General features: G+C 65.8%; 61 protein-coding genes and 1 pseudogene (1 of these 62 only partly in view). 20 read left to right on the top strand and 42 right to left on the bottom strand.

Features of this window, described 5'->3' with window-relative positions:
* Window positions 1–1,093 precede the first annotated feature (1,093 nt).
* From B4U45_RS19410 to B4U45_RS19400, 3 genes are all read left to right on the top strand, one after another.
* Complete coding sequence (locus B4U45_RS19410; RefSeq protein WP_075547090.1) at window positions 1,094–2,314, top strand: PPE family protein; 1,221 nt, start codon at window positions 1,094–1,096, stop codon at window positions 2,312–2,314.
* A gap of 194 nt (window positions 2,315–2,508) precedes the next feature.
* Window positions 2,509–3,681, top strand: coding sequence for a PPE family protein (locus tag B4U45_RS19405; RefSeq protein ID WP_075547089.1), 1,173 nt, complete (start codon window positions 2,509–2,511; stop codon window positions 3,679–3,681).
* Window positions 3,682–3,765: 84 nt separating this feature from the next.
* Entirely contained in the window at window positions 3,766–5,244 is a 1,479-nt protein-coding gene (locus B4U45_RS19400) for an amino acid permease (RefSeq protein WP_075547088.1), read from the top strand.
* Here the strand turns inward: B4U45_RS19400 and truA are convergent.
* From truA to infA, 8 genes are all read right to left on the bottom strand, one after another.
* On the bottom strand, window positions 5,200–6,099 hold the full coding sequence (truA, locus tag B4U45_RS19395; protein WP_082275407.1) for a tRNA pseudouridine(38-40) synthase TruA: 900 nt from the start codon (window positions 6,097–6,099) through the stop codon (window positions 5,200–5,202). The two genes, B4U45_RS19400 and truA, sit on opposite strands and share 45 nt — an antisense overlap.
* Window positions 6,044–6,667, bottom strand: coding sequence for a 50S ribosomal protein L17 (gene rplQ, locus B4U45_RS19390; protein WP_122526376.1), 624 nt, complete (start codon window positions 6,665–6,667; stop codon window positions 6,044–6,046). The genes truA and rplQ overlap by 56 nt, the downstream gene beginning before the upstream one ends.
* A gap of 32 nt (window positions 6,668–6,699) precedes the next feature.
* Entirely contained in the window at window positions 6,700–7,743 is a 1,044-nt protein-coding gene (locus B4U45_RS19385; RefSeq protein ID WP_075547086.1) for a DNA-directed RNA polymerase subunit alpha, read from the bottom strand.
* Between the two features lie 92 nt (window positions 7,744–7,835).
* A complete protein-coding gene (gene rpsD / locus B4U45_RS19380; protein WP_023371068.1) occupies window positions 7,836–8,441 on the bottom strand; it encodes a 30S ribosomal protein S4 in 606 nt (201 codons plus the stop codon).
* A gap of 8 nt (window positions 8,442–8,449) precedes the next feature.
* Complete coding sequence (rpsK, locus tag B4U45_RS19375) at window positions 8,450–8,878, bottom strand: 30S ribosomal protein S11 (RefSeq protein WP_023371066.1); 429 nt, start codon at window positions 8,876–8,878, stop codon at window positions 8,450–8,452.
* A 3-nt stretch (window positions 8,879–8,881) separates the two neighbouring features.
* Complete coding sequence (gene rpsM / locus B4U45_RS19370; protein ID WP_023371064.1) at window positions 8,882–9,256, bottom strand: 30S ribosomal protein S13; 375 nt, start codon at window positions 9,254–9,256, stop codon at window positions 8,882–8,884.
* A gap of 182 nt (window positions 9,257–9,438) precedes the next feature.
* Complete coding sequence (gene rpmJ, locus B4U45_RS19365; protein ID WP_003879483.1) at window positions 9,439–9,552, bottom strand: 50S ribosomal protein L36; 114 nt, start codon at window positions 9,550–9,552, stop codon at window positions 9,439–9,441.
* 50 nt (window positions 9,553–9,602) lie between these two features.
* Entirely contained in the window at window positions 9,603–9,824 is a 222-nt protein-coding gene (gene infA, locus B4U45_RS19360; RefSeq protein WP_003418601.1) for a translation initiation factor IF-1, read from the bottom strand.
* 263 nt (window positions 9,825–10,087) lie between these two features.
* On the opposite strand from infA, the gene B4U45_RS19355 reads away from it, so the two are divergent.
* The 5 genes from B4U45_RS19355 (at window position 10,088) to B4U45_RS30470 (ending at window position 13,896) form a co-directional block, all read left to right on the top strand.
* Complete coding sequence (locus tag B4U45_RS19355; RefSeq protein WP_075547085.1) at window positions 10,088–10,981, top strand: LLM class F420-dependent oxidoreductase; 894 nt, start codon at window positions 10,088–10,090, stop codon at window positions 10,979–10,981.
* A 115-nt stretch (window positions 10,982–11,096) separates the two neighbouring features.
* Window positions 11,097–12,092, top strand: coding sequence for a dTDP-glucose 4,6-dehydratase (gene rfbB / locus B4U45_RS19350; RefSeq protein ID WP_075547084.1), 996 nt, complete (start codon window positions 11,097–11,099; stop codon window positions 12,090–12,092).
* A gap of 1 nt (window position 12,093) precedes the next feature.
* Window positions 12,094–12,702, top strand: coding sequence for a dTDP-4-dehydrorhamnose 3,5-epimerase (gene rfbC, locus B4U45_RS19345; RefSeq protein ID WP_075547083.1), 609 nt, complete (start codon window positions 12,094–12,096; stop codon window positions 12,700–12,702).
* 91 nt (window positions 12,703–12,793) lie between these two features.
* Window positions 12,794–13,291, top strand: coding sequence for a lipoprotein LpqH (locus B4U45_RS19340; protein ID WP_075547170.1), 498 nt, complete (start codon window positions 12,794–12,796; stop codon window positions 13,289–13,291).
* Window positions 13,292–13,428: 137 nt separating this feature from the next.
* The gene (locus tag B4U45_RS30470) at window positions 13,429–13,896 is read left to right on the top strand and encodes a hypothetical protein (RefSeq protein ID WP_131808292.1); all 468 of its coding nucleotides are present in this window, start codon (window positions 13,429–13,431) and stop codon (window positions 13,894–13,896) included.
* A gap of 8 nt (window positions 13,897–13,904) precedes the next feature.
* Here B4U45_RS30470 and B4U45_RS19330 read toward each other — a convergent pair whose 3' ends face one another.
* Entirely contained in the window at window positions 13,905–14,315 is a 411-nt protein-coding gene (locus tag B4U45_RS19330) for a hypothetical protein (protein ID WP_075547081.1), read from the bottom strand.
* Between the two features lie 265 nt (window positions 14,316–14,580).
* Between B4U45_RS19330 and B4U45_RS19325 the strand changes: the two genes are divergently transcribed.
* Window positions 14,581–15,276, top strand: a complete 696-nt coding sequence (locus B4U45_RS19325; RefSeq protein WP_075547168.1) for an ABC transporter ATP-binding protein — start codon at window positions 14,581–14,583, stop codon at window positions 15,274–15,276.
* The gene (locus B4U45_RS19320; protein ID WP_371686865.1) at window positions 15,270–17,789 is read left to right on the top strand and encodes an ABC transporter permease; all 2,520 of its coding nucleotides are present in this window, start codon (window positions 15,270–15,272) and stop codon (window positions 17,787–17,789) included. The genes B4U45_RS19325 and B4U45_RS19320 overlap by 7 nt, the downstream gene beginning before the upstream one ends.
* A 354-nt stretch (window positions 17,790–18,143) precedes the next feature.
* On the opposite strand, the pseudogene B4U45_RS29450 reads toward B4U45_RS19320, so the two are convergent.
* The 4 genes and pseudogenes from B4U45_RS29450 to B4U45_RS19300 all read right to left on the bottom strand — a co-directional run.
* A pseudogene (locus B4U45_RS29450) lies at window positions 18,144–18,683 on the bottom strand (PPE family protein); the annotation flags it as partial.
* 123 nt (window positions 18,684–18,806) lie between these two features.
* On the bottom strand, window positions 18,807–19,388 hold the full coding sequence (locus B4U45_RS19310; protein ID WP_082275397.1) for a class I SAM-dependent methyltransferase: 582 nt from the start codon (window positions 19,386–19,388) through the stop codon (window positions 18,807–18,809).
* 41 nt (window positions 19,389–19,429) lie between these two features.
* Window positions 19,430–20,023 carry a DUF4389 domain-containing protein gene (locus B4U45_RS19305; RefSeq protein ID WP_075547078.1) on the bottom strand — a complete coding sequence of 198 codons (594 nt, stop codon included), beginning with the start codon at window positions 20,021–20,023 and terminating at the stop codon, window positions 19,430–19,432.
* Window positions 20,020–21,237 (bottom strand): FAD-dependent oxidoreductase, encoded by a 1,218-nt coding sequence (locus B4U45_RS19300; RefSeq protein ID WP_075547167.1) that lies wholly within the window; start codon window positions 21,235–21,237, stop codon window positions 20,020–20,022. Before B4U45_RS19300 ends, B4U45_RS19305 begins: the two co-directional genes overlap by 4 nt.
* Window positions 21,238–21,680: 443 nt before the next feature.
* Between B4U45_RS19300 and B4U45_RS19295 the strand changes: the two genes are divergently transcribed.
* From B4U45_RS19295 to mmsB, 3 genes are read left to right on the top strand one after another with little or no spacing between them, the layout of a single operon-like run.
* Entirely contained in the window at window positions 21,681–23,201 is a 1,521-nt protein-coding gene (locus tag B4U45_RS19295) for a CoA-acylating methylmalonate-semialdehyde dehydrogenase (protein ID WP_122526375.1), read from the top strand.
* 6 nt (window positions 23,202–23,207) lie between these two features.
* Entirely contained in the window at window positions 23,208–24,368 is a 1,161-nt protein-coding gene (locus B4U45_RS19290) for an acyl-CoA dehydrogenase family protein (RefSeq protein WP_075547076.1), read from the top strand.
* 14 nt (window positions 24,369–24,382) lie between these two features.
* Entirely contained in the window at window positions 24,383–25,261 is an 879-nt protein-coding gene (gene mmsB / locus B4U45_RS19285) for a 3-hydroxyisobutyrate dehydrogenase (protein WP_083153111.1), read from the top strand.
* Window position 25,262: 1 nt separating this feature from the next.
* Here the strand turns inward: mmsB and B4U45_RS19280 are convergent, their stop codons facing one another.
* The 11 genes from B4U45_RS19280 to secY form a co-directional block, all read right to left on the bottom strand.
* On the bottom strand, window positions 25,263–25,811 hold the full coding sequence (locus B4U45_RS19280; RefSeq protein WP_075547074.1) for a TIGR03086 family metal-binding protein: 549 nt from the start codon (window positions 25,809–25,811) through the stop codon (window positions 25,263–25,265).
* A 31-nt stretch (window positions 25,812–25,842) separates the two neighbouring features.
* Window positions 25,843–26,355, bottom strand: a complete 513-nt coding sequence (locus tag B4U45_RS19275) for a MarR family winged helix-turn-helix transcriptional regulator (protein WP_075547073.1) — start codon at window positions 26,353–26,355, stop codon at window positions 25,843–25,845.
* Window positions 26,356–26,402: 47 nt separating this feature from the next.
* Entirely contained in the window at window positions 26,403–27,410 is a 1,008-nt protein-coding gene (locus B4U45_RS19270; RefSeq protein ID WP_075547072.1) for a pyridoxal phosphate-dependent aminotransferase, read from the bottom strand.
* Window positions 27,410–28,429, bottom strand: a complete 1,020-nt coding sequence (locus B4U45_RS19265; protein WP_219859482.1) for a 3-oxoacyl-ACP synthase III family protein — start codon at window positions 28,427–28,429, stop codon at window positions 27,410–27,412. The genes B4U45_RS19270 and B4U45_RS19265 overlap by 1 nt, the downstream gene beginning before the upstream one ends.
* 5 nt (window positions 28,430–28,434) lie before the next feature.
* Entirely contained in the window at window positions 28,435–29,100 is a 666-nt protein-coding gene (locus B4U45_RS19260) for a hypothetical protein (protein WP_075547071.1), read from the bottom strand.
* Window positions 29,081–30,802, bottom strand: coding sequence for a thiamine pyrophosphate-binding protein (locus B4U45_RS19255; protein WP_099184598.1), 1,722 nt, complete (start codon window positions 30,800–30,802; stop codon window positions 29,081–29,083). The genes B4U45_RS19260 and B4U45_RS19255 overlap by 20 nt, the downstream gene beginning before the upstream one ends.
* A 51-nt stretch (window positions 30,803–30,853) precedes the next feature.
* Window positions 30,854–31,618 carry an anti-sigma factor family protein gene (locus B4U45_RS19250; protein ID WP_116671250.1) on the bottom strand — a complete coding sequence of 255 codons (765 nt, stop codon included), beginning with the start codon at window positions 31,616–31,618 and terminating at the stop codon, window positions 30,854–30,856.
* A 69-nt stretch (window positions 31,619–31,687) separates the two neighbouring features.
* Window positions 31,688–32,233, bottom strand: a complete 546-nt coding sequence (locus tag B4U45_RS19245) for a sigma-70 family RNA polymerase sigma factor (protein ID WP_082275396.1) — start codon at window positions 32,231–32,233, stop codon at window positions 31,688–31,690.
* A gap of 52 nt (window positions 32,234–32,285) precedes the next feature.
* Entirely contained in the window at window positions 32,286–33,086 is an 801-nt protein-coding gene (map, locus tag B4U45_RS19240) for a type I methionyl aminopeptidase (protein ID WP_075547068.1), read from the bottom strand.
* A gap of 2 nt (window positions 33,087–33,088) precedes the next feature.
* Entirely contained in the window at window positions 33,089–33,634 is a 546-nt protein-coding gene (locus B4U45_RS19235) for an adenylate kinase (RefSeq protein WP_075547067.1), read from the bottom strand.
* Complete coding sequence (secY, locus tag B4U45_RS19230) at window positions 33,631–34,956, bottom strand: preprotein translocase subunit SecY (protein WP_075511013.1); 1,326 nt, start codon at window positions 34,954–34,956, stop codon at window positions 33,631–33,633. Before secY ends, B4U45_RS19235 begins: the two co-directional genes overlap by 4 nt.
* Window positions 34,957–35,189: 233 nt before the next feature.
* Here secY and B4U45_RS19225 point away from each other — a divergent pair, with 233 nt between their 5' ends.
* Together B4U45_RS19225 and B4U45_RS19220 are read left to right on the top strand one after the other, a co-directional pair.
* Entirely contained in the window at window positions 35,190–36,128 is a 939-nt protein-coding gene (locus tag B4U45_RS19225; protein WP_075547164.1) for an SAM-dependent methyltransferase, read from the top strand.
* Between the two features lie 52 nt (window positions 36,129–36,180).
* Window positions 36,181–37,095 (top strand): SAM-dependent methyltransferase, encoded by a 915-nt coding sequence (locus tag B4U45_RS19220; RefSeq protein ID WP_075547066.1) that lies wholly within the window; start codon window positions 36,181–36,183, stop codon window positions 37,093–37,095.
* Here the strand turns inward: B4U45_RS19220 and B4U45_RS19215 are convergent.
* Both B4U45_RS19215 and B4U45_RS19210 read right to left on the bottom strand, forming a co-directional pair.
* Window positions 37,092–37,757, bottom strand: a complete 666-nt coding sequence (locus B4U45_RS19215; protein ID WP_075547065.1) for a GNAT family N-acetyltransferase — start codon at window positions 37,755–37,757, stop codon at window positions 37,092–37,094. The genes B4U45_RS19220 and B4U45_RS19215 overlap by 4 nt on opposite strands.
* A 41-nt stretch (window positions 37,758–37,798) precedes the next feature.
* Entirely contained in the window at window positions 37,799–39,136 is a 1,338-nt protein-coding gene (locus tag B4U45_RS19210) for a xylulokinase (RefSeq protein WP_219859481.1), read from the bottom strand.
* Between the two features lie 30 nt (window positions 39,137–39,166).
* Between B4U45_RS19210 and B4U45_RS19205 the strand changes: the two genes are divergently transcribed.
* Together B4U45_RS19205 and B4U45_RS19200 are read left to right on the top strand one after the other, a co-directional pair.
* Window positions 39,167–40,156 (top strand): NAD(P)-dependent oxidoreductase, encoded by a 990-nt coding sequence (locus tag B4U45_RS19205; protein WP_075547064.1) that lies wholly within the window; start codon window positions 39,167–39,169, stop codon window positions 40,154–40,156.
* Window positions 40,153–40,827 carry an L-fuculose-phosphate aldolase gene (locus B4U45_RS19200; RefSeq protein ID WP_075547063.1) on the top strand — a complete coding sequence of 225 codons (675 nt, stop codon included), beginning with the start codon at window positions 40,153–40,155 and terminating at the stop codon, window positions 40,825–40,827. The genes B4U45_RS19205 and B4U45_RS19200 overlap by 4 nt, the downstream gene beginning before the upstream one ends.
* A gap of 367 nt (window positions 40,828–41,194) precedes the next feature.
* Here the strand turns inward: B4U45_RS19200 and B4U45_RS19195 are convergent, their stop codons facing one another.
* Entirely contained in the window at window positions 41,195–42,427 is a 1,233-nt protein-coding gene (locus B4U45_RS19195) for a zinc-dependent alcohol dehydrogenase (RefSeq protein ID WP_075547061.1), read from the bottom strand.
* Entirely contained in the window at window positions 42,424–43,197 is a 774-nt protein-coding gene (locus B4U45_RS19190; protein ID WP_075547162.1) for an SDR family NAD(P)-dependent oxidoreductase, read from the bottom strand. Before B4U45_RS19190 ends, B4U45_RS19195 begins: the two co-directional genes overlap by 4 nt.
* An 84-nt stretch (window positions 43,198–43,281) precedes the next feature.
* On the opposite strand from B4U45_RS19190, the gene B4U45_RS19185 reads away from it, so the two are divergent.
* Together B4U45_RS19185 and B4U45_RS19180 are read left to right on the top strand one after the other, a co-directional pair.
* Window positions 43,282–43,983, top strand: coding sequence for a class I SAM-dependent methyltransferase (locus B4U45_RS19185; RefSeq protein ID WP_075547060.1), 702 nt, complete (start codon window positions 43,282–43,284; stop codon window positions 43,981–43,983).
* Window positions 43,980–44,909, top strand: coding sequence for a class I SAM-dependent methyltransferase (locus tag B4U45_RS19180; RefSeq protein WP_075547059.1), 930 nt, complete (start codon window positions 43,980–43,982; stop codon window positions 44,907–44,909). The genes B4U45_RS19185 and B4U45_RS19180 overlap by 4 nt, the downstream gene beginning before the upstream one ends.
* Here B4U45_RS19180 and sppA read toward each other — a convergent pair.
* Entirely contained in the window at window positions 44,906–46,696 is a 1,791-nt protein-coding gene (sppA, locus tag B4U45_RS19175; protein WP_075547058.1) for a signal peptide peptidase SppA, read from the bottom strand. The two genes, B4U45_RS19180 and sppA, sit on opposite strands and share 4 nt — an antisense overlap.
* Before the next feature lie 50 nt (window positions 46,697–46,746).
* Between sppA and B4U45_RS19170 the strand changes: the two genes are divergently transcribed.
* A complete protein-coding gene (locus B4U45_RS19170; RefSeq protein ID WP_075547057.1) occupies window positions 46,747–47,676 on the top strand; it encodes an LLM class flavin-dependent oxidoreductase in 930 nt (309 codons plus the stop codon).
* Between the two features lie 68 nt (window positions 47,677–47,744).
* On the opposite strand, the gene rplO is transcribed toward B4U45_RS19170, so the two are convergent.
* The 13 genes from rplO to B4U45_RS19105 form a co-directional block, all read right to left on the bottom strand.
* Window positions 47,745–48,188, bottom strand: coding sequence for a 50S ribosomal protein L15 (rplO, locus tag B4U45_RS19165; protein ID WP_075547056.1), 444 nt, complete (start codon window positions 48,186–48,188; stop codon window positions 47,745–47,747).
* Window positions 48,185–48,397 carry a 50S ribosomal protein L30 gene (gene rpmD / locus B4U45_RS19160; protein WP_075547055.1) on the bottom strand — a complete coding sequence of 71 codons (213 nt, stop codon included), beginning with the start codon at window positions 48,395–48,397 and terminating at the stop codon, window positions 48,185–48,187. Before rpmD ends, rplO begins: the two co-directional genes overlap by 4 nt.
* A complete protein-coding gene (rpsE, locus tag B4U45_RS19155; protein WP_075547054.1) occupies window positions 48,394–49,047 on the bottom strand; it encodes a 30S ribosomal protein S5 in 654 nt (217 codons plus the stop codon). Before rpsE ends, rpmD begins: the two co-directional genes overlap by 4 nt.
* Window positions 49,048–49,066: 19 nt before the next feature.
* On the bottom strand, window positions 49,067–49,435 hold the full coding sequence (gene rplR / locus B4U45_RS19150; protein WP_036391499.1) for a 50S ribosomal protein L18: 369 nt from the start codon (window positions 49,433–49,435) through the stop codon (window positions 49,067–49,069).
* Window positions 49,436–49,476: 41 nt separating this feature from the next.
* Window positions 49,477–50,016, bottom strand: a complete 540-nt coding sequence (gene rplF / locus B4U45_RS19145) for a 50S ribosomal protein L6 (RefSeq protein ID WP_075547053.1) — start codon at window positions 50,014–50,016, stop codon at window positions 49,477–49,479.
* A gap of 23 nt (window positions 50,017–50,039) precedes the next feature.
* Window positions 50,040–50,438, bottom strand: a complete 399-nt coding sequence (gene rpsH, locus B4U45_RS19140; RefSeq protein WP_036398368.1) for a 30S ribosomal protein S8 — start codon at window positions 50,436–50,438, stop codon at window positions 50,040–50,042.
* Between the two features lie 24 nt (window positions 50,439–50,462).
* Complete coding sequence (locus B4U45_RS19135; protein ID WP_011739072.1) at window positions 50,463–50,648, bottom strand: type Z 30S ribosomal protein S14; 186 nt, start codon at window positions 50,646–50,648, stop codon at window positions 50,463–50,465.
* 5 nt (window positions 50,649–50,653) lie between these two features.
* Window positions 50,654–51,217 (bottom strand): 50S ribosomal protein L5, encoded by a 564-nt coding sequence (rplE, locus tag B4U45_RS19130; protein ID WP_075547052.1) that lies wholly within the window; start codon window positions 51,215–51,217, stop codon window positions 50,654–50,656.
* Window positions 51,217–51,534, bottom strand: coding sequence for a 50S ribosomal protein L24 (gene rplX, locus B4U45_RS19125; RefSeq protein ID WP_036398370.1), 318 nt, complete (start codon window positions 51,532–51,534; stop codon window positions 51,217–51,219). The genes rplE and rplX overlap by 1 nt, the downstream gene beginning before the upstream one ends.
* On the bottom strand, window positions 51,535–51,903 hold the full coding sequence (rplN, locus tag B4U45_RS19120; protein ID WP_023370951.1) for a 50S ribosomal protein L14: 369 nt from the start codon (window positions 51,901–51,903) through the stop codon (window positions 51,535–51,537).
* A 301-nt stretch (window positions 51,904–52,204) separates the two neighbouring features.
* Complete coding sequence (locus B4U45_RS19115) at window positions 52,205–53,191, bottom strand: aldo/keto reductase (protein WP_075547051.1); 987 nt, start codon at window positions 53,189–53,191, stop codon at window positions 52,205–52,207.
* The gene (locus B4U45_RS19110; RefSeq protein ID WP_083153122.1) at window positions 53,192–54,757 is read right to left on the bottom strand and encodes a GMC oxidoreductase; all 1,566 of its coding nucleotides are present in this window, start codon (window positions 54,755–54,757) and stop codon (window positions 53,192–53,194) included.
* A 90-nt stretch (window positions 54,758–54,847) separates the two neighbouring features.
* Window positions 54,848–56,014: the 3' portion of an AMP-binding protein gene (locus tag B4U45_RS19105; protein WP_075547049.1), read on the bottom strand. Its footprint extends 1,101 nt past the window's final position; the window shows 1,167 of its 2,268 coding nt (coding positions 1,102–2,268); its start codon lies off the right edge, out of view; its stop codon occupies window positions 54,848–54,850.

Raw genomic sequence — 56,014 nt, 5'->3', positions numbered from 1 at the left:
GGCGCCGAGCGATTGACTAAACCGTCGACGTATGCAACTATTACCAATACTGATGTATGGGTTCTTAGTATATACGTATAGTATGCCAGAACCCTGCAGCCAAGGCCCGATGACGTGTCCTAAATCCGTGATCGAACGCAAGGGGCGTTGGTGACGCTGTCGGTATTTTTCGCAGGCTCAGCCAGCACGACCCTGGCGATTGGCCCTGCTGACCGCGCTTCGGCGCGGATGATGCAGTCGGCTCGACTTCTCGCCGCTCGTGGCGCCGACCTTTGGTCGCGCGTCGTAGCTGGGTGTCGCCGGCTAGCTCGAATGGGACCCTTGGGCAGTGCGAGCGGTGAGCAAAGTTGCCCTGCCAATACGTAAGCGGACAGAAAGGAATGATCAGCAGCCCGCCCTTACCATTCGACATGGCAGCGCTCCGGCCGTCCAGCGACTCGCCGAGGCATGGCGTTAACGTCTCGCGCAGTGTCGTGGTTGACCGCGACAGTATCAATACCGTCCACCTTCTCAAACAACTATGAATATCTCCGGGTCGGTGGTGATGAATACGATTGAACTCAACATCGGTCCGGCTGATGTTCAGGCAAGTCGTGAAAGCTGTAGGTGCCGGTTGAGAGCGCTCGTCGGCAAGCCTCTTCTGGCAACGCGGAGATCGTTTCCGGATGCCTGATTGTCGATTACACGACCAATCAGAGTCGCCACAGCATCCGAACGAGCCGGTCGGTTATCAATGTTTCCGATTGCTTCGGCAAGGTGGCTGGATGCAACCGTCCACCAGAGAGCAATAAGCATAGACCGTAAACAATAGGAGGAAATATTCCCAGTGCATGCCGGTGCAAAATCAACCAGCTACGGATCCGAAGTCTACCAATGGCAGCAGCGGGACGGTATGGCATAACCATTCCCGACGTGCTCGGGACAGTCAGATGACTTCCGACGCCTACAGCAGTGTCGTGTCCGGGCTGCCCCTACTAGCTCCGGTGGTGCCGACGCCTGTCGACGCGTTCGCGGCGGCCCAGGCAAACGACCCAAGCAGCGATATCGCGTTGGGCCTGACACGGCCTACTTCCGATCGGCTGGTGGCTTGCCGATGCTGACTGCGCCTCACCCTCGATGGGTATGTGATTTCGGGGTCCTGCCCCCCGAGATCAATTCAGGACGCATGTATTGCGGCCCCGGATCCGGGCCGTTGATCGCGGCCGCCGCTGCCTGGGACGAGCTGGCTGCCGAGCTTGCCGTGGCCGCCACAAGCTACGACTCGGTAATTTCGGAGCTCAGTAGCAAGTGGGTGGGGCCCACGTCGGCAGCCATGCTCGCGGCGATCACGCCCTATGTCGGCTGGTTGCGGGCTACCGCTGGGCTAGCCGAGATGACAGCGACCAATGCCCGCGCGGCGATCGCCGCGTTCGAAACCGCACACGCTATGACGGTGCCTCCACCGTTGATCGCGGCGAATCGGACCTTGTTGCTGGCATTGATCGCAACGAATTTCTTCGGGCAAAACACTCCGGCTATCGCGACCACCGAGATCCTCTACGCCGAGATGTGGGCTCAAGATGCCGCCGCCATGAACGAATATGCGAGTAGTTCGGCAGCTGTCTCGACCCTGACCCCGTTCACGGCGCCGCCGGATACCAGCAACCCGCCCGGACTTGCCGCGCAGGCGGCCGCGACCGAAAGAGCGGCGACGACAGCAGCAGGCGTGTCGAAATCGATTGTCTCATCGGTGACTCACCCGATGAGCTTTGCCTTGGCGGGACTGCATATGCTGGCGCAACTTTCGTCGACGGCGCCCACCCCGTGGTATTGGGCAGTGTTGACATGGCTCAAGGCGAACTGGCCAGCACTGCTCAACGTGTGGATCGCTTGGAGTTTCACCCTGGTCGACATCATGTCCCTGATTTATGACACGCAGGGGTACACCTTGAACATCCTGCAGATAGGGCAGGCGATGACCTGGGCGCCCCTGGGTGCGGCGGCGGCAGCGGCAGCACCGGCGGCCGGCTTGGGTGCGGCCGCACTCGAGCCCAGCTTGGCCGGCTTGGGCGCAGGTTCGGTGTCGGCAAGTTTGGGGCAAGCCGAGAAGATTGGACTTTTGTCGACGCCACCAAGTTGGGCCACTGCACCTACCGTGCCCCACGACGTTTCCGCGACGAGCTCGCGCACCGTATTCCACACTGCACCAACAACAACCAAGCCAGCGAGCCTGCTTCGGGGCATGCCAACGGGCGGCTCTCGACGCGCTTCGAACTTCACCCAGCGCCGATACGGGTTCCGGCCCAGCGTGTTAAGTCCGCAGGCGATCGGTTAGCGCCGTGGGAACGAGCGAACCCATCAAAATTCTTCAGCCCGAGGGCGATTGAAAGGAAACGGTATGTCACTCATGTCCAGGCAACAACGTGGTCCGCGATCTGCGTTGCCAGCGATGGCCATCCCGCTACGGGATAACTGTCCACCGATGAGCCCCCGGAACGCAATCCGCGGCGAGGCACGGAGTTCCCGATGATGGATTTCGGGGCGTTACCGCCGGAACTCAACTCGGGGCGGCTGTATACCGGCCCGGGATCGGCGCCGATGGTCACTGCCGCGTCAGCGTGGAGCGGCTTGGCCAGTGAGCTCGCTTCGGCCGCGGCCGGCTACGAGAAAGTGATCATGACGCTGCATGAGGAGTACTGGAGCGGGCCCGCGTCGGCATTGATGACCGAAGCGGTTGCACCTTACGTGGCATGGATGAAAGCCACCGCCAGTCAAGCCGAACAGGCAGCTGCCCAGGCACGAATGGCGGTTGCTGCCTACGAGACCGCGATATCGTCAGTGGTTCCGCCACCACTGATTGCAGCCAACCGCGTTCAGCTTGCGACACTGCTTGCCAGGAACGTATTCGGTCAAAACACCGCAGCGATTGCAGCCGTTGAAGCCGAATACGCCCAGATGTGGGCCCAAGACGCCGCGGCCATGTACGCCTATGCAGGTTCCTCTGCGAACGCGGCACAAGTGACGATGTTTACCGCGCCACCGCATACCACCAATCCGACCGCAGCGACGACACAAGCCGCCGCGGTCGCGCACGCCGCAGCCACGGCAGCAGGTACCGCGGAGGAAACGCTGATGAAGCTGGTTTCCGCGCTGCCGGGGGCGCTTCACGGACTCTCATCGCCCATCTCCACGCTTGCCGGGTCAACACCGGCATGGATTGTCTGGCTCACGAACTTCTTGAACCTACTTTGGCCGGTGTACGACATTTGGTACGACCTGACCGGCTTGCCGTATTTCGGTATCGGTATCGGCAACAGCCTCATCTCGTCGGCAAGAGCGATCGGAGCGATCGGCCCAGACGCCGCCGCGGCGGCTGCTGGCGCCGTAGCGGAAGCCGGCAAAGAAGCCGTCGGGATACTCGGCAATGGTGGGCAGGTAGCCGCGGGCTTAGGTAATGCGGGATCTATTGGCAAGCTGTCGGTTCCGGCCGCCTGGCCAGGGGCAGGCACGGAGCTTACCCCGGCGGTGCGTTCGGCGTCCGCACCTTTTGTCAACGACATAGTGGAGACCGAAGCGGCTTCCTCCGGCGGCGATGTGTTCGGTGGCGTGCCGCTGACCGGCGCAGGCGCAGCTACATCGGCTAGCGGTCCCCGGTACGGCTTTCGTCCGAAAGTCATGATCCGCCCGACGTGTGCCGGATAAGGCTCTCACTCGTTCACACGTACTGCGCGAGCCTAGACACCGCCAGCCGGCATCCTGTTGCTCCGATCTACGAGGGATCCACCTATGTCGTCCGATATCGGCACTCACCACACCGATGACCATGCTCCGCATCTGCATAGGGGTCTTTCCAACCGCCATGTTCAGCTGATCGCGATCGGAGGCGCGATCGGCACCGGGCTGTTCATGGGTTCCGGCAGGACGATCTCGCTCGCCGGCCCGGCGGTAATGCTGGTGTACGGAATCATCGGCTTCTTTGCCTTCTTCGTGCTGCGTGCGATGGGTGAGCTGTTGCTGTCGAACCTGCGCTACAAGTCATTCGTCGATTGCGCAGCCGACCTGCTCGGGCCGGCGGCCGGCTACCTCATGGGATGGTCGTACTGGTTCGCTTGGATCGTGACCGGGGTCGCCGACCTCGTCGCGATTACGGGCTATGCGATGTTTTGGTGGCCGGACTTGCCGAGGTGGTTACCCGCAGTTGTCGCCATCGGCCTGATACTGACCATTAACCTGTTCGGCGTCAGCAAGTTCGGTGAGACCGAATTCTGGTTCGCGCTGATCAAGGTCGTTGCGATTCTCTGCCTGGTCATCATCGGCGCCATCCTGGTCGCCGGCCATTTCGTTTCGCCCGATGGTGATCGTGCGGCGTTCGAGAATCTTTGGAACGACGGCGGATTCTTCGCCACCGGGTTCATGGGTGTGGTCAGTGGTTTTCAGATTGGATTTTTCGCCTATATCGGGGTGGAACTGGTCGGCACTGCGGCGGCCGAGACCGCCGACCCCCAGCGCACCCTGCCCCGTGCGATCAACGCGGTCCCACTGCGGGTAGCCATCTTTTACGTCGGTGCACTGCTGGCGATCCTGACCGTCGTCCCATGGCGGCGATTCGCCAGCGGAGAGTCCCCGTTTGTCGCGATGTTCTCCCTCGCCGGTCTGGCCGCAGCGGCGTCCTTCGTCAACTTCGTAGTCATCACCTCGGCTGCCTCCTCCGCGAACTCCGGAGTTTTCTCGACCGGACGGATGCTCTATGGCCTGGCTGACGAGGGCAACGCGCCTGCGCTGTTCGCCCGACTCAACCGCCGCGGCGTTCCGGCGCCCGCTCTATTGCTGACGGCGGCGTTGCTGCTGACCACCATCCCGTTGCTCTACGCGGGCGGGACGGTGATCGGCGCCTTCACCGTCATCACGACCGTTTCCTCGACGCTGTTCATGTTTGTCTGGACGATGATCATCATCAGCTACCTCGTCTATCGCCGACGGCATCCCCAGCGGCACGCCGATTCTCGCTACAAGATGCCGGGTGGCGTGGCGATGTGCTGGGCGGTCCTGGTCTTCTTCGCGTTCGTGATCTGGACGCTAACCACCAAACCGGAAACTGCAACCGCCCTGGCGTGGATTCCGGTGTGGTTCGTCATCCTTGCCGTTAGTTGGCTGTTCGTCCGCCGCCGACCCAGCCGCGTCGAGCAGTACCTGCGGTTCCAAGTCGAAATGAACGGCGATCTAGTCGGTACGCCTGCGCAGGTCGCGCGTGATCAATACTCGTGACCCCAGCTGGTCGGCGGGCGGATAGTCCACCCGGACCAGCGTCAGCCCGTGTGCCGGCGCAGCCGCGAAGTCACTGGAACGCCCCGTCGCGGTGAGCAATTCACGACACCAGGTCATGCTGCGCCGATGCTCGCCGACGGCCAGCAGGGCACCGACCAGCGACCGCACCATGGACCAGCAGAACGCGTCGGCGGTGACATGCGCGGTGACCAAGTCGCCGTCACGCGCCCAGTCCAGCCGCTGCAAGTCGCGGATCGTGGTGGCACCGTCTCGATGACGGCAAAAGGCAGCGAAATCGTTCAACCCCAACAGCTCTCGCGACGCGACGGCCATCGCCTCCACATCCAGATCCCGTGGCCAGGCGGTCACATAGCGAGCCAGCTGCGGCACCACCCCATAGGGCGCCGTCGACAGGCGATAGACATAATGCCGACGCAGTGCGGAAAATCTGGCATCGAAATCCGCTGGGGCGCGGGCAATATCGAGAACTCGGACATCTGAGGGCAGGAAGCGGCCCAGCCGTCCCACCAACGGCCGGAATTCGGCTTGGCCGGGGCGGGCCGAATGCGAATAGGCGTTCGGCAATGCGTCGACGGGCACATCGGCATGGGCCACTTGTCCGCTCGCATGGACGCCGGCATCGGTCCGTCCGGCCGCACGCAGCCGTATCGGCGTGCGAAATATCGTCGTCAGTGCCGCATCGAGCACACCGGCGACCGTACGCTGCCCCGGCTGCGTCGCCCAGCCCGCGAAGTCGGTTCCGTCGTAGGCGATGTCGAGCCGCAGCCGGACGTCCGCACTAATCCTCGGTGGCCCCTTCGGCGTCCTGGGTGTCCTCGGTGGCCTCGTCGACAGGCTCGGCCTCGCCACCCCCGTCGGCAGGCTCGGCCCCTCCGGTCTCGGCCCCTGCGGTCTCGTCAGCGGCCTCTTGGGCGGTCACACCGACAGCGGCTTCAGGCTCGACCGCCGCCTGCGGCGCCGCCGCCGCTGCCACTGGTGCTGCTGCATCCTGAGAAGCCTTGGACGCCTTCACTCGCCGTGCCCGATCCGCCTCCGACGTCACCGTCTTCTCCCGCACCAACTCGATGACGGCCATCGGAGCGTTGTCGCCTTTACGCGGCTCGACCTTGATGATGCGGATATAGCCACCATCGCGGTCGGAGAAAAACGGCCCGATCTCGGCGAACAAGGTGTGCACCACATCCTTGTCGCGGATTTTCTTGAGCACCTCGCGCCGATTGTGCAGCGTGCCCTTCTTGGCGTGGGTGATCAGCTTCTCCGCGTACGGGCGCAACGCCCGAGCCTTCGGCTCGGTGGTCTTGATCCGGCCGTGCTCGAACAGGGACGTGGCCAGGTTGGCCAGGATCGCCTTCTGGTGCGACGATGACCCGCCGAGGCGTGGGCCCTTGGTGGGCTTGGGCATTGCTGACGCTCCTGTCTAGATCGGACGCAAAATTAAAGCTGTTCGGTTTCGGCGTAGTCCTGGTCGTCGTAGGAACCCTCCGTGGACCAGGTGCCGGTGGCCACGTCGTAGCCCGCGACCTCCGACGGGTCGAAGGTGGGCGGACTGTCCTTGAGCGACAGACCCAGCTGATGCAGCTTCACCTTCACCTCGTCGATGGACTTCTGACCGAAGTTGCGGATGTCGAGCAGATCGGACTCGGTGCGCGAGACCAATTCACCGACGGTGTGCACGCCCTCACGCTTGAGGCAGTTGTAGGAGCGGACGGTCAGATCCAGGTCGTCGATGGGCAGCGCGAACGAGGCTATGTGGTCGGCCTCGGCCGGCGACGGCCCGATCTCGATGCCTTCGGCCTCGATATTGAGCTCGCGTGCCAGACCGAACAATTCGACCAGCGTCTTGCCCGCCGACGCCAGCGCGTCGCGTGGCGTGATCGAACTCTTGGTCTCCACGTCGAGAATCAGCTTGTCGAAGTCGGTACGCTGCTCGACCCGGGTGGCTTCCACCTTGTAGGTGACCTTGAGCACCGGCGAGTAGATGGAATCGACTGGGATACGGCCGATTTCGGCACCAGAAGCCCGGTTTTGGACCGCCGGGACGTAGCCGCGGCCACGCTCGACGACGAGTTCCACTTCCAGCTTGCCCTTGTCGTTCAACGTGGCGATGTGCATGCCGGGGTTGTGCACCGTGACACCGGCCGGCGGCACGATGTCGCCGGCGGTGACCTCACCGGGACCCTGCTTGCGCAGGTACATGGTGACCGGCTCGTCCTCCTCGGAGGACACGACGAGGCTCTTGAGGTTCAGGATGATGTCGGTGACGTCTTCTTTGACTCCCGGCACCGTGGTGAACTCGTGCAGCACGCCGTCGATGCGAATACTGGTGACGGCCGCACCCGGGATAGACGACAACAGGGTGCGTCGCAGCGAATTGCCAAGAGTATAGCCGAATCCGGGCTCCAGCGGTTCGATGGTGAACTGGGACCGGTTGTCGGTGAGGACTTCCTCCGACAGGGTGGGACGCTGAGAGATCAGCATGGTGTTTCTTCTTCTCCTTCTCGGCACCCGCTATTTGATGCCGTCGGGGTACTTAGGGGACCGGTTCTCCTTCGAGCCCCCCGAGGGTGCGGTTACTTGGAGTAGAACTCGACGATCAGCTGCTCGGTCAGCGGGACGTCGATCTGGGCGCGTTCGGGCAGTTGGTGGATCAGGATGCGTTGCCGCTCCCCCACCACCTGCAGCCAGCTCGGGATCGGCCGGTCACCCGCGGTCTCCCGGGCGATCTGGAACGGCACGGTGTTCAGGGACGTGTCTCGCACGTCGATGATGTCGTACTGCGACACCCGGTAGCTGGGGACGTTGACGTGCACGCCGTTGACGCTGAAATGCCCATGGCTGACCAGCTGGCGGGCCATCCTGCGGGTGCGGGCCAGGCCGGCGCGGTAGACCACGTTGTCCAGCCGGCTCTCCAGGATTCGCAGCAGTTCCTCGCCGGTCTTGCCGGGCTGCCGCACGGCCTCTTCGTAGTAGCGGCGGAACTGCTTTTCCATGACGCCGTAGGTGAAGCGGGCCTTCTGCTTCTCCTGCAGCTGCAGCAGATATTCGCTTTCCTTGATTCGGGCGCGGCCGTGCTGGCCGGGCGGGTAGGGACGCTTTTCGAAGGCCTGGTCGCCGCCGACAAGGTCGGTGCGCAGCCGGCGCGATTTACGGGTGACGGGTCCGGTGTAACGAGCCATGTTGTCTGCTAGACCCTTCTGCGCTTGGGTGGGCGGACGCCGTTGTGCGGCTGGGGGGTGACATCAGAGATCGCACCGACCTCCAGGCCGGCGGCCTGCAGCGAGCGGATCGCGGTCTCACGGCCCGAGCCCGGCCCCTTGACGAACACGTCGACCTTGCGGACGCCGTGCTCCTGTGCCTTGCGCGCGGCGTTCTCCGCAGCCAGCTGCGCGGCGAACGGCGTCGACTTCCGAGAACCTTTGAAGCCGACATGACCCGACGACGCCCAGGCGATGACATTGCCCTGGGGGTCGGTGATCGTCACGATCGTGTTGTTGAAGGTGCTCTTGATGTGGGCGGCGCCGTGCGGGACGTTCTTCTTTTCCCGCCTCCGGGTCTTCTGTCCCTTTTGACCCTTCTTGGCGGCGCCGCTTGCTGTTTTCTTGGCGGGTGGCATCGGTTACCTGGCCTTCTTCTTGCCTGCGATGGTGCGCTTGGGACCTTTACGGGTCCGCGCGTTCGTCTTGGTCCGCTGGCCACGCACCGGCAGCCCACGGCGGTGCCGCAGACCCTGGTAGCAGCCGATTTCGATCTTGCGGCGAATGTCGGCCTGCACCTCGCGGCGCAGGTCACCCTCGATCTTCAGGTTCGCTTCGATGTAGTCACGCAGATGGGTGAGCTGGTCGTCGGTGAGATCCCTGGTACGAAGGTCCCGGTCGATGCCGGTGGCGGCCAGAATTTCGTTGGAGCGGGTACGGCCGATGCCATAGATGTAGGTCAGGGCGACCTCCATCCGCTTGTCGCGCGGCAGGTCGACGCCGACTAGTCGAGCCATAGATGGCGTTTCCTCTTTCTCGGCGGAGGTGTGGTCCCAGTCCGTTCCCGCCAAACTTGCGGGGCCCGGCCTCCGTCCGGGCGTGGATGAGCCGGCCCATCTCTAGAGATGCCAGCCGCTCATTGGTGCTGGGAGGTCTGCATTCAGTTGTCTGTGGTGCTCCGCCGGGTCCGGCGGCTTGACTAACCCTGCCGCTGCTTGTGACGCGGATCGGAGCAGATCACCATGACCCGCCCGTGTCGACGGATCACCCTGCACTTGTCACAGATCGGCTTGACGCTCGGGTTCACCTTCACGGCAGTCTCGGTCCTGTTCTCTGGGTGTTTGGTCTCAATGCCGGCGCGGGCTACTTGTACCGGTACACGATGCGGCCCCGGGACAGGTCGTAGGGAGACAACTCCACCACCACGCGGTCCTCGGGCAGGATGCGGATGTAGTGCTGCCGCATCTTGCCGCTGATGTGGGCGAGCACCTTGTGGCCGTTTTCCAGCTCAATGCGAAACATGGCATTGGGCAGGGGTTCGACCACGCGACCCTCGACCTCGATGGCGCCGTCCTTCTTGGCCATTGCGTTCTGGCGATCCTCACTTCTTGTCAGTGCACCGGGTTCGGCGCAGCACCTGCCCGGACTACAAACGTGAGCCGGTGGTGGAAATTCCGCGAAGCGTTTCCGAGAAATTTCGGGACTGGGCACGCCAGAAGCCGGCACGGACGCCGCACCGTTGGTCCACAATACCCGCATCGCCGCGTCCGACGCAAAACCCGGCAGCAATCGCAGGAATCGCAGGAATCGCAGGAATAGGCTGCCAGGACCGGCGGGTTGGACCCACCGTGACCGATTCTGGTGCCAGTGCCCCCAATGCTCCCGACGATCAAACCAGTTCTGCCGCCGGCAAGCCGGACCTCGGCCGGTTCGGATCCTTCGGATGGGGCGTAACCCCTCAGCAAGCCAGAGAAATCGAAGCCCTGGGCTACGGGGCCGTCTGGGTGGGTCGCTCGCCACCCGCGGAGTTGGCCTGGGTGGAACCGATTCTCGAGGCGACGACCACCCTTCAGGTGGCCACCGGCATCGTCAACATCTGGTCGGCGGCTGCCAAGCCGGTCGCCGAGTCGTTCCACCGGATCGACCAGGCCTACCCGGGTCGTTTCCTGCTGGGTATCGGTGTCGGCCACCCCGAGGCGACCGCCGAGTACCGACAGCCTTACGCGGCCCTGGTGCAGTACCTGGACCAGCTGGACGAGTACGGCGTGCCGGCCGACCGACGCGTGGTGGCGGCCCTGGGTCCCCGGGTGCTCAAGCTGTCGGCCGAACGCAGCGCCGGGGCCCACCCCTACCTGACCACCCCGGAGCACACCGCGCAGGCCCGCGAACTGATCGGCCCGTCGGCGTTCCTGGCGCCCGAACACAAGGTGGTGCTGACCACAGACCCCGAGCGGGCCCGTTCGGTGGGCCGCAAGGCCCTCGACGTCTATTTCAACCTGACCAACTACCGCAACAACTGGAAGCGGCTGGGCTTCAGCGACGACGACGTCGCCCGGCCGGGGAGCGACCGCTTGGTCGACGCGGTGGTCGCCTACGGCACCCCGGAGGCGATCGCGGCACGGCTCCAGCAGCACCTCGACGCCGGCGCCGACCATGTCCCCGTTCAGATCCTGACCAACGCGGAGAACCTGGTCCCGGCGCTCGCCGAATTGGCCGGTCCACTCGGGCTCACCCGGGCCTAGTGACGGAGGTCGTTTCGGTCAACCCCGAACACTGCGGCTCGCAGACCGAGGAGACGTTATTGCCGGCACCGACCGAACTGGCCGGGCCGCTGGGACTACCCGTTAGGGTTTGGCCATGCGGCTGCTAGTTACCGGTGGAGCGGGCTTCATCGGCGCCAACTTCGTGCACAGCACCGTGCGCGAACGCCCCGAGGTTGAGGTCACGGTCCTCGATGCGTTTACTTACGCCGGCCGGCGCGATTCGCTGGCCGACATCGCGGACGCGATCACACTGGTCGAAGGCGACATCACCGACACCGAGCTGGTTTCCCGGCTGGTGGCCCCGTCGGATGCGGTCGTGCATTTTGCGGCCGAAACCCACGTCGACAACGCGCTGGACGACCCCGAACCGTTCCTGCACACCAACGTGATCGGGACGTACACGATCTTGGAGGCGGTCCGGCGCCACGGCGTGCGGCTGCACCACATCTCCACCGACGAGGTCTACGGAGACTTGGAACTCGACGACCCGCAACGGTTCACCGAGGCGACACCGTACAACCCGTCGAGTCCGTACTCGGCGTCCAAGGCGGCCGGTGACATGCTGGTCCGGGCCTGGGTGCGGTCCTACGGGGTACGCGCCACCATCTCCAACTGCTCCAACAACTACGGGCCGTATCAGCACGTCGAGAAGTTCATTCCGCGCCAGATCACCAATGTGCTCACCGGGCGGCGACCCAAGCTCTACGGCAGCGGCGCCAACGTCCGCGACTGGATCCACGTCGACGACCACAACAGCGCGGTATGGCGAATTCTCGAAAAGGGCCAGATAGGCCGGACCTACCTGATCAGCGCCGAGGGCGAGCGCGACAACTTGACCGTGTTGCGCACCCTGCTGCGGATGATGGGCCGCGACCCCGACGATTTCGACCACGTCACCGACCGAATCGGTCACGACCTGCGTTACGCCATCGACCCGTCCCCGCTCTACGACGAATTGGCTTGGGCGCCAGCGCACACCGATTTCGAAGAGGGATTGCGCACCACCATCGACTGGTATCGCGACAACGAAGCGTGGTGGCGACCGCTGAAAGACGCCGCGGAGGCACGCTACGAGCAGCGCGGTCAGTGACATGAAGGTACGCGAACTCGACATCCCCGGCGCCTGGGAGATCACCCCTGCCATCCACGGCGATTCGCGCGGGCTGTTCTTCGAATGGCTAACCGAGCGCGACTTCAGCGCTTTCGCGGGTCATCGCCTGGACGTCCGGCAAGCCAATTGCTCGGTATCGGCGGCCGGTGTCTTGCGCGGTCTGCATTTCGCCGAGTTGCCGCCGGGCCAGGCCAAGTATGTGACCTGCGTATCCGGCTCAGTGTTCGATGTCGTCGTCGACATCCGTTTGGGTTCACCGACATTCGGGCGATGGGATGCGGTGGTGCTCGACGACGTAGACCGCCGGACGGTGTACATCTCCGAAGGCTTGGCACATGGTTTCCTTGCACTGCAAGATAATTCGACCGTGATGTATCTGTGCTCGGCGGAGTACAACCCGCAGCGCGAGCACACGATCTGCGCGACAGATCCATCGCTGGCGATCGATTGGCCGTTGGTCGACGGTGTGGCGGCGAGCCTGTCCGACCGCGACGCAGCGGCCCCCGGTCTCGACGAGGTACGCGCCACGGGCGTGTTGCCGACCTGGGCAGCGACCCGGAAATTCATCGACGCGCTGCGCGGCGAGTAATTCGCATCTGTACGTCGGCTACGCCGCCATACATACTGCTTCAGAAGATCTGCCGGTATCGCGGGTGCGGACCTATCCGAAGGAGAACTTGGTGAAGCGTGAGTTGTTGATCGCCGTCGGGGCGGCGACAATCGTCGCGGGTATGGCGGGATGCTCCAACGACAACAAGTCCGGACCGTCATCCAGCACCGCCACGTCGTCGAGCGCCGCCTCGAGTTCGACGTCGGCGCCGGCGTCGAGCAGCACCCCGGCCGCGTCTGGAGAAACCAAGGTCGTCATCGGCGGCCAGCCGCAAAACGTCAGCGGCCCGGTGGTGTGCTCGACGAATGCCGGCAGGTTCTCCATCGCCGTCGGCGACATGGCGACGGGAGTCATCGTCGGCTTGGAGCCGGACGGCTCGGTGGTGCACAGCGCCGGCCTGGGCACCGTCGACGGCGTGGTCATGAGCTTCACCGAGGGCGTGCCCGACGAGAACGCCAGCGCCACCAAAACCGGCGACAGCTACCACATCACCGGTGTGGCCAGCGGTGTCGACAATGCCGGTCAGCAGGTGCACAAGCCGTTCGAGGTCGACGTCACCTGCCCCTAGCAGCCGCATCGGCTACCTCGATGCCGTCACCGGTCCGAAGCCGGGTGAAGGTTCGGCAATAACAGCACATCCGCCTGGTCCGCCACGTAAATCTACCCGGAGCGCAACCTCCAGGTAGCAGCGCGATCGGCCAGTTGTTGTCTGGAGCTGCCGCGCCGAGCACGCAGCGCGACGACTGGCTGGAACGGATGACACTCGGGGAGCAATTCGACCCGCGAAAAAACGCGCTGAACGCATTTCGGCTCGCCCTGGCGATCGCGGTGATCCTGTGGCACTGCTTTCCGCTCACCGGCCGCGACGTGGATGTCCCGGCGGTCCGTCAACTTCTCAGCTCGGTACGCTTTTCCATGCGCACGGATCTGTCATATGGCGTATACATTTTCGCGTTCCCCATCCAGCGGTTGCTGGTCATCGGCGGGCTGGACAACGTGAACCCATTTGCGTTGTGGGGCATTGCGACCCTGGCCACGCTGCCGATCGCCGCGCTGAGCTGGTTCCTGGCGGAAAAGCCCGCGCTGTCGTGCAAAACCCGCTTCCTGAAGAGGAAGTCCGCTGCTCGCGGCCGGCCGCATTATCGCGCCAACGCGCAGGCCGCGCTGCGCTAACCCCGAAGCTACGACCGCCGCAACGACCTCCGGCGGGCTGCGACGACGGCGACCCACAGCGCCACCGTCACCAGTTCGGCGCCGGCACTGAACCCCGCGTGCGGTGCGGGATGCCAGCCACGTTCGGAAAAGCCGGAAATCCCGACGGTGCGCGACCGGGCGAAAGCGGTCAACGAGCCGCCCGCGACCGCCGCCGCTACCCAGCACAACCACCCCGGACTGCCTAACAGAACCAACACCGCCACTGCGAACGAGACACTGGCCCCCACGAGAAAAGCGGCGCCGATCACCGGGATGTGTTGGTATCCATGGACATAGAGACAAGCATGGCTGATGGCGCTGACGGCCACCGATGCAGCGATGCAGCGATGCAGCGATGCAGCGATGCAGAATCGAAGCAGTCTTACCGTGGAAGTCATTGCAGTGTTCGCTCTTTCAACGCCAGCCGGTGCTCCCCGCGGGTATAGCTCACCTCGCGGATGCCGAGCGCGTCACCGGAGGCCGGGTTACACCCGCCGACGAGGATACGATGAAACGCGATATTCGACGCCGGCAGAATCGAACCGATTCGCGACCGGTCTCGTAGTAACGCATGTGGGTAGCGGCCGTCGCACGCAGGGTGGTTCGGTCTCGCCGCGGACCGCGGCGCCAGCAATCGGTGCCGCCGGATCGCCCGGCCACGAGCTGACCATCGAACTCCGTGATGTGGCCCGCCAGTATCGGGTCGGGGGCCAGACCGTGCGCGCACTGCGCCGCGTCAACCTGGACTTGGCAGGCGGGCGGTTCGTCTCGGTCGTCGGGCCGTCGGGCGCGGGCAAGAGCACGTTGTTGCATCTGCTGGGCGCGTTGGACAGCCCCGACTCCGGGTCCATCATCTTCGACGGCGAGGAGATCGGCCGCCTCCGCGATGAGCAGCAGTCGCAATTCCGGCATCGTTGTGTGGGGTTTGTGTTTCAGTTCTTCAACCTGTTGCCGACGTTGTCGGCGTGGGAGAACGTGGCGGTGCCCAAGCTGCTCGACGGTGTCCGACTGGGTAGGGCCAAAGCCGAAGCGGTTCAGCTGTTGCACCGGGTGGGGCTGGGTAACCGCGCCGAGCACCGGCCGTCGGAACTGTCCGGGGGTCAGATGCAGCGGGTTGCGGTGGCGCGGGCGTTGATGATGGACCCGCCGCTGATTCTTGCCGACGAGCCGACCGGGAACCTCGACTCCACGACGGGCGCTTCGATTTTGGCGTTGCTCGCCGAGGTGGCGCACGAACCGGGCCGCGGTCGGCTGGTGGTGATGGTGACCCACAATTCGGACGCCGCGGCGACCACCGATCGGGTGATCACCCTGCAGGACGGCCGGGTCTGCTGTGACGCGGCGGTGGCGCCATGGTGAGACCGGGCTCGACATTGCCGGCTGCGGCAAGCCGGCTACGACTGTTCGGCCTGCGCGAGCTTGCCGTGCATCGCCGCCGCACCAGCGCCTCCATCGCCGTCATGGCAGTGGCGGCGATGTACCTGGTTGCGGTATTCGGCATCTTCGGATCGATCACCGGATCGGTCAACCGATTGGCCGACGGCGTCGCCGGCCTTGCCGCGCTCGAGGTTTCGGGCATCACCGATGCCGGCTTTCCCGACACGATCGCGGCCGACGTCGCGGCGGTCCCCGGTGTCGGCACTGCGGCGCCGATGATCCGGATGTCGGCGCCCACGGCGTCGGGCCCGGTACTGCTTTTCGGCGCCGACGCTCGCAGTGCCGAGCTGAGCGGCGCCCTGAAAGACGCCTTCAAAAGTATTGGGGCACAACCGTTGGACGCGCCGTCGACGACTCCCGGCGGAGTTCGGGTCGGACCCGGTGCCGGCCACCCGAAAGGCGAGACGTTCCGGCTGGGCTCGGGCTCGGTCACCGTCGTCGAGGTGCTCGGAGGCCGGCGACTCGCCGAGCTCAACGGCGGCCGTTATGTCCTGGCGCCACTTGCCTTGGCGCAGAGCGTTACCGGGCGTCAAGGCCGGCTGGACTCGATACTGATCACCACCCGGCCGGGGGCCGATCTTGCCGCGGTGCGCGCCGGCGTGGTCGCCGCGGTGAACGGTCGCGCCATTGTGGCCAACCCGAGCATGCGGGCGACACGGGCCGGCGACGGTGTGAAGCTGATGAACTACATGGCCCTGATGGGCGCCGGGGTTGCCTTGCTGGTCGGCGCATTCCTGATCTACACCACGATGACCATGACGATTGCTCAGCGGCGGCCCGTCATCTCGCTGCTGCGCGCGATCGGCGGCCGGCGCATCGCCATAGTCGGCGACCTACTCGCAGAGTCCGCGGTTCTCGGGCTGGTCGGCGGAGCTATCGGGGCGTGCGGCGGAATAGTCTTGGGCCGCATGGCGATTGGCCGGCTTCCGCCGGCACTGACCCAGGGGCTGGAGGCTCGTGTCGAGTACTGGCTGCCCGGCTATGCGCTACCGGTTGCCTCGGCGACGACGATGCTCACCAGCGTGGCCGCGTCCGCGATGGCCGCCCGGCAGGTGTACCGGGTCTCGCCGATCGAGGCTTTGGCGCCGGTCGGGGTCTCGTCGGCAGATGTGGTGCCGCGTTGGCTGCGGGTCGCGACCGGGGCCGCAGCCGTGGCGATGTTCGCGGCGTCCAGCCTGGTCGTGGTCGACCACCGCGTCAGGTACGCCTTGGCCGCGATGCTTGCCCTGTTCGGCGCCGAGATCGCGCTGGGGTTTGCGCTCACCGCGCCCGTCGTCGGCGCCGTCGCCGCGACGGCGCGAAGGTTCGGACCGGCGGGCGCACTCGCGGCGGCGACCATCCAACGGGCGCCGCGGCGCGTCTGGGCGACCGTCATGACCGTGTTGATCGCGGTTGTCACCACGGTGGTGATCACCGGCACCAACTCCGACATGATCTCCTCCGCGCGGGAAATCTTCGCTCCGGTGGCCGGCGTCGACGTGTGGGTGAGCGCAGATCCGCCGGACAGATACCCCACCGACCCACTGCCGCAAGGCCTTTCCGAACAGTTGGCAGCGGTGCCCGGCGTCGCCCGGGTTACCGAGGGAGCGGCTGCGTTTGCCGTGGTGGGCGGTACCCGGGTGCTGCTCGACGGGTTTTCCCCCGGAACCGCCGACTCGCTCTACCGGGCGCTGGATGATCGGGTGCGCGAGGAGGTGCTGGCCGGGCGGGGCGTGGTGCTCACCCGGAATCTGGGTGCGGCGCTGCGGGTGCGGGTCGGAGATCAGCTGCCATTGGACACCCCGCACGGACGGCAACGGCCCACCGTGTTGGCGCTGGTGCCGTACTTCTCCACCGTCATCGGCACGGTGGGGATGAGCCTGGATCAGCTGCGGTCCTGGTTCGACCGGCCGGCGGCGACCACACTGCAGATCACCGCGGCCCCGGGCGTTGATCGACATCGCTTGTCGGACAACGTGCGACGGGTGGTGCCGCCACCGAATTACGTGTACGACGGTCGCGCGGCACTGGCGGGCGCTGCAGCCCCGCTGCGGCAGAGCATGTTCATCGCCGACGCCGTCTGGATCATCGTGGTCTTCGTGGCCGGCGTCGCGCTGCTCAACACGTTGACACTGTCGGTGCTGCAACGGCGCCGGGAGATCGGGGTGCTGCGGGCAATGGGCTGCAGTCGGCGGTTCACGGTGCAGATGGTGTTGGCCGAGGCGGCGGGCATCGGGGTTGTCGGTGGTGTCGCGGGGCTTGCGTTCGGACTGACCGACCAGTGGCTGTACAGCCTCGTCAGCGCGGACGTCATGAACTTCGGGGTTGGTTTCCGGCCGGGCCCCTCAGCGCTCGTGTTGACGATCGGCGCCGTGGCGGTCAGCCTGCTCGGCTCGTTGCCACCCGCAGCGCGCGCCTCGCGACTGAACATCATCGAAGCCATCGGGCTCGAATAGTTTCCTACAGTTTCGAATAGTCTCGAATGGTCAGAAACCAAGGGGAAGAAGTGCGGTAATCAACGGCGCTAAGGGATCGGTGACAGGAAGTGCGAGCGAACTGTTCAAGAACGGCAAGACCGGGCTTCGGAAGGTGTTTATCGTCTGCCCGGGCGCGCCCAGGCCCAAGGTGGGCTCAAACCCGGAAGTCAATGTATTAGTGAAGAGTGGACTCGAAATAACCAGTCCGACGAAATTATTGTCGTCAGGGTCAGCAAGAGCCGTGCTGGTGAACAAGCCGAAATTGGTGGTTTGACTCATCAAATCGGGGTCGCTCGCTACCGGGTTGGTGACCGGGCTGAGGCCCAATATTCTGGCGAGCCGGCTTGCTAGGTCGTGCAGCGCCTGCAGCCATGGCTCCAGCTGCGCCGCTGCCGCCGATGCACCGGCATGGTAGCCCGCCATCGCGGCCACATCCTGAGCCCACATCTGTTCGTACTCGGCCTCGACGGCCGCGATCGATGGAGCGTTCTGCCCAAAGAAATTCGACAAAATCAACTGCACCAACCCGTCCCGGTTGGCCGCCACGGCCAGCGGATGGATCGTTGCCGCCCGCGCAGCCTCGAACGCGTCGGCCACCGCCTGCGCCTGCGCGCCCGCTGCCGTCGCCCGATCCGCCGCCGCGCTCAGCATCGCGGTATAGGGGGCCGCCGCGGCCGCCATCGCGACGGACGCCGGACCCTGCCACGCCTGGCCCAACAACCCCGACGTCACCGACGAAAAGGACGCCGCCGCACCGGCCAATTCCTCTGCCAATCCATTCCAGGCCGCGGTGGCAGCCACCATTGGGGCCGAACCGGCACCCGAAAACAGCCGCGCCGAATTGACCTCCGGCGGTAACACCGAGAAATTCACGATCACCGGCCCCCTTTTTGTCGATGTATATTTTGGCGACCGCCCCCGCGCCGAAAAGTTAAACCTTGATTTTATACCCTGGCAAGCGATATGTTCAAGATGCCGGCAACAAATTTGCGCCCATTATTCGTCGACTACGACGGCGACTCCTTGCAGATGGGGTGTGCAGGGCGGCGGCACCAGGGTCCGGGGAATACTGCGCAGTCCGCTGGTGTCGAATCCGGCCTTGGCAATCGCGTCGATCGTTCGGCGGTTCGGCTCGCAGCCGCACGCCAGCCGAGACCAGGGCCTTGCGATCAGGTCCTGGAACCGGCCCATCGCGCCCGCACCGCGAACGTGCTCGAGGACGACCAACCTGCCCCCGGGCACCAACACCCGCCGGATCTCAGCGAGCGTGGCGGCCACGTCGTCGACCGAGCACAGCACCAGGCCGATGTGCACCGAGTCGAAGCTGTTGTCCGGGAAGGGAATCGACTCGCCCACCCCGTCGACTACGTCGACCGCGATGCCGTTGCGGCGCGCCAGTGCGGCAGCCATCCGCCGAAACGCCGCCACCGGCTCCACGGCGGCGACCGACGTCACCGCGGGCGGAACAAACCGCAAATCGGTTCCGGGACCGACACCGACCATCAGCAACCGGCCGACCGCGTGGCTCATCGCCTCTCGTCGATACCGGTGGTAGAACGTCCGGTTGAAGAGCGGCATCCCGAATCGATACACGTACGGAAACAACGAATTAGCGTGCGTCAGCTACCACCTTGGTCGAGTCGGAACGGGGGATACTCGTCTCGCATCAACGAAACGTAGACCGCCACCCGGTATCGCCACCGAACGATGCCCATCAGGAGGTCGAACATGCCCTGATGGATTGTTCCGGTGCACAGCAACCACACCGCGGAGATCACGCACAGCACCTGCAGCAGCGGTTCCATCGCCCAGCACAGCAGTATCTGCGGGAGTCCCAGCAGCCACGACTTCACCAGCACACGCCATTTCCCCAGCCGCTGCGGAAAATCCACCTGGAGATCACCCGGGTAGTCGGGCCGAGACGCGAGCGTGAAAGGTGGGTATTTGTCGGTGCTGTTCATCGGGAACCGGTAGTTCATGACTCGCCAGGACCAGCGCAGCACTCCGACGTTGAAGTCGAAGACGCGGCGCGGATAGCGTCCGGTGAATACGATCGCGACACCGGCCGCGACGGTCAGCAGCGGATACACCGCATAGAGCAGTATCAAAACCGGGTAGTGCGGGACGGCGAGCACACACCACTTGAACAGCCACAGCCAGCGCGAGGGCGTATCGATCGCGCCTCGTACCCGTACCGGGTCGGCCGCGTTCATCGCACCGCACCCGACGCAGTGGCCCGCACGGCGTCTCGGCTGATTTCAGCAGCAATCCGGCGGTGACTGGTTCCACTCAAGAACGTGGTCAGCGCCCAGGTGTGGAGCCTGTCGGAGATCATTGCTGCCGGCTTGAGCACGGACTCACGGTGCGACACCGGTAGCGACGCCACCCGCGAAACCGCCATGACCTTGCGGCGCCTGGTCTTCTCGTACCACCGCAGCGCGGCTGACACGTCGCTGGTGCCGAAGTCGCGAAGCGCTTTGCGCAACACCATCGTGTCGAGCAGCGCCTGATTGGTCCCCTGCGCGAGGGTGGGCGGCATGGTGTGTGCGGCGTCGCCGAGCAACGTCACCGCGCCGCGACCCGGAGGCGGAATGGGATGGCGAAAATGCGGGTAGGGCGAATGGACCACGTCGTCATCGGTCAGCGCCGCCAATACTCGATCGACCGTGCCGGACCATCCGGCGAACGTGGTACGGATCATCTCGATCGGACGTTGCGGCCTGACGAAGTCGTACGACCACGGCAGATCGAACCACCACTGCACATCGCAGCCTCCGGCAGGCCACAGGCCGGTGTTCCCGCGGTCGCCGATGATGACCTGCGCGACATGCTTGTCGGCGAGATCCGGCAGGGTGACCAGTCCCTGCCAGCTACACCAACCGGTCGGCTGTGCGTGCTGCGCGCCGACGATATCTCTAATCGTCGAGTGCAGGCCGTCGGCGCCGATCACCAGATCCGTTGCGGCCGGCTTGCCGTCGCGAAATTCGACCCGCACGCCGTCGTCCCCGCCGGCCACCCCGACCACACAGGCGTCATAGCAGATGCGTTCGGCCGGAAAGCCTTTCAGTAGCCGTTCCACCAGGATCTGGCGTGGCACCATCCGGACCGGCGCGCCCAGCCGACGCACCATCGCGGCCACGTCCAGCGTGGCCAGCGGACGACCCGTGGACGTCAGGACCCGTACGGCAGAAAGCAATTGGCCGGCACCGTCCATGTCGACGCCCAGCTGCCCCAGCACGGTCGCGCCGTTGGACCAGATGGTGACGGCGCCGCCACCTGCCTGCGCATCGGGGCGCCGTTCGAACACGGTGACGTCGTGCCCGTCGCGCAGGAGCCCCCGCGCAATAGATAGACCGCCGACACCGGCTCCGACGACAAAGATTCGAAGCGCCCTTGCCTGGGCTCGTCGGCGGCGCCCAAGAGTCATCAGCACGCGTCCGTTCAACCGGCGGAATGCCCTCACCCCGAATGACGAATCCGCACTCGGTTCGGTTCACCATGGCCAGGCGCGACGTGGCCGCATGTGCCATCGATCGCCCGCACCGAGTCCGCCAACAGGTCCCGATGGCCGGTGACGAGCCTTCTCGAATGCCGGCGGCCACGCAGTGCACTCTTACGTGCCGCGCGCAGCACCGCGTTCACCACGCGGCCAACCTGCGCGGCTACCCGAACGTTCCTGGCCAAGCACCGCTCGGCGCGCTCGCGCCCGCATCAGCGCCCGGACGGGCTTCGTCGGACAAGCCGGAACGGTATGTAGGCCGGATGGGAGCGGCAAGTCACCCCGCTTGCGCCCCTCGACAGGTAGTTACTAGGATATGCAAGTATCGGACGCCGCACCGCTACTCCGCCGCTCACAACCAGGGACAAGCCATGACCACACATATTCCGCACTTCATCGACGGCCAGCGCACCACCGGCCAGTCCACCCGCACCGCCGACGTCTTCGACCCCAACACCGGCCAGGTCCAGGCGAAAGTGCCGATGGCGGGCCGGGCCGACGTCGACGCCGCGGTGGCAGCGGCCCTCGAGGCCCAAAAGGGCTGGGCCGCATGGAATCCGCAACGCCGCGCCCGGGTGCTGATGCGGTTCATCGAGTTGGTCAACGACAACAACGACGAACTGGCCGAACTACTGTCACTCGAGCACGGCAAGACGCTGGCCGACGCCGCGGGCGACATCCAGCGCGGCATCGAGGTGATCGAGTTCTGCCTCGGGATCCCGCATCTGCTCAAGGGCGAGTACACCGAGGGCGCCGGGCCGGGTATCGACGTCTACTCGCTACGGCAGCCGCTCGGCGTCGTCGCCGGGATCACCCCGTTCAACTTCCCGGCGATGATCCCGCTGTGGAAGGCCGGCCCGGCCCTGGCATGCGGAAATGCATTCCTGCTCAAGCCGAGTGAACGTGACCCGTCGGTCCCGCTACGGCTGGCCGAACTGTTCGCCGAAGCCGGCCTGCCCCCCGGCGTCTTCCAGGTCGTGCACGGTGACAAGGAAGCCGTCGACGCTATCCTGAATCACCCCGACATCAAGGCGGTCGGGTTCGTCGGCAGCTCCGACATCGCCCAGTACATCTACGCCGGGGCCGCCGCGACCGGCAAGCGCTCGCAATGCTTCGGCGGCGCCAAGAACCACATGATCGTGATGCCCGACGCGGACCTCGACCAGGCGGTCGACGCGCTGATCGGCGCGGGCTACGGCAGCGCCGGCGAGCGCTGCATGGCGATCAGCGTCGCGGTCCCGGTCGGTGAGCAGACCGCGGAGCGGTTGCGCGCCAGGCTGATCGAGCGAATCAACAACCTGCGGGTCGGCCACAGCCTGGACCCTAAGGCCGACTACGGCCCGCTGGTCACCGAGACGGCGCTGACCCGGGTGCGCGACTACATCAATCAGGGCGTCCAGGCCGGCGCCGAGATCGTCATCGATGGCCGCGAACGGGCCAGTGACGACCTGACTTTCGGCGACGCGAACTTGGAGGGCGGCTTCTTCATCGGACCGACGCTGTTCGACCACGTCACCCGGGACATGTCGATCTACACCGACGAGATCTTCGGGCCGGTGCTGTGCATGGTGCGCGCCCACAACTACGAGGAAGCGCTGCGCCTGCCGTCGGAGCACGAGTACGGAAACGGGGTGGCAATCTTCACCCGCGACGGCGATACCGCTCGCGACTTCGTCTCGCGGGTTCAGGTGGGCATGGTCGGTGTCAATGTTCCGATCCCGGTCCCGGTGGCCTATCACACTTTTGGCGGCTGGAAACGCTCCGGGTTCGGCGACCTCAACCAGCACGGCCCGACCTCGATCCAGTTCTACACCAAGGTCAAGACCGTCACCTCGCGCTGGCCGTCCGGCATCAAGGACGGTGCCGAGTTCGTCATCCCGACAATGCAGTAAGCAGCCATGTTTACCCTCAACGACGACGAGCGGGTGATCACCGAGACGGCGGCTGCGTTCGCCGCAAAGCGGCTTGCACCACACGCTCTGGAATGGGATGCCAGCAACCACTTCCCGGTCGACGTGCTGCGCGAGGCCGCCGAACTCGGGATGGCCGCCATCTATTGCCGCGACGACGTGGGCGGCAGCGGACTGCGCCGGCTCGACGGGGTGCGCATCTTCGAACAGTTGGCCATCGCCGACCCGGTCACCGCCGCCTTCCTGTCCATCCACAACATGTGCGCCTGGATGATCGACAGCTTCGGCACCGACGAACAACGCAAGGACTGGATACCGCGGCTGGCCACAATGGACGTCATCGCCAGCTACTGCCTGACCGAGCCCGGCGCCGGCTCCGATGCCAGCGCGCTCAGCACCCGCGCCGTCAAACAGGGTGGCGACTATGTGCTCGACGGCGTGAAGCAGTTCATTTCCGGCGCCGGGGCCTCGGATGTGTACGTGGTGATGGCCCGCACCGGCGCGGACGGCCCCCGCGGCATATCGGCCTTCGTGATCGAAAAGGGCACTGCTGGAATGAGTTTCGGTGCGCTCGAAGAGAAGATGGGCTGGCATGCGCAACCGACAGCCCAGGTGATCCTCGACGGGGTTCGGGTGCCCGCCGATGCCATGCTGGGTGGCGCCGACGGGGAGGGTGCGGGCTTCGGCATCGCGATGAACGGTCTCAACGGCGGCCGGCTCAACATCGCGGCGTGTTCACTCGGCGGCGCGCAGGCCGCTTTCGACAAGGCCGGCGCCTATGTGCGCGAGCGGCACGCGTTCGGGGCCAGCTTGCTGGACGAACCCACCGTCCGGTTCACCCTGGCCGACATGGCCACCGGGCTGGAAACCTCGCGAATGTTGTTGTGGCGAGCCGCGAGTGCACTCGACGGCGACGCCGCGGATAAGGTCGAGCTGTGCGCGATGGCCAAGCGCTATGTCACCGACGCCTGCTTCGAGGTGGCCGACAAGGCGCTGCAACTACACGGCGGGTACGGCTACCTGCGCGAGTATGGTCTGGAGAAGATCGTCCGCGACCTGCGGGTGCATCGAATTCTGGAAGGGACCAACGAAATCATGCGGGTTGTCATCGGCCGGGCCGAGGCCGCGCGGTTTCGCGCTACCGTTTAGGAGGGCTGCACCACGTGACAGAGACGATCGCGTTCCTCGGACTGGGGAACATGGGCGCGCCGATGTCGGCGAATCTGGTTGCCGCCGGGCACATCGTGCGCGCCTACGACCCCGTGCCCGCGGCCGTGGCGACCGCGACCGCAGCCGGCTGCGCGGTATGCGACAGCGCCGCCGATGCAGTGGCCGATGCCAGCGTGGTCATCACCATGCTGCCCAACGGTGACGTGGTCAAGCGCTGCTATGCCGAGGTGCTGCCCGCCGCGCAACCGGGTGCCCTGTTCATCGACAGCTCAACGATCTCGGTCGACGACGCCCGCGAGGTGCATGCGCTGGCCGCATCGCACGGCCTGGCCCAACTCGACGCGCCGGTTTCCGGCGGTGTCAAGGGTGCCGCGGCCGGGACGCTGGCGTTCATGGTCGGCGGCGACGCGGACGTCTTGGAGCGGGCCCGTCCGGTGCTGGAACCCATGGCGGGCAAGATCATTCACTGCGGTGCGGCCGGGGCGGGCCAGGCCGCCAAGCTGTGCAACAACATGGTGCTGGCCGTGCAGCAGGTCGCGATCGGCGAGGCGTTCGTGCTGGCCGAGAAGCTCGGCCTGTCGGCCCAGTCGCTGTTCGACGTCATCACCGGCGCGACCGGCAACTGCTGGGCGGTGCACACCAATTGCCCGGTGCCGGGCCCGGTTCCGACGTCGCCGGCCAACAATGACTTCAAGCCGGGCTTCGCGACGGCGTTGATGAACAAGGACTTGGGCTTGGCGATGGACGCGGTTACCGCCACCGGATCCGCGGCACCGCTGGGCCGCCACGCCGCCGAAATCTATGCCGAGTTCGCCGCCGACCACGCTGGCTTGGACTTCAGCGCGGTCATCGAGATGCTGCGCAACGGGTAGCTCACCGGACGTTTCGGCCCAGGAATGCGGCCAGCTGATCAGCGGGCGCGCGCTCCACTGAACATGGCTGCTCCTCGGCGAAGGGCTTGCCCGGTCCCCGGAACTGCGGCCCCACGAACACCCGTACGGCGGCGAGCTGTTCGGTCGCCAATTCAGGGTCAAGATCGGTGGGTTGGCCGGTGGCGGCCGCCAGATCCCACGCGTGGGTCAGCACATCGCTGGTGCGGATCCCGACGAAGACCTGGCCGGGCAGCTCACCGAACGGCAGTTTGAAGGTGGTGGACATCCCGTCCGGCGCGGCGAAGACCTCGTGGGCGGCGGCGGCCGCGGTCCGATGGGCCGCAAGGATGTCGTCGGGCCGTGCGGGCGGCTCAACCGGGTGTTGCGCCCATTGCCCGACGTGCTCGTTGCCGCTGATGACGTGCTCGATGAGATCCCGAACTGTCCACTCCGAGCACGGCGTTGGAGCGCTGTGCTGGTCGGCACTGACGTTGGCGAGGACGCCGGCGAACGCCTCCTGAGCGCGCTGGTGAGCAACTAATGGGTCCACTGGGCTGCCTTTCTCTCGTTGCCAAACGGTGTCAGACGCTGAAGTCTCCGGCGTTGCGCCGCAACGTTTCAATGGCGGACACCAGCGCCTCCGACTCGCCGGCATCCATTCCGATGTCGGCGAATACCTGCTCGTTGAGGGTCAAGGTGGCGTCCTCGACAGTGGCCCGCCCCAAGTCGGTGATCTGCACCAGCGTGGTCCGCCCGTCGGTAGGGTGCGGCGCCCGTTGCACCAGCCCGTCGGCTTCCAGCCGACGGATCGCGTGCGTGACGCTGGTGACATGAACCTGAAGGCGGTCGGAGGCCTTGGTGATCGGCAACGCTCCGGTACGGCTGAACGCCAATAACCGCAGCAGCTCGAAACGCGAGAAACTCAGATCGTAGGGGCGCAGTGCGGTCTCGACGCGGGCCAGCAGGATCTGGTGCGCACGCATCACCGATGTCACCGCGACCATGCCCTGCGCCACGTCGCTCCACCCGGCTTTCTCCCAGTTGGCCCGGGCCACCGCGATGGGGTCAGGTCTGTCCGGTCGTGATGCAGCCACGCCTTTTCTTACCGCACCGGCGGGGCCATCGGGTCAACACCCGGGATTCATGCCGCAGATTTTCCCACCGCGGCCAACACCGCCAGAGTCGACGCCCGACTGCCCACGGTTATTCGGGCACCGCCGTCCGGGTACAGCCGCACCTGCAGGCCCGCCCGGACGAACACGTCATGCCACAATCGACCCCTCGACGGCAGGTACATGAAGTTCGCGTGCGCATCGGTGGTGGCTATTCCCATGGCGCTCAATTGCCGCCGTAGGTAACGCCGTTCGGCCGTAATCAGCCGAACCCGGTGCAGCAACTGGTCTTCGGCTTCGTAGGAGGCCGCCACCGCAAGTATGCCGGTGCCGGCTATGCCGAACGGAAGCTGCTGGGCCCACAACGCCGCGGCCAATTCCGCTGCGGCCAGGCCGTAGCCGATCCGCAGCCCCGCCAGCCCATAGGCCTTGGAAAAGGTCCGCACCACCAGCACATTGGGGAAACGAGCAAGCAACGCCGAAGCGTCGATTCGATGCTCGGGCGCGGCGAATTCGATGTACGCCTCGTCGAGCAGCACCACGGTGTCCGGGGGCACCCGGCTCAGGAACCGCACCACCGCCGGCACCGGCTCCAGCGTGCCGGTCGGATTGTGCGGCCGGCACAGCACCACCACTCGGGCCTGGGCGGCGGCGGCGGCCAGCGCCCCCAGATCGTGATGGCCGTAGTCGTCGAGAGGGACGGTCACCACCGTCAATCCCGCCAGCTGTGCGACGATCGGATATCCGTCGAAGGTCGGCGCCGCCATCACAATCGCATCCCCGGGAACTGTCACCGCCCGTAGGGCCTGCATCACCACGCCGGTCGCGCCCGCTCCCAGTACCACCCGGTCGGCGCGCATGCCGATATGGCCGGCGATCACGTCGCGCAGCCGTTCCGGCATGAACTCCGGATACCGGTTCACCGCGTCGATCGAGCGAATCAGCGCCGAGCGCACCGCAGGCAGCGGTGGGAACGGGTTCTCATTGAGCGCCAACGCACCAGGGTCGATGGCGTTGGGGCTGATGACGTTGAGCATCAGGGCCGCCCGCCCCAGCGCACCGCCGCGGCCCCGGCGAAGTCGCCGGCGTGCGCAAACCCTGCCATCATGACCGTGTCGCCGGCCGCCACCCGCCCGGTCGAGATGGCCCGATCCAGATTGACCGGAATCCCCGCGCCGAACAGGTTTCCGCATGCGTCAAAGGTGTCCAGGTGCCGTTCGGCGGGCAGTTCGAGTGCTTCTCGCCAGTTGCGCAGAAACACCCGGTTGGGCTGGTTGGTGACCAGCAGGTCAATGTCCTTGGACGGCAGTCCAATCCGATCACAGACCGCCAGCGCCACTTCCGGGACCTGCCGGTTGCCGCGGGCCAGCACCTTGGTGATCTTGCTTTCGGTGAAACCGATGCACAGCTCGCCGGTACCGGGCTGCCACCACTTGCGCGGCGGGTCCGGGGCAAGCGTCATCTCGCCGGCGTATTCGCCATAGGTGCGGCAATCGATGCCGAGAACGGGCGACCGGTCAGACAGCGTGACCAGGCCCACCGCGGCCCCGTCGCCGGGCACTGCCGCTTGCGCCTTGCGACGGACTCCGGGTTGATCGAACACCTGGCCGGCCGAATTCTGCGCGACGGCGATCAACGCCGTGCGCCCCGCGCCCGAGGCCAGCAGTTGGCGAGCCACGTTGAGCGCCAACACGAATACCGCGCCCCCGCCGTTGTGCAAGTCCAGCACCCACGAGGGCCGCATGCCCAGGCGGTGAGCGATCCCGCCACCGGCGCCGTAGAACGGCACATCCGGTGCCTGAGTATGGGTGATCAGCACGTCGACGGCGTCGATCGCCTCCTCACCGTGGCGTTCGATCAACCCTCGTGTGGCACGCTCCACCATGTCGACGGCGGTCTCGTCCGGGTCGACGTGATGGCGAAACGCCGGCGCACGGAACATCAGACTGTCACGCAGATCGTCGGATTCGGCGAATTGTGCGTAGTAATCCGCACCGATCGGCTCGCCGGGCAGATAGCTGGAAACGTCAATGAGACTGACGGATTGGCTCATCATGTATGTCACCTCATCCAGACGGGTACGACGGGTAAGCCGTTGCGGTGCCGGTATTCCGCGATGGCCTTGAGGTTCTTCAGTTCCAGCAGGTGGCCGGCACCGAACATGTCCCAGAAATCCCCCACCCAGACCGATCGGTCGGCCGGCGCGGTCTCCGGGTAGGGGTTGTGGTCGTAGAACGGGTGGTGGCAATTCGTCCACAGCACAACCGAACCCGGGCGGTCCAGCACCACCTGCGCGTCGACCACCCGCATCAGGTAGACCATCCACAGGTGCTTGCCCTGATCCCAGGCGCAGTGGTAATCCACCGTCCGGGCCTGCATATTGGCTATGGTGCGGGTGTAGATCCTGGTCTGCGAACCGAGCCGATCGTGGGCCAGCCACAGACCCGGCTCGTCGGTCGGTGTGAAGCCGCGCAGGCTGTAGGTCCACTCCTCGAGGCTGCGGGTGTCGGCCATGTAGGCGAACAGCTCGTCGGGGGGACAATCGATGAAATCGTTGACGGTACAGTACTCCCCGAAAACCTGATCATGCGGATACACCGACCGCATCATCTCCATGATGATCGGGGTGGCCTGCTCCCGCGGGCTGGTTTCGATACGGATCAGCCCGTCAATGGGTGCCACGGTGCCGGTGTGGGTGAAGATATCGTCAAGCGCTGGCAGCGACATCGGTATGGTTCTCCTTCGCGGTGGTTCCAATGAGAAACGGTGCAAACGGCGGAATTTCGTCGGCAGCGCATTCGACACTGACCACTGCCGGCCCGTCGGCATCCAATGCGGTACGCAATGCGATGGTTAACCGACCGACGTCGGTGACGTCGACAGACGACAGGCCCGGAAACATCTCCGCCAGGCCAGATCCCAGCCGGCTGCGACGAAATCTGTTGTAGCTGTAGAGGTCTCCGTAGAAAAGTTGCTCGCGGGTCACGCACATGGCGTGGGCATTGTTGTTGAACAAGACGAACGTCACCGGAAGCCGATACTGAACGGCGGTATGCACCTCCATGCCGTGCATGAAAAACGCGCCGTCCCCGGCGATTACCACGGTGCGTCCGGGGGACCGTCCAGTGTTTCTGCGCCCCAAGGCCATTCCGATGCCGGCACCGAAGCTGTAGCCCATGCCACCCATCCCGAGCGCGACAGCGTACCTGCCGCCCCGGCGGGCCGACAGGTAGTGGATCGCGGCGGCGCCGGTGTTGCCGGCGTCGACCACGATGTCGGTGCCGTCGGGCAGCTCGTCGTTGAGCACCGCCATGGCATCGCGGTAGCACACGCCCGCGCCCGTCCAGGACGGCGGCCGTAGCTCGGCGCGCCGCACCAGGTCCGGTACCCGCAGCCCGGTGGGCCGCCCGGATCCCGAGAGCGCCTGGGTGAGGATGCGCAGTGACCCACGCAGGTCGTCGGTGTGCACATGGGTGCACGCAAGGTAGGGCGGCGCTGAACCGATCGACACCGTCCGCACCGCGGCCAGTGCGTCTTCCAGGCCGGCGCGGGCGGTCACGGGCAACCGGGTGCCGACGACGAGGCACACCGCGCTGCCGGCCACCGCTTCGGCCACGTTCGGGTGCCCCATGACTCCGGTCACGCCCAGCGCCGACGACGATCCGAGGCCCGGTATCCCGGCGACATCCTTGGCCTCCGGCACGGTCGCCACCCTTGCCCGCAACACCGCTCGCAGCTGTTCGAGCTCCATTCGGGCGTTGTCGCGCGCGACCTGCTCGCCGACGATGATCGTGACCGGGCCGTTCGCGCGGCGCAGTAGCTGAGCTATGGGATACGGGTTGCCGATGGGCCGCATGTCTCCCGGCGGCCGGCTGTGGTCGTCGACCGCCACGTATCCCTGCTGAATGTCCTTGGGCAGCAACAACACAGCCGGACCGCCGGTGCGTGCCGCGGCGATGGCGCGCGGCAGGGCCGAGGCAATGTCTGCCGGCGCCAGCACCCGCTGACACGATAGCGACACCGCGGAGAACACCGCTTCTGCATCCAGCGATCCGTTGCGCCCGCTGGTGTCCTGAAAGGCGCCCCGGCCGTCCAGGGCGGTGGCGGATTGACCGACCAGGGCAAGCACCGGCACCCGGCTTGCCAGCGCCTCCCCCAATCCCGCGACGAGATTGAGGGCGCCGCCGCCGGAGGTCGCTATCACCACTCCTAACCCAGATCCCAGCCCGGCTCCGCTGCGACTGTAGCCGTCGGCCATTGCGGCAGCGGAGAATTCGTGCTTGGCCAGGACGGCGCACAGCGACGGGTGGAAATGCGCGGCGTCGTAGAGGTCTTCGATGTTGGCTCCGTCCACACCGAAGACGTGGTCTACCCCGATTGCCGCGAGGTGGTCCACGATGTGGTCGACCACCCGGTGTTTCCTCGGCATGTCGGTAACACGACCCGCGGCGAACTTCAGTTCACCGCGGGCCGAGCGAATTCAGAGCGAACGCTGCAGCAGCACTTGGCCGGTATCGGCGTAAACCACTTGCACGGCGGCGATTCGATCGACCGGTATCGAGATGCTGCCGGCCGGTGTCGCGGTGTGGCCGGGTTCGGCCACCCACGTCGCCAGCCGGGTTTGGCTGCCGTCGCGACCCACCACGACCATCGCCAGCGTGTCGTGGGGCGCATCCGGCGGAGCCAGGCAAACACACCGCAGGTTGATGAACGTCCCCCAGTGCTCGGGGTGCACCGACACCGTCGAAACCAGCAGTTTGGTCCCGACCTGAGCCATCGGCTGTGCCGACACGGCCGGCGACTGCGGTGATCCGGTATGCCCCTGGACGCCTACCAGCACAGCGATGCCCAACAGCGCGGCCGCGGCGGCCGAGGCCACCCACGTCGCCAGCCGGGCGCGGCGACGGCGCCAGCGCACCGTTGCCAACAATGACGGCAACAATTGCGGCGAGAGCTGCGGCGCAGCCGGCGGACCACCCGCGGCGGGACCGGACTCGTTCATCGCCGCCACCTCGTCACGGTCGAGCTGCGAAAGCAATGCGGGCACACCGGAGAGTTCGACGACGGCCTGGCGGCAGCCGGGACACCCGTTCATGTGCTCTTCGTATTCGCGGCGATCGGTCGCCGACAGCGACCCCAATACGTAAGCGGCGTCCCACATCCCGTAGGGGTGGTTGCGACCGGTCGTCAGGTCATAGCCCTCGTTGTCACCGGGCGGGCCAAGCCCCCTAAGCGACGTGACCATGTCATCCATCTCCTGTCACCCCCAAGTATTCGGAACGGACGGCCGCCCGGATGGGTCCGTGAACGGTCGTCATCGCGTCACCCCAAGTTCCTGCAGGCCGAGGCGCAGCGCCCGCACCGCGTAGTGCAGTCGCGACTTGACGGTGCCTTCGGCGATTCCGAGGTCGCCGGCAATCTGCGCGGTGGTCCAACCACGATAGTAGGACCGCTCGATCACGGCCCGGTGCTCGTCGGACAGGTGAGCCATCGCCTCGGCGATCAGCAACCGGTCCAGCGCCGCGTTCACCTCGTCGGGCACGGACTGCTCGGGCGCGCCCGATTCGTCGCTGGAGCCGACGACATTGCGGAACCGCGCGCTGCGCCGATCGTCGATGATCATGTTGCGCGCGACGGTGAACAACCACGCGCGCGCCGACCGCTCGGTATCACCTATCACTTCGGGGTGTTGCCATGCCCGCAACAACGTCTCCTGGACAACGTCCTCGGCCTGGCTCGCGTCGCCGGTCAACCGCAAGGCATAACGCCACAACACCGCGGCATGCTCGTCGTAGAGCGCCTTCATCAGCGCGGCCTCGGTAGCCCCGGACGCCGCCCGAGTGCCGGCCACCCGACCCACTCGATCACCTCCCGCTTCTGACACGAGTCGAGTAGGTGTTTGGTTCAGCCGTCTAACCAAAGGTCAAGACTCGGGGCCCGTCCTCGGTTACCGCAACTGTGTGCTCCCAGTGTGCCGCACGCGATCCGTCGGCAGTAGTGACTGTCCAGTTGTCGTCGAGCACCACGGTCCGGCCGGTGCCCAGGGTCAGCATCGGTTCGATGGCCAGCACCGAGCCCGCGGCCAGCACCGGCCCGCGCCCGGGAGCGCCCTCGTTGGGCAAGAACGGATCCAGATGCATCTGCCGGCCGATCCCGTGGCCGCCGTACCCGTCGACGATTCCGAACGAACGGCCGTAGCGGGTCTCGGCGGTGCGGGTGCCCTGCTCGATGGCATGCGAGACGTCGGTCAGCCGATTACCGACCACCATCGCCTTGATTCCGGCCTCCAATGAGGCCCGGGTCGCTTCCGACAGGGCTTCGTCGGCCGGACTGAGCCGTCCGACCCCGAAGGTGATGGCCGCGTCGCCGTGCCAGCCGTCCAGGACCGCCCCGCAATCGATCGAAACCAGGTCGCCGGCGGCCAGGATTTCGGCGGCGGACGGAATGCCGTGGACCACGCGGTCATTGACCGAGACGCAGATCGACGCCGGGTAGCCGTGATAGCCCAGGAACGACGGGGTCGCGCCGGCTTCGCGGATCACGGTCTCGGCGATGTCGTCGAGGCTCAGGCTGGACACCCCGGCGACCGCCGCCGCCCGGGCGGCCCGCAGGGCCGCGGCCACGACGGAGCCCGCCGCGGCCATTGCGTCAAGCTCGCCGGCAGTGCGTTGTGGCACGACTTTGCGGCCCCGCAACCGTGCCAGGGCACGCATGGCTACTTCCCCAGGGCCTGCAACGCGCGAGCGAACACTTCATCCATGGTGCCAACCGCGTCGACGGTTTTCAGTTGGCTGCTGTAATACTCCAGCAGCGGCGCGGTCTCATCGCGGTAAACCTTCATCCGGTTGAGGATCACGTCGTCGGTGTCGTCGGCGCGGCCACGGCTCTTGAGCCGCTCCAGCAACACCTCCTCGGACACCCGGAACTCCAGCACGGCGTCGATGTCGGTCCCCCGGCGTTCGAGCATCTCGTGCAGCGCCTTGGCCTGTTCCACCGAGCGTGGGTATCCGTCGAGGATGAATCCGTTGGCCGCGTCCGGGTTGTTCAATCGATCGTCGACGAGTTGGTTTGTCAGATCGGACGGCACCAGGTTACCGGCGCTCAGGTACCGCTTGGCCTCGATGCCCAGCTTGGTGCCGTCTTCAATGTTTTGCCGGAACAGCTCGCCGGTGGAGATCTGCGGGATCCCCAGCTTTTCGGCCAGCTTTTGGGCTTGCGTCCCCTTGCCCGCCCCGGGCGGTCCCAGCAAAACGACTCTCACTTGAGGAACCCTTCGTAGTTGCGCTGCATGAGCTGACTCTCGATCTGTTTGACCGTATCCAAACCGACACCGATCATGATCAGAACCGCGGTACCCCCGAAGGGTAGGTTCTGAACTCCGCCACTGGCGCCGATCTGCAGGAACAGATTGGGCAACACGGCAATCACGCCGAGGTAGATCGAACCCGGCAGGGTAATCCGGCTCAGCACATAACGCAGGTAATCAGCGGTCGGGCGGCCCGGACGAATGCCTGGAATAAAGCCGCCGAACTTTTTCATCTCGTCGGCACGCTCGTCGGGATTGAACGTGATCGACACATAGAAGTAGGTGAAGAAGATGATCAGGCCGAAGTAGATGGCGATATAGCCGATGTTGCTGGGGTCGGACAGGTAGGTGGCGACGAACTTGTCCCACCAGCCACGACCGAGACCCCCGGTGCCGCTGCGGACCAGCTGAGTGATCAGGTGCGGAATGTAGATCAGCGACGAAGCAAAGATCACCGGGATGACGCCGGCCTGGTTGACCTTGAGCGGCAGATATGTCGACGTTCCGCCATACATCCGCCGGCCCACCATCCGTTTGGCGTATTGCACCGGGATGCGGCGCTGGCCCTGCTCGACGAAGACCACGCCGACGATGATGATCAGCGTGGCCACGCAGACCGCGGCGAAGACCGCGCCGCCGCGGCTTTCCAGGATGTCATGTCCTTCGGGATAGATGCGGGCGGCAATACCGACGAAGATCAGTAGCGACATGCCGTTGCCGATGCCGCGTTCGGTGATCAACTCGCCCATCCACATCACCAGCGCCGCGCCACTGGTCATCACCAGCACGATGACGACCAGGGTGAAAATGCTGTCATCGGCGATGATTTTCTCGCGGCAGCCTTGCAGCAGCTGGTCGTTGGCCGCCAGCGCCACGATGCTGGTGGCCTGCAGAATCGCCAGCGCGATCGCCAGATAACGGGTGTACTGCGTCATCTTGGCCTGGCCGGACTGGCCCTCCTTACGCAGTTCCTCAAATCGGGGAATGACGACGGTCAGCAGCTGCACGATGATGCTGGCGGTGATGTACGGCATCACCCCGACCGCGAACACCGTGAGCTTGAGCAGCGCACCGCCGGAGAACAGGTTGATCAGCGAGTAGATCTGGCCGGCTTCGCCGCTGCTGGCCTGTTTGATGCACTGCTGGACGTGTGGGAAGTCGACGCCCGGAGACGGCAGCGAGGCGCCGACCCGGTACAGCACCACGATGCCCAGCGTGAAGAGGATCTTCCGTCTCAGGTCGACCGTACGCAGCGATGAGATGAAAGCCGAAAGCACTACTTCCTCCTGCGCAGCGGGGGTCATCCTGCATTACGCGCCCAACACTCGCAGGCCAGGACGTACGGCCGCATTATCTACAGCGCGTCAAACCGTTACGAGATTAACAGCTGATGTGGGTGGAACTTGCCAGGGTGCCGTGGCGGCCCCGGGTGAGGGGTACAGTCATGGTAGTTCGTTATATTTGCTAAGTATCAATGACTTGGCCGGCGGAGGGCAAACGGATGACGCAATTGGGTAGCGCGCGCTTCGAGGGGGACACCTGGGATCTGGCTTCCAGCGTGGGTTTGACGGCCACCATGGTGGCGGCCGCACGCGCGGCGGCCTGCCGGGACGCCAACGGCGCCGGAGCCATTGCCAGCGACCACTTCGCCGAGCCGCTGGTCGAGGCGGTGGGCGTGGACTTCTTCAGCCGCGTCGCCAGTGGCGAGCTGAATACCGCCGGCCTCGATGACGACACGGCCGACGGCATCCGGCACTTCGCCAACAGTATGGCCGTGCGCACCAGGTTCTTCGACGACTACTTCACCGACGCAACCCGGGCCGGTATCCGCCAGGCCGTCATCCTGGCATCCGGTCTGGATTCCCGTGCCTACCGGCTGCCCTGGCCGGCCGGTACCACCGTGTTCGAAGTCGACCAGCCGCGGGTGATCGAGTTCAAGACCGCGACCCTGGCCGGCCTGGGCGCCCAGCCGACGGCCGATCGGCGCCCGGTAGCGGTCGACTTGCGGGACGACTGGCCGGCGGCATTGCGCGAAGCCGGCTTCGACCCGGCCCAGCCAACCGCCTGGTCCGCAGAAGGGCTGCTGGGTTACCTGCCGGCGCAGGCCCAGGACCGGCTGCTGGACCAGGTGACCGCCCACAGCGCGCCGGGAAGCCGGTTCGTCACCGAGGGTCTGCTCGACGTCAACGATCTCAACCGAGAAGAGCTGCGACGGCGCATGCGGCGCCAGAACGAACGGTGGAATCGCCACGGCTTCGATCTCGACATGGCGGCTCTGCTGTATTTCGACGACCGCACCGACGCGGGCACATATCTGGCCGCCCATGGTTGGCGGATCGCCGGGGTGAGCAACACCGAGCTGTTCGCCCGACACGGTCTACCGCCCGTCGACGGTGACGACGCGCCCTTCGGCGAGGTGGTCTACCTCTCGGCCGAATTCGGGGGCTAGGCCACACTGTATTGGAAGTCCTCCACATCGACGCGAGCTGAAACTGAAAAACATGGCTATCGACTCATCCCGATCCCCCGGCGACAGCTGGGATTTGGCATCCAGCGTCGGCGCCACGGCGACGATGGTCGCCGCCGCCCGCGCGCTGGCGTCCACGGCGGCCGACCCGATCGTCGACGACCCGTTCGCCGCCCCGCTGGTGCGCGCGGTCGGCCTCGGCTTCTTCGCGCGCCTGGTCGACGACGACATACCCCGTGACGAGGAAGCCGACCGCGAATTGCAGGTCATCACGGAGTCGATCGCGGTGCGCACCCGGTTCTTCGACGAATACTTCCGCGATGCCGGCCGCGACGGGCTTCGCCAATACGTCATCTTGGCCGCCGGCCTCGACGCCCGGGCCTACCGGTTGTCCTGGCCGGGTGACAGCGTGGTCTACGAGGTCGATCAGCCCGCGGTTGTCGAGTTCAAGAGCAGCACCATGTCGGCACTGGGCGCCGTCCCCGCGGCACGGCGCCGAACGGTCAGCATCGACCTACGCGACGACTGGCCGAATGCCTTGCGCCACAACGGATTCGACCAAACGAAACCGACGGCGTGGAGCGCCGAGGGCTTGCTGATGTATCTGCCGCCCGACGCCCAGGACCGCCTGTTCGACAACATCACCGAGCTGAGCGCGCCCGGAAGCAGGCTGGCCACCGAGTACCATCCTGACACCGGAGCGACGATGGCCCAGCGTGCCCAGGAGTTCAACCAGCGGTGGGCCACCTTGGGTTGCGATATCGACTTGTTGGGATTGTTCTACGACGGCGAGCGCAGCAACGTCGTGGAGTACCTGACCGGCCATGGCTGGCAGGTGGGCGCCCGGCCACGCCGGGAGTTGTTCACCGACTACGGTCGCGCCTTACCCGATGACGACATGTCGCAGCTCGGCGACATCGTTGCCGTCACCGCAACGCTTAACCACTAGGCCGGATGGGCCGCCGGCGCGCGGACGACCATCGGAACGGCCGGGAACGCCCACGCCATCTCCGAGCGCGACTTGCGCAGAGCCGCTGTGCCGTAACCCTTCTTACGGTGCTCGGGGCGTATCCAGATCCGGACGTTCACCTCGCCGTGGAGAAGCTCGCCGAACACCATGCCCACCTTCTCCCCGGAATCGACAGCGACGAACCAGGCCGCCTCCTCGTCGTCGACTCGGCTGATCGCCGCCTTGATCTCGTCGTCGAGGTTGCCGGCGGGCCCGCCGGACCCGTCGCCGGCCGCACCCATTTCCTCGGTGCGCACGGCGAAGATGTCGCGGTCCTCCTTGGCGGAAAAGGGCCGCAGCTCCAGGGTCTCGCCGAAGCTCGCGGGACGATCTTTCGCGGCGAAAGTCAGCTGTTGGTTCAGGTCTTCGAGTTCGGCCAGGATCTGCTTGCGAGCATCCTGGGTGAGCTGCTCGAAGGACATGCTCATCACCGCTTCGGCGGCCACATGCGAGGTGCCCAGCAGCGTCACGATCGCCTCGACCGCTGCCGCTTTGTTCTCGGCCTCGACGATGGCGTCGGCGACCTCATGCCGACGTTCAAGTGCGGCGTACAAGGCATCTGCGATCTCGCGGCGGACGGCAGTCTGGTCGTGGTCTGTCATTGCATAAGCGTAGAACGACCTACCCGGTATCGCGCCACCCGCTAGACCAACTTTGATCCACTGAGCTCCAGGAACCGCCGATAGCGCTCTTTGGTTGGACCGATCCACTCCGGACGGGGTTCCACGACCCGCTCGATCGAGGTCCAGCGGGCGGCGTCGGTGATCGACGACTCCAGACCGGCCGCCATGCGCCCGAGGAAAGCCGCGCCCAGGGCAGCTCCCTCGGCCACGCGGGACACCTGCACCGGCCTGCCGGTCGCCTCCGCGATGGCCTGCAGCCAGGGCTGGACGCGGGTGCCACCACCGGATGCGACGAGCCGCAAGGCCGGCGCCCCGCTCAACTCGATCAGCTGGCGCACCACGAAGCCCGATGCCTCGAAGGCCGCCCGCCGAACCGACGCGGGGTCCTGGGTGAGGTCCAGGCCGTCGAGCAGTGCCCGGCGGTCGGGATCATGGAACGGCGTGCGTTCGCCACGAATATAAGGCAGCCAGACCGGTACCCGCCGCGGGTCGGCGTCAGCCGGATCACCCGGTGCCACAACGCGATCCACCCAGCCGAGGAACAAGCCTCCCGCGTTGCTGGCCCCGCCGATCTGGCTCTTGCCGGCGGCCGTGTGCGGTATGGTCCACAAGCCCGGCACCAGCCGAGGCTCGGCGATGGCCGTCCATACGATCAGCGTGGTGCCACACAGCACCAGCACATCGCCGTCGTGGTCGGCGCCCGCCACGATCTGCTCACACAGGGCGTCGATGGCACCGGTCCCCAGCACCGCGTCGGTGCCGTGGACCTGACCGATCGCCGAACCGAACGTTTGGACCCGAGGCAGCTGCGCGACGCTGGCCCCGCAGTCTGCGCACGCCGCAGGGTTCCAGCGCGACCCGTCGAACAACGGCAAACCCGTTACGGCCGTGGCGAAGTCGATCACCGGCCCCCCCGCCAACGCGTAGTTGGCCACCGCCGGCGCCGGCCAGTAGCCGGTCGCGTCGGGCGCTTCGGCGGCCGTCCAGCGCAGGAACTCGGCGGCTTCACCCACCGACGGCAGCGGCTGTTGGGCGGCCCCGGGTACTCGGCCCCTGCTGTCGCCGTAGAGCAGTCCGGGGGTGATGGGCCGGCCGTCGGAGTCGACGGCGGTCAGCGACGGCACCATCGCCGAAACGGCCACCGCTTTCGCGGCGGCCGGGGCCAGCTGGTCCAGGGCCGCCAACGGACCCCGCCGCCATGCCTCGTCAGCATCGTGCTCGAGCCGGTCGGGGGCGGGCACCCGCAGCTGATGCGGGATCCGCACTCGCGCTTTGACGTTGCCGTTCTCGTCGGCGACCACCGCCTTGACCGCCGTGCTGCCGATGTCGATGCCCATTGTGACGGCTTCGCGTGACACGGGCGCCACGGTACGCCAGCATTGGCATACGTGACGTCTCGACCGCGCGCCCTGGTGACGGCCCCGCTGCGGGGACCGGGGTTGGCGAAACTACGGCACCTGGCCGATGTCGTATACGACCCCTGGATCGACCAGACCCCGCTGCGCATCTACAACGCCGAGCAGCTGGCCCAACGGATCACCGTCGAGGCCGCCGATATCGTTGTGGTGGAATCGGATTCGGTCAGCCCACCGGTGTTCGACCAGCGGTCGCGCGCCCTGATTGCCATAGCCGCCACCCGTGGGGATCCCAACAACGTCGACATCGCTGGCGCCACCGCGGCCGGCATCCCGGTGCTGAACACCCCGGCGCGTAACGCCGATGCGGTTGCCGAAATGACAGTGGCGCTACTGCTGGCCGCCACCCGTCATGTGCTCGCTGCCGATGCAGATGTGCGCTCCGGCAACATTTTTCGCGACGGGTTGATTCCCTATCAGCGGTTCCGCGGCCGGGAGATCGCCGGGCTCACCGCGGGCCTGGTGGGTCTGGGCGCGGTGGGCAGAGCCCTGCGGTGGCGGCTGTCCGGGCTGGGTTTGCGGGTGATCGCCCATGACCCGTACAACGAGGAAGCCCGCCACCGCCTCGACGAGTTGCTCGCCGAATCCGACGTCATCTCCCTGCATGCGCCGGTCACCGACGACACCGTGGGCATGATCGGCGCCGAGCAGTTCGCAGCCATGCGCGACGGCGTCGTCTTCCTCAACACCGCCCGGGCGCAGCTGCACGACACCGACGCGCTGGTGGACGCCCTGCGCGGCGGCAAGGTGGCCGCAGCCGGCCTAGACCACTTCGCCGGCGAATGGCTGCCGCCCGATCATCCACTGACGGGCCTACCCAACGTCGTGCTCACCCCGCACATCGGCGGGGCCACCTGGAACACTGAGGCCCGGCAGGCGCAGCTGGTGGCCGACGACCTGGAGGCGCTGCTGTCCGGCAACCGGCCCACTCATATCGTCAACCCGGAGGTGCTCGGCTCATGACATCGGTGAAAACCGCTAGGTCCGTGGACAACCCCGAGGCCGCCGTGCTGGCGGCTGCCAAGGACATGCTGCGCCGCGGACTGGTCGAAGGAACGGCGGGCAATATTTCCGCCCGGCGCCACGACGGCAACATCGTCATCACGCCATCCTCGGTCGACTACAGCGACATGGTCCTCGATGACCTGGTACTCGTCGACCCGGAAGGAGCTGTGCTGCAAGCCGGGCCGGGCCGCTCGCCGTCGACGGAGATGAAGCTGCATCTGGCGTGCTACCAGGCGTTCGACGACATCGGCAGCGTCATCCACAGCCATCCGGTGTGGGCGACCATGTTCGCCGTCGCCCATCAGCCGATTCCGGCCTGCATCGACGAGTTCGCGGTTTACTGCGGCGGGGACGTGCACTGCACCGAATACGCCGCGTCCGGCACTCCCGAGGTGGGACACAACGCGGTACGGGCTCTGCGGGACCGCGCCGCAGCCCTGATCGCCAACCATGGCCTGGTGGCCGTCGGGCCCCGGCCGGACAAGGTCTTGCACGTCACCGCCCTGGTCGAACGGACCGCCCAAATCGTCTGGGGCGCAAGTGCTCTCGGCGGCCCGGTGCCCATTCCCGAGGACGTGAACCGCAATTTCGCCGGCGTCTACAGCTACCTGCGCGCCAATCCGCTGTAGCCGACTGTGAGCGGTACGACGCGACACGCCGCGAAGGCGTCGTGAGATTCACAATCGGCCCCGCTCGCGCCACTGCCGCGGCGAGGCGCCATGGGCGCGGCTGAACAGTCTGCTGAAGTAGCCGGGGTCGGACCTGCCTCCGCAGTTACCGCACGCCTTCGTGGTGACCAGTTCGCAGGCCCGGTTCCTCACCGTGCACACGCCCGCGGGCTTCGACAAGTTCACGCTGGCCGCCGGAACTCCGGCCAGCGCTACCGCGGTCGCACCGCCGCCTGGCGAGGTGCCGCCGGATCCGGCTGCTCTTGCCGAACTCGCCGGTTCGTACGGCATCGAGATCCTGGTCCGCCTCCCGCGCCATAACGACGCCTTACCGCTGATCTATCGCCACCTTGACGGCACCGCTCGCACCCTGATCGGCGATCGCCAGGAAGGCATCCCGCCATCGCTCCAACCTGAAGGTGTGGGTCAGCATCGGACGCAGATCCACCCGCCCGGCGACTACCAGGTCGAGGTAGTGGGCAATGGCGTGCCGGCGGACACCGTCGACCTCCTCGACGCCGAAGGCGTTGGACCCGACCCAGCTGATCTCTTTGAAGTAGAGCGGACTCCACTCCCAACGGCCGGGTGTGTGGACACCGGCTTTGACCAGCGTCCCGCGCGAGGTCAGCACTCGCACCCCCACCTCGAACGTCTCCGGCTTGCCGACGGTGTCGTAGACCACATCGACCGCGCCGGGGTGGGCCATCGGCAGGCCCAGCAACGGCTGGCGCAGCCGGCCGCCGCCCCAGGCCACCAGTTCCTCGATGACGGCCAGACGTGGTTCGTGCGCAACGACTCTGGTGGCGCCGAATCGCCGGGCAAGCTCGGCCTGTGCCGGGAATCGGGCAACGACGGCCACCGCCACATCCGGATACAGCGCCCGCAGGATCGCCAGTGCACACAATCCGAGCGAGCCCGCACCGTACACCAGCACCCGGCCGCAGCGCGGCGGCGGATGGCGGGTGATCGCATGCAGCGACACCGAGAACGGGTCGGCGAATACGGCCGCCTCGTCGGGAACGGAGTCGGGAACGGCGAACAGCATGCTGTGATGGGCGGGCATCAGCTCGGCATAGCCGCCGGTCACGTCGGCGGACACCCCGGTGTGGATTCCGGGTTTGATGTCGCCGTCGGCGAAGCTCCAACACAGGCTGTAGTCGCCGGCCTCGCACGCCGGACATGGCGGTTCGATGCCACGCGGCCCGCAGGAAAGCCACGGATTGAGCACGACTCGCTGGCCCACCTCGACGCCCCGGGCCTGCGGTCCCGGCTCGACCACGTCGGCGATCACCTCGTGACCCATGACCTGCGGGAAGGAACAGAATGCGGCCATGGCGTTGTCGGCGTCATGCTCGCCGAAGTCCATCAGGATCTGCTTGGAATCAGACCCGCAGATGCCCGTCAGCCGCGGTCGGGTGATCACCCAGTCCGGGCGCAGTAACCGCGGATCGGGCAACTGCCGCAGCGCTGTCGGGCTGCGGGACAGGTTCTGGGTGAGGGCGTTGGCACCATCGGGCACCTCGAACGGCTCGGGTGGCACGCCGTAAACCAGCGCCCTCATTGCCAGGTCATCGCCGCCGCGCCGGCGATGAACGCGTCCAGGTCAGCGTTCTTGGCGTCGACGACGTCTTTGAGGGCCATCAGCTCAGGCAGATAGTGTTCGAACCGGTCGCTGCCGACGGCAGCGATGATGCCCTCGGCCACCAGGTCGGCGCTAACCTTGGGCCCCCGGTAGAGAGGCTCGTCGTTGTCCGGCCGGTCCCAGATCTCGGTGTCCACCGGACCCGGCTGGATCAGCTTCACCGACACTCCGGTGCCCGCCAGGTCGACCGCCATCGCCTCGCTCCAGCCGCACAGCGCGAATTTGCTTGCGCAATAGGCAGCTTCGTGGATGATGCCGAGTCGTCCACCGACACTCGATACATTGACGATGACGCCGGACCGCCTCGCCAGCATCCGCGGCAGCAGCGCCAGCGTCATCCGCATCGGGGCGAAGAAGTTGACCCGCATCACCTCCTCCACGTCAGCCGGCTTCAGCGCGGTCACGGCCCGGCGTCTGGGTACTGCCGCGTTGTTCACCAGCACGTCGATGCCGCCCAGGGCGTGCCAGGCTTGTAGTGCCAGCCGTGCGGCCGCGGGCGTGTCGCCCAGATCGGCGGCCCACATCGCCGACTCCGGCGAGGTCCTGCGGCAGTCGGCCAGCACCTCACCCAGCCGGTCCCGTCGCCGGGCGATCAACCCGACCACCGCCTGCTGGGCGGCCAACTGCCTGGCCAGGGCCGCTCCGACCCCCGAGGATGCACCCGTGATCAGCACCCGCTTGCCGGCCATCGCGTACGACCCGGCCATCTCGTACGACATAGTTCAAGGTTGCCGTGCGGGGCTGCCCAAAGCCAGGGTTTTATCCTGGCCTTCGTGGCCCACGATCATCTGCATCGCTTCGTCAGCAAGCTCGGAAAGCGCCATGACTACTTCCCGGCCGCCGGCCACGACGCGCTGCTGCCGTTCTACGACCTACTGACCCGGCTGCTCGGCTTCACCCGGGTCTACCAGAAACTCATCGCGCAGGCCGATATCGGCGACGACCATCGCGTCCTGGAAATAGGTTGTGGCACTGGGAATCTGGCGATCAGGGTCAAACGTGCCCACCCGGCGGCGCAGCTGCTCGGGTGTGATCCCGACCCGCTCGCATTACGCCGGGCCCAGCGAAAGGCAGCGCAGCTGGCAGGTATTCGTTTCGAACGTTGCTATGCCCAGCAGCTGCCCTACCCCGACGGCGAATTCGACCGGGTGCTGTCGTCGATGATGCTGCACCACCTAGACGATGCGGCAAAAACCGCCGCGGCGGCAGAGGCATTCCGGGTCTTGCGGCCCGGCGGCCGGCTGCACCTGGTCGACATGGGGGGTGACCTGACCGATCGCAACGGCCTGGCCGCGCGGCTCGTCGTGCGCGGTCACCACGGCGCCGGCAACCTCGGCGATGCGATTCCGCGGCTGTTGACGGCGGCCGGGTTCGATTGCGCCGAGGTCGATTCTCAGCGCCATCGTGTCTTCGGGCGGCTGACCTACTACCGCGCCACCCGTACCCCGACACCCACTGAGGAGCGGAACCGATGACACGTAGCGAGTCACAACGGAGTGACAATGACAGCTGGGATCTGGCCTCCAGCGTCGGTGTCACCGCGACCATGGTTGCCGCGGGCCGCGCGATCGCGACCAAGGATCCCCGCGGGTTAATCAACGATCCCTTCGCCGAACCGCTGGTGCGTGCCGTCGGCGTCGACTTCTTCATCAAAATGATGGACGGCGACCTCGATATGACGGCCTTCCCAGACGTGTCGCCGGCGCGGGCACAGGCAATGGTCGACGGAATGGCAGTGCGCACCAAGTACTTCGACGACTACTTCAGCAACGCCACCGGCGACGGCATCCGGCAGGCGGTGATCCTGGCATCCGGCCTGGACGCGCGCGCCTACCGGCTGCCTTGGCCGGCCGGGACCGTTGTCTATGAACTCGACCAGCCCCGGGTGACCGAGTTCAAGACAACCACGTTGGCCCGGCTGGGCGCCGAGCCGACCGCTTCTCGGCGGGTGATCCCGATCGATCTGCGCGGCGATTGGCCGACGGCACTGCGGGCGGCGGGCCTGGATGTGGCCGCACCGACGGCGTGGTTAGCCGAAGGCCTGCTGATCTACTTGCCGCCGGAAGCCCAGGACCGGCTGTTCGACAACATCGCCGTGCTCAGCGCCCGGGGCAGCACCATCGCCACCGAATTCGTGCCGGGCATAGTGGATTTCGATGGCGACCGGATCCGGGAGAGGTCGGCGGCCTTCCGGGAGCACGGCATCGACATCGACATGGCGTCGCTGGTGTACCCCGGTGAACGCAACCACGTCGTCGACTACCTGAGCGCCAAGGGCTGGGACGTCGAGGGTGTGACCCGAGCCGAACTGTTCCGGCGCGCCGGCGTTCCGGTGCCCGATCCCGATGACGACGACCCACTCGGCGAGATCATCTTCATCAGCGCCGTCTTGTCCGCCTAGAGGCGCGACTGCCCCAGCCATAACGCGTTGGCACCGCTGAGCGTCTCCTCGATTCCCCCGACGACACCGGCGATGGAACGAATCAGCAGCGTCCCGACGGCATCGGGTACCGAAGCCGCCGCCGGTCGCGATGACATGCGCGGTAGTAGCAGGTCCAACAGCGACGAGCCGGGATAGCTGACCAGGCGGACCTCGGTGTTCTCGTCCAGGCCCGCCAGGATCTTCGCGCGGCGCACCGCCGTGCGGAAGCCGCCGAGTTCGTCGACCAGGCCGCGCTCGAGCGCATCGGCACCGGTCCAGACGCGGCCCCGGGCCACCACATCGACGGCTTCGGTGCTGAGGTTGCGGCCCTCGGCAACGCGCGCCACGAAGTCGCCGTAGAACAGATCGGCCTCGGCCTCCCGCCGGGCCCGCTGTTCCGGGGTGAACGGCTCGTCTATCGACCAGGCGTCGGCGTTGGCGTTGGTGCGCAATGTTTCCGACCCGACTCCCAGCCGCTCCTTCAGATCGCGGACCACCAGTTTCCCGGTGATCACCCCAATGGAACCAGTGATAGTGCCGGGATTGGCGACGATCGCATCTGCCGCCATCGACACGTAGTAGCCGCCGGAGGCGGCGACCGCACCCATCGATGCGACGACAGGCTTGCCGCGGCGACGGGCCCGCTTCACCTCACGCCAGATGGTCTCCGACGCGGTCACCGATCCCCCGGGACTGTCCACCCGCAGCACGATCGCCGAGATCGAGTCGTCGGCGGCCACCTCGCGCAGCGCCGCCGCGATGGTGTCGCCCCCGGCGCTGGACGGGCCGAACGGAAGACCCTGCGGGCCACCGCGTCCGGTGACGATCGGTCCTTCCACGGTGACCACCGCTATCGTCGGCTTGGGCCGGCGTCCGGGTATCGACGGTACCGGCGGCGCCAGTCGCGAGCGTGCGGTGCCCGCGTAGCGCGTCAGGTGCATTCGCGGCGGCTTCTCGTCGGTGTCGACCGACTCCGGCGAAACACCTTCTATCCCAACCAGTTCCGCCATGCGAGCGTAGACCTCGTCGCGGAATCCGATCCGGTCGATCAGCCCGGAGGCCACCGCCTCGTCACGCAGCAGCGGCGCCCGGTCGGCCAGCTCGTTGAGCACGTCCACGTCGATGCCGCGAGATTGGGCGACCGCATGCCACACCTGGCTCTGCATGCTTTCCAACATCCGGGTGACAGCCTCGCGATGAGCGTCGGTGTAGCCGTCTTCGGTGAAAAGGTTTGCCGCCGACTTGTATTCGCCTCGCGTGACGATCTCGGCTTCGATGCCGGCTTTGCCCAGCGCGTCGCGCAAGAACATCGCGTTGCTGGCAAAGCCGATCAGCCCGACGCTTCCCGAGGGCTGCAGCCAGATCTCGCGGAATGCCGAAGCCAGGTAGTAGGACAGCGTGCCCGGATAGGTTTCCGCCCAGGCCACCGACGGCTTGACGGCACTGAAGGCCGCGATGGCCTCCCGAAGTTCCTGAACGGCACCGGCGGGCGACGGCGGAAGCTGGACGCGCGCAATCATTCCGGCGATCCGCGGATCCTCGGCGGCCCGGTGGATCGCCGCGACGGCGGCGCGCAAGGCCATCGGACGGCCGCCTCCGGACAGGATTGTCAGTGGGTCGAAACCCGTCGTCTCCACCGGCATGTGGCGCAGATTGAATTCGAGCACGCAGCCGTTGGGCACGCCGTGGTGGCGCGCGGTGTCGACCCGGTCAGCCAGGGCGCGCACGTCGTCGACGCCGGGCAGAAATGACAGTAAGGCGAACATGTTTACCCAGCCTACCGATAGCCGGCGGGTAGCGACCGTACGGTGAAGGTGTGCGGTTTGGCATCGCGATCCCCCAACTGGACTACGACGACTTCGACACCGCGGGGCTGCGCTCGTATCTGCGTCGCGCCGAGGAGTTGGGGTTCGAAGGCGGATGGGTGCTCGAGCAGATTGTCGGCGAGTCACCGCTGCTGGCACCGTTGGAGCTGCTGGCATATTCGGCTGCCTGCACCGAGCGGCTACGGCTGGGGGTCGGCGTTCTGGTGACCTCGCTGCATGATCCGTTGCAGTTGGCCTCGGCGGTGACCGCCGTCGACCGGCTCAGCCACGGCCGCCTCGATCTCGGTATTGCGGCCGGCGGCGGTTCCCGTAGGTTCGCGGCTTTTGGCGTCGACAAGGCCACCCACGTCCGATATTTCACCGAGGGCCTGGCGTTGATGAAAGCGGCGTGGTCCGACGAGCCGCGGGTGACATTCCACGGCCGGTTCCGCAACGTCGACGACCTGCCCATCGCGCCCAAACCGGTGCAGCGACCACACCCGCCGATCTGGTTCGGCGGCCGGGCGCCCACGGCGCTGGCCAGAGCGGTGCGCCACGGTGACGCGTTCCTGGGGGCGGGTTCGTCGACAACGGCCGACTTTGCCCAAGCCATTGCCGTCGTGCGCCGTCAGCTCGCCGAACAACACCAGGATCCGGCAACCTTCACCATCGGCAAACGGGTCTATCTGATGGTGGACGACGACGCCGACCGGGCCCGCGAGCGGGCGCTCGACGGGTTACGCGCCATCTACGGCGGCAGGATGTCCGGCATCGATTCGGTGGCAGTGGCGGGCACGCCCGATGACGTTGTCCGGGGGCTGAGCGAGGTGATCGACGCCGGGGCCGGAATGCTGCTGCTCAATCCGGTGGGCGCCGATGTGGCGCAGAACCGCGACCAGATGGAACGCCTTGCCGCCGAGGTGATTCCGCGCCTGGATTAGTCGCGCCAGCAGACACAGAATCGCACTCCCGAATGCGGATCGGTGCGATTGTGTGTCTGCTCGCGGGACTATGAGAGCTCGGTGGCGGACCCGCCCGCGGCGGTGATCTTGTCGCGGGCGCTCCCGCTGAACTTGTGGGCGGTCAGGTCGACCTTGACGGTCAGCTTGCCATCACCGAGCACCTTGACCAGGGCGTTCTTGCGGACCGCCCCCTTGGCGACCAGGTCGTCGACGCCGATGGCGCCGCCCTGCGGGAACAGCCGGTTGATGTCGCCGACGTTGACGATCTCGTACTCGGTGCGGAACCGGTTACGGAATCCCTTGAGCTTGGGCAGCCGCATGTGGATGGGCATCTGCCCACCCTCAAAGGTCACCGGTACCTGCTTGCGGGCCTTGGTGCCCTTGGTGCCGCGCCCCGCCGACTTGCCCTTGGAGCCCTCACCGCGACCGACGCGGGTGCGTGCGGTCTTGGATCCGGGTGCGGGCCGCAGATCGTGCAGCTTGATGGTCACTTCGTCTTACCTCCGGTCGCCGCTACGCTGGTGGACTCCACCTCGACGAGGTGTCGCACCACCGCGATCAGCCCGCGGGTCTGTGGGTTGTCTTCGCGAACCACCGAATGACGAATCCGGCGTAAGCCCAAGGTGCGCAGGCTTTCGCGCTGCTTCCAACGGGCCCCGATGGTGCTGCGCACCTGGGTGATCTTCAGCTGAGTGCTCATGGCTGTGCCGCCTCGCGCACCGCGGCGGCGGCAAGCGCGTCACTTTCGCGCCGCGCCTTTAGCATGCCGGCCGGAGCGACGTCCTCGATCGGCAGACCGCGCCGGGCGGCCACCTCCTCGGGACGCTGCAGCATCTTCAGCGCGGCAACGGTGGCGTGCACCACGTTGATCGCGTTGTCGCTGCCCAGCGATTTCGCCAGGATGTCATGCACGCCAGCACATTCCAGCACCGCACGGGCGGCGCCGCCGGCGATCACACCGGTACCGGGGCTGGCCGGGCGCAACAGCACCACGCCGGCGGCCGCCTCACCCTGCACCGGGTGGGTAATCGTGCCGCGGATCAACGGGACCCGGAAAAAGCCCTTGCGAGCCTCCTCGACACCCTTGGCGATGGCGGCCGGAACCTCCTTGGCCTTGCCGTAGCCGACACCGACCATCCCGCTGCCGTCGCCAACGATGACCAGTGCGGTGAAGCTGAAACGCCGACCACCCTTGACCACCTTGGAAACCCGGTTGATGGCCACGACACGCTCCAAGTAATTGCTCTTGTCGCCGTCGCGGCCACCGCGGCCGCTGTCGCGCCGGCCCCGGCCGTCACGCGAGTCGCGGCTGTCTGGGGCGCCTTGCCCGCCAGCCGACTGTTCCGCCATTATGCGGTCCTCCCGTTCATCAGAAGTTCAATCCGTTCTCGCGTGCGGCATCGGCCAGCGCCGCGATCCGCCCGCCGTAGCTGTAGCCGCCGCGGTCGAATACCACGGTGTCAATGCCGGCCGCCTTGGCACGTTCGGCGATCAACTGGCCGACCCGCACGCTACGGGCTTTCTTGTCCCCGTCCAGACCACGCACATCGGCTTCGATCGAGGACGCGGCGGCCAGGGTGGTGCCGTTGAGATCGTTCACCAGTTGTACGTGAATGTGCCGCGCCGACCGGTGTACCACCAGCCGGGGACGCTGCGGGGTGCCGGCGATCTTCTTGCGCAGCCGTGCGTGCCTGCGCAGCCGGGAGACTCGCCGAGTCGCGGATACGCTCTGCCCCACCGGCTTTCGTGCAGCGGTTTCAGCCTGTGATTGCGCCATGACTACTTACCTGTCTTCCCGACTTTGCGGCGGATCTGCTCGCCTTCGTAGCGCACGCCCTTGCCCTTGTAAGGGTCGGGACGACGCAGCCGGCGGATATTCGCCGAAATCTGGCCGACCTTCTGCTTGTCGATCCCGGACACCGTGAACTTCGTCGGCGCCTGAACCGCGAACGTGATGCCTTCGGGCGCTTCGATCACCACCGGATGGCTGTATCCGAGCGCGAACTCGAGATTGGCGCCCTTGAGTTGGACGCGGTAACCGACACCGTAGATCTCCATTTTGGTGGTGTATCCCTGGGTCACGCCGATGACCAGATTGGACACCAGGGTGCGTGACAGTCCGTGCAACGAGCGGCTGCGCCGCTCATCATTGGGACGCGCGACGACGATGGCGCCGTCCTCGTTGCGGGACACCGTGATTGGTTCGGCGACCGTCATGTCCAGGGCGCCTTTCGGCCCCTTGACGGCGATGTTTTGGCCGTCGATCGTGACGTCGACTCCGGGGGGTACCGGAATGGGTTGCTTACCAATGCGCGACATGGTTGCTTCCTCTCACCACACTCTCACCAGACATATGCGAGGACTTCGCCGCCCACGCCCTGTCTGGCTGCCTGACGGTCGGTGAGCAGGCCGGAGGAGGTCGAAATGATCGCCACACCCAGGCCGCCAAGTACCCGCGGCAGATTGGTGGATTTCGCGTAGACCCGCAACCCCGGCTTGGACACCCGGCGCAAACCGGCGATGCTGCGCTCCCGGCTGGGCCCGTACTTGAGCTGCACGATCAGCGATTTGCCGACCCGAGCATCCTCGGTGCGGAAGTCACTGATGTAGCCCTCGTTCTTGAGGATCTGGGCGATGTTGGCCTTGATCTTGGAGTGCGGCAAAGCCACTTCATCGTGATAGGCCGAATTGGCGTTGCGCAGACGGGTCAAGAAGTCTGCGATCGGGTCCGTCATCGTCATAACAGCGTCTGCCCTTCCTCGCCGTTACCAGCTGCTCTTCTGCACGCCGGGCAGCTCACCCGCATGCGCCATCTCGCGCAAGCAGATTCTGCACAACCCGAACTTGCGGAACACCGCGCGCGGGCGGCCGCACTTGCTGCATCGGGTGTATCCGCGCACCGCGAACTTGGGTTTGCGTGCGGCCTTGTTGACCAGTGCCTTCTTCGCCATCTGCGTCAGTTCTCCTTGAAGGGAAAGCCGAGGGCCCGCAACAGGACTCGTCCTTCCTCGTCGGTTGTCGCCGAGGTGACGACGTTGATGTCCATGCCGCGGACCCGGTCGATCTTGTCCACGTCGATCTCGTGGAACACCGACTGCTCGGCAAGTCCGAAGGTGTAGTTGCCCACACCGTCGAATTGCTTGGGCGACAACCCGCGGAAGTCGCGGATACGCGGCAGCGCAATCGAGGTGAGCCGGTCGAGGAACTCCCACATCCGGTCGCCGCGCAGCGTGACGCGTACGCCGACCGGCATGCCCTCACGCAATTTGAACTGCGCGATGGACTTACGTGCCCGGCGAATTTCCGGCCGCTGCCCGGTGATCAGTGCCAGGTCGTTGACCGCGCCATTGATCAACTTGGCGTCCCGAGCGGCCTCACCGACGCCCATGTTGACCACGACCTTGGTCACAGTCGGGATCTGCATGACGTTGCGGTAGCCGAACTGTTTATGGAGCGAATCACGGATTTCACTGCGGTAGCGCTCTTTTAGGCGCGGCAGGGTCTTCTCTGCAGTAGTCATCAGATGTCCTTGCCGTTGCGCTTCGAGATACGGACCCGTTTGCCGGTTTCCTCGTCAACCCGGTAGCCGATTCGGGTGGGATTGCCGTCGGAGTCGACGACCATCACGTTGGAGACGTGTATCGGGGCCTCCTGGGTGACGATCCCGCCCGACCTGGCACCCCGTTGATTGGTGGAAACCGCGGTGTGCTTCTTGATCCGGTTGACGCCCTCGACCAGTACCCGGTTACGGTCCGGGTAGGCCTGCAAGACCTTGCCCTTGGCCCCTTTGTCTTTACCGGCAATCACCAACACGGTGTCGCCCTTATGGACCTTCATCTACAACACCTCCGGGGCCAGCGAGATGATCTTCATGAATCGCTTCTCCCGCAGTTCGCGCCCCACCGGCCCGAAGATGCGGGTTCCGCGCGGGTCGTTGTCGGGCTTGATGATCACTGCGGCGTTCTCGTCGAACTTGATGTAGCTGCCGTCGGGACGCCGGCGTTCCTTGGCGGTGCGCACCACGACGGCCTTGACGACGTCTCCGCGCTTGACGTTGCCGCCGGGAATCGCGTCCTTGACCGTGGCGACGATGACGTCACCGATGCCGGCATAGCGTCGCGACGATCCACCGAGCACGCGGATGCACAAGATCTCCTTGGCGCCGGTGTTATCGGCGACCTTGAGCCGCGATTCCTGCTGAATCACTAGATCTCCTGACCTGGTTGACGTGTGCACGGCAGGGTTCACCAAACACCAGACGTGCGCGGTCTTTGCTGCCCAAGGGCACGCGGGGCCGATAACACTGACGCGCACCAGCCGAGGTCTGCCCAAGGCAACCCCTAGAGTCTAGGGGACGGCCAGCTCAGAGCCAAATTCGAGGGCGAGGTTAGCGGGGGCGCCACCGGGTGACCCGATTTTCGACCGAGAGCTGCCTGTGAATCTGCGCGGCGCGTCATGTAGTTGATTGCGGGACGGCAACGAGGTGACGTTCAGCAGGGACGACACCTCATACACTCATTCCGGTCGCGAGCCAGTGGAGCGTCTCCTCATCCAGCTTCAGCGACAATGCCGCCACGTTCTCGGCAAATTTCTCGAACGTCGTGCAGCCGACCACGGCAAACACCTCGAGCGGGTGGCGCAGCACGTACGCGAGCGCGACCTGTGCGACGGTGGCCCGATGCTCGCGCGCGAATATCCTTGTGCGTTCCAGCTTTTTGATGTTCTCATCGGCGCCGAATTGGGTCATACACCGCCGGCTCACGCGATTGGCGGCCGGATGCTTCGGGTCGAAGTGATCTGAAAAGAATCCGCGGCCAAGGCTGGACCACGCGAACACCGATAGCCCGTGCCTCGAATACCATTCCCGCGCCGCACGCTGGCCGTTCCCCCCAAGGGTGACCGCTCCAGGCCACAGAGGTCGCGTCCAATCGGCAAGGCTGAATTGAGCGCTCGACGCGGTGAACGGCTTCAGCCCCTTGCTCGCGGCGAGCGCATTGGCGTCAGCAATTCGCTCGTGCGACCAGTTCGACGCACCTATAGCGGTGATTTTACCTTCGTCCAGGTGACGGTTGAGCCGTTCTATGAGCGGTTCAATTTGCGCTCGGGGATGATCGTAGTGGAGCAGATACAGATCAATGAAATCGGTGTCGAGTGCTTTGAGGGATGCGTGCAGGTCGCGGGTGACGTCAGACGGAGATAGCCGCGGGCGTCTTGACAACAGGTTGGGATGACATCCCTTGCTGATGACCACAATGTCGTCGCGATTCCGGCGTTCCCGAATCCATGCCCCCAGCGTCCGTTCGCTGTCCCAATACAAGCGTGCCGTGTCGAATGAGTTGCACCCGAGTTCGAAGGTCCGATCTAAAAGCGAGAACACCCGTTGCTCACGGTGCCGATTGGGCACCCAGGTCAGTACCCGGCCCCGTAATCGATCGGTGCCGAAGACGATTCGGGAGACGGGTTTATCGATCCCGGCAACCTTTCCGTATTCCATTCAGTTCACATACTTCGCATAGTCGCGAACGATGAACCGACACGCTCGAACCGTGAGAGCCATTATGGTGAGTGTGGGATTCTGGAATCCGGAGTGGACAAAGCAGGCGCCGTCGGTCACGAATACATTGTCCGCGTCCCAGCACTGGCAATACGAATTCAACACCGAATTTTCTGGCTTGTCGCCCATGCGCGCGCCACCGGTCTCATGAATAGCCAGTCCAGGGCGGTAGAGGAAACTGGGGCGAAGCAGGCTATTAAAGATCTTGTCGACCCGCAGACCGCCCGCGGCCGCAATTTCTGGGAGCCGCTGTCTCATATGGGAAATCATATTGAACTCAGGCCGAGAATAGCTACACGAGATTTGAGCTACTGGAATCCCCCACGCGTCTTTGACGGTCGGGTCGAGCGACACATGATTTTGGTACCGAGGCCGCATTTCGCCGAACGCGGTCATGGCCCACCACGATCTCCCGCGGCCGATCGACATCTGGATACCGTAGCCGCCGGGAAAGTTTTTTGATTCCTTTTCGCAGAAGCTCGGGATGTATAGCCCAACGTTTCCGAAATCGAAGCCATCCTCGTTCGTACCTGGCTCGACATCGCTTTTGTGCACTTTGCCGACAAGCGTATACACCACGTGGTCGCACAGATAGCGACCGAGATAGCCCGACGATCCGCCGACACCGGCCGGATGCTTGGCACAAGCCGAGTTCAGAAGGATCCGCACGCTTTCGATCGCTGACGCGCAGAGGACGACGACTTTGCCGTAAACCACCTGCGGATTCCCCGTCAATCGCTCGCTGTATTCGACGCCGGTCGCCTTTCCCGTCTGCGCATCGATGAGCAACCGGCTCGCGACGGCGTCCGTCCGTATGTCGAGGCGGCCGGTCGCCAGCGCGACTCTGACGGGAAGCGGAATCCGCTTGTTGTCGTATTTGACCTTCCTGGCGTACGTCGCGCGGAGGCCCGGGAGACGCTTCTCGACTCGGGTCAGAAACGTTTCTTCGATCGTTGTTGTTTTCGCGGGACCGATGAACTGGCCATCGGGGCAATTCGGAATTCCTGCGGCTTCTCCGTGGACGCCGAGCGTCCGTTCGACGATATCGTAGTACGGTGCCAGATCTTCGTATGACAATGGCCAGTCGACGCCGTCTCCGCGGACACTTCCGGCTTTGAATTCGTAATTCGACATCCGCGGCGCATGTCGATACCACGTGTGCAGGCGGCCACCGAGTTGTCGGCCCCTGAACCAGAGGAACGTGTTTCCTGATGTCGTTGTATACGGGTTCTCCCGGTCGTTGACATAGAACTGCTTTGTCGTCTCGGAAAAAGCTGGGGATCGCGCCTGAACATATTGGCCGTTGATCGCCGACTTGACGCGTGGCGCAATCCCACTAAATTTCGCCTCCGCGCCGGCGGGAAAGTCGCGCGCGATATCCAGATTCCGGCCGGCCTCGAGCAGAACCACCCTCAGGCCGCCTTCCGTCAGCTCTTTGACAGCCCACGAGCCAGCTGCTCCGGAGCCGACGACGATGGCGTCATACGTTGACCCAGTCCTGCGCATGCGTGCTTGTCTCATTCCCTCCGATGTGGTTTCGGGTGTCGCGTCGTCGTTTGCGGCAACCGCGGCCAGCGCCGCCGCTATAGCTGCTAATCAGGCCGGTTCGTCCCGATTGTCGTTGGCGGCCATCACCTGACGCAGCAGTTCGTCGACGTCCTCGTCGGAGATCTTCGGCATCCGGTCAAGCAGGTCCATCCACCCTGAGCCGGCGACATCGGTGGCCTCCGACGACCCGACGGCGGGGTCCGGCCGGCAGCCGACACCGATGGAGGCGACCGGTTCGGCCGGGCTTGCGGAGCCACCGACTGTCTCCACCGCGGCGGCAGGCTCGGCCAAATGTCCGGACAGCAGGTCGATCGTCGGGTACTCCTGGGTAAGCGTGGGCGAGAGCTCACGTCCGAGCCAGGTTTCCATTGCTGCGGTCAGCCGGATGGCACGGATGGAGTCAAGACCGTAGTGCGACAGCGGCAACGATGTGTCGATCTCTGCCCGTGACAGGCCCAGCTCCAGCGAAAGCCTGGACACGAACCACTCTGCGATCTCGGCGCGCCCGGCGTGCAGTGGAGTCGGCTCGGTTGGCGATACGGCCGGCTGCGGATCGCGCGGAGCTGGCGCGTGCCACTGTGCGAAAACCTCGAGGCCGCCGTCGAGGAACCGTTGTCGGCAGGCATTGCGCCGGATCTTTCCGCTCGAGGTCGTCGGGATCCGCAGCGGCTCCACCAATAAGACGGCGTGCGCCTGTATCTCATGGTCCTCGGTGACCGCGGCACGAATCGCGGCGATAACCGCGCCGACGTCGGCTTCGCGGATCCGCTCCCGGTCCACCTCCTGTACGACGACGAGCTGTTCGGCGTCATTGGATGACCGCGTTACCGAGAACGCCGCACCCCGCCCGCGCAGCAGCGCCGCATGACTGTCCTGCACCGTGGCCTCGATGTCTTCGGCGTAGTAGTTGCGGCCGCGGATGATGACGAGGTCCTTGAGCCGCCCCGTGACGAACAGCTCGCCGTCCAGGAAGAACCCCAGGTCCCCGGTACGCAGGAAAGGTCCGCGCCCGGTGTCGGCGAGGAACGCCGAGAATGTCTCTTCCGTCTTGATCGGCTCGCCCCAATACCCCAGCGCGATGCCGCCGCCGGCGAGCCAGATCTCCCCGACTTCCCCGTCCGCACAGGACCGTCGGGTGTCCGGATCGACGATAACCACTTCCACGTCGTACAGCGCGGGGCCGCAGCCTACGAGCGTGACGGCGGCCGGGTGCGC

It is taken from the genome of Mycobacterium persicum (assembly GCF_002086915.1).
Lineage (GTDB): Bacteria > Actinomycetota > Actinomycetes > Mycobacteriales > Mycobacteriaceae > Mycobacterium > Mycobacterium persicum.
The sequence above is the reverse complement of the archived record's forward strand: the minus strand, read 5'-3'. Positions and strand labels throughout refer to the sequence as shown.

Bases quoted from the DNA above. Each gene is read 5' to 3' on its own strand.
- B4U45_RS19410 (WP_075547090.1), top strand. From the start codon at position 1,094: ATGCTGACTGCGCCTCACCCTCGATGGGTATGTGATTTCGGGGTCCTG.
- B4U45_RS19405 (WP_075547089.1), top strand. From the start codon at position 2,509: ATGGATTTCGGGGCGTTACCGCCGGAACTCAACTCGGGGCGGCTGTAT.
- B4U45_RS19400 (WP_075547088.1), top strand. From the start codon at position 3,766: ATGTCGTCCGATATCGGCACTCACCACACCGATGACCATGCTCCGCAT.
- rplQ (WP_122526376.1), bottom strand. From the start codon at position 6,667: ATGCCCAAGCCCACCAAGGGCCCACGCCTCGGCGGGTCATCGTCGCAC.
- B4U45_RS19385 (WP_075547086.1), bottom strand. From the start codon at position 7,743: ATGCTGATCTCTCAGCGTCCCACCCTGTCGGAGGAAGTCCTCACCGAC.
- rpsD (WP_023371068.1), bottom strand. From the start codon at position 8,441: ATGGCTCGTTACACCGGACCCGTCACCCGTAAATCGCGCCGGCTGCGC.
- rpsK (WP_023371066.1), bottom strand. From the start codon at position 8,878: ATGCCACCCGCCAAGAAAACAGCAAGCGGCGCCGCCAAGAAGGGTCAA.
- rpsM (WP_023371064.1), bottom strand. From the start codon at position 9,256: ATGGCTCGACTAGTCGGCGTCGACCTGCCGCGCGACAAGCGGATGGAG.
- infA (WP_003418601.1), bottom strand. From the start codon at position 9,824: ATGGCCAAGAAGGACGGCGCCATCGAGGTCGAGGGTCGCGTGGTCGAA.
- rfbB (WP_075547084.1), top strand. From the start codon at position 11,097: ATGCGGCTGCTAGTTACCGGTGGAGCGGGCTTCATCGGCGCCAACTTC.
- rfbC (WP_075547083.1), top strand. From the start codon at position 12,094: ATGAAGGTACGCGAACTCGACATCCCCGGCGCCTGGGAGATCACCCCT.
- B4U45_RS19330 (WP_075547081.1), bottom strand. From the start codon at position 14,315: ATGACTTCCACGGTAAGACTGCTTCGATTCTGCATCGCTGCATCGCTG.
- B4U45_RS19320 (WP_371686865.1), top strand. From the start codon at position 15,270: ATGGTGAGACCGGGCTCGACATTGCCGGCTGCGGCAAGCCGGCTACGA.
- B4U45_RS19310 (WP_082275397.1), bottom strand. From the start codon at position 19,388: ATGCCGCTCTTCAACCGGACGTTCTACCACCGGTATCGACGAGAGGCG.
- B4U45_RS19305 (WP_075547078.1), bottom strand. From the start codon at position 20,023: ATGAACGCGGCCGACCCGGTACGGGTACGAGGCGCGATCGATACGCCC.
- B4U45_RS19300 (WP_075547167.1), bottom strand. From the start codon at position 21,237: ATGACTCTTGGGCGCCGCCGACGAGCCCAGGCAAGGGCGCTTCGAATC.
- B4U45_RS19295 (WP_122526375.1), top strand. From the start codon at position 21,681: ATGACCACACATATTCCGCACTTCATCGACGGCCAGCGCACCACCGGC.
- B4U45_RS19290 (WP_075547076.1), top strand. From the start codon at position 23,208: ATGTTTACCCTCAACGACGACGAGCGGGTGATCACCGAGACGGCGGCT.
- B4U45_RS19270 (WP_075547072.1), bottom strand. From the start codon at position 27,410: ATGCTCAACGTCATCAGCCCCAACGCCATCGACCCTGGTGCGTTGGCG.
- B4U45_RS19265 (WP_219859482.1), bottom strand. From the start codon at position 28,429: ATGATGAGCCAATCCGTCAGTCTCATTGACGTTTCCAGCTATCTGCCC.
- B4U45_RS19260 (WP_075547071.1), bottom strand. From the start codon at position 29,100: ATGTCGCTGCCAGCGCTTGACGATATCTTCACCCACACCGGCACCGTG.
- B4U45_RS19255 (WP_099184598.1), bottom strand. From the start codon at position 30,802: ATGCCGAGGAAACACCGGGTGGTCGACCACATCGTGGACCACCTCGCG.
- B4U45_RS19250 (WP_116671250.1), bottom strand. From the start codon at position 31,618: ATGGTCACGTCGCTTAGGGGGCTTGGCCCGCCCGGTGACAACGAGGGC.
- map (WP_075547068.1), bottom strand. From the start codon at position 33,086: ATGCGTGCCCTGGCACGGTTGCGGGGCCGCAAAGTCGTGCCACAACGC.
- B4U45_RS19220 (WP_075547066.1), top strand. From the start codon at position 36,181: ATGGCTATCGACTCATCCCGATCCCCCGGCGACAGCTGGGATTTGGCA.
- B4U45_RS19215 (WP_075547065.1), bottom strand. From the start codon at position 37,757: ATGACAGACCACGACCAGACTGCCGTCCGCCGCGAGATCGCAGATGCC.
- B4U45_RS19200 (WP_075547063.1), top strand. From the start codon at position 40,153: ATGACATCGGTGAAAACCGCTAGGTCCGTGGACAACCCCGAGGCCGCC.
- B4U45_RS19195 (WP_075547061.1), bottom strand. From the start codon at position 42,427: ATGAGGGCGCTGGTTTACGGCGTGCCACCCGAGCCGTTCGAGGTGCCC.
- B4U45_RS19190 (WP_075547162.1), bottom strand. From the start codon at position 43,197: ATGGCCGGCAAGCGGGTGCTGATCACGGGTGCATCCTCGGGGGTCGGA.
- B4U45_RS19180 (WP_075547059.1), top strand. From the start codon at position 43,980: ATGACACGTAGCGAGTCACAACGGAGTGACAATGACAGCTGGGATCTG.
- sppA (WP_075547058.1), bottom strand. From the start codon at position 46,696: ATGTTCGCCTTACTGTCATTTCTGCCCGGCGTCGACGACGTGCGCGCC.
- rpmD (WP_075547055.1), bottom strand. From the start codon at position 48,397: ATGAGCACTCAGCTGAAGATCACCCAGGTGCGCAGCACCATCGGGGCC.
- rpsE (WP_075547054.1), bottom strand. From the start codon at position 49,047: ATGGCGGAACAGTCGGCTGGCGGGCAAGGCGCCCCAGACAGCCGCGAC.
- rplF (WP_075547053.1), bottom strand. From the start codon at position 50,016: ATGTCGCGCATTGGTAAGCAACCCATTCCGGTACCCCCCGGAGTCGAC.
- rpsH (WP_036398368.1), bottom strand. From the start codon at position 50,438: ATGACGATGACGGACCCGATCGCAGACTTCTTGACCCGTCTGCGCAAC.
- B4U45_RS19135 (WP_011739072.1), bottom strand. From the start codon at position 50,648: ATGGCGAAGAAGGCACTGGTCAACAAGGCCGCACGCAAACCCAAGTTC.
- rplE (WP_075547052.1), bottom strand. From the start codon at position 51,217: ATGACTACTGCAGAGAAGACCCTGCCGCGCCTAAAAGAGCGCTACCGC.
- rplX (WP_036398370.1), bottom strand. From the start codon at position 51,534: ATGAAGGTCCATAAGGGCGACACCGTGTTGGTGATTGCCGGTAAAGAC.
- B4U45_RS19115 (WP_075547051.1), bottom strand. From the start codon at position 53,191: ATGGAATACGGAAAGGTTGCCGGGATCGATAAACCCGTCTCCCGAATC.
- B4U45_RS19110 (WP_083153122.1), bottom strand. From the start codon at position 54,757: ATGCGCAGGACTGGGTCAACGTATGACGCCATCGTCGTCGGCTCCGGA.